General features: G+C 52.8%; 55 protein-coding genes (1 of these 55 running past the window's edge). 22 read left to right on the top strand and 33 right to left on the bottom strand.

The window, feature by feature from the left end:
* On the bottom strand, window positions 1-724 hold the 5' portion of the coding sequence (zipA, locus tag BL249_RS01010) for a cell division protein ZipA (protein WP_099705139.1). Its footprint begins 266 nt before the window's first position; the window shows 724 of its 990 coding nt (coding positions 1-724); the start codon lies at window positions 722-724; the stop codon falls past the left edge of the window.
* A 219-nt stretch (window positions 725-943) separates the two neighbouring features.
* On the opposite strand from zipA, the gene cysZ reads away from it, so the two are divergent.
* From cysZ to crr, 5 genes are all read left to right on the top strand, one after another.
* Window positions 944-1,717 carry a sulfate transporter CysZ gene (gene cysZ, locus BL249_RS01005; protein WP_099705140.1) on the top strand — a complete coding sequence of 258 codons (774 nt, stop codon included), beginning with the start codon at window positions 944-946 and terminating at the stop codon, window positions 1,715-1,717.
* 203 nt (window positions 1,718-1,920) lie between these two features.
* Window positions 1,921-2,892, top strand: coding sequence for a cysteine synthase A (gene cysK, locus BL249_RS01000; protein WP_099705141.1), 972 nt, complete (start codon window positions 1,921-1,923; stop codon window positions 2,890-2,892).
* Window positions 2,893-3,268: 376 nt separating this feature from the next.
* Window positions 3,269-3,526 (top strand): phosphocarrier protein Hpr, encoded by a 258-nt coding sequence (gene ptsH, locus BL249_RS00995; protein WP_078003608.1) that lies wholly within the window; start codon window positions 3,269-3,271, stop codon window positions 3,524-3,526.
* Window positions 3,527-3,748: 222 nt separating this feature from the next.
* Window positions 3,749-5,476, top strand: a complete 1,728-nt coding sequence (ptsI, locus tag BL249_RS00990) for a phosphoenolpyruvate-protein phosphotransferase PtsI (RefSeq protein WP_099705142.1) — start codon at window positions 3,749-3,751, stop codon at window positions 5,474-5,476.
* Between the two features lie 43 nt (window positions 5,477-5,519).
* Window positions 5,520-6,023 (top strand): PTS glucose transporter subunit IIA, encoded by a 504-nt coding sequence (crr, locus tag BL249_RS00985; protein WP_099705143.1) that lies wholly within the window; start codon window positions 5,520-5,522, stop codon window positions 6,021-6,023.
* 50 nt (window positions 6,024-6,073) lie between these two features.
* Here the strand turns inward: crr and BL249_RS00980 are convergent, their stop codons facing one another.
* From BL249_RS00980 to BL249_RS00935, 10 genes are all read right to left on the bottom strand, one after another.
* A complete protein-coding gene (locus tag BL249_RS00980) occupies window positions 6,074-7,432 on the bottom strand; it encodes an ATP-binding protein (protein WP_099705144.1) in 1,359 nt (452 codons plus the stop codon).
* Window positions 7,429-8,112 carry a response regulator transcription factor gene (locus BL249_RS00975; protein ID WP_099705145.1) on the bottom strand — a complete coding sequence of 228 codons (684 nt, stop codon included), beginning with the start codon at window positions 8,110-8,112 and terminating at the stop codon, window positions 7,429-7,431. The genes BL249_RS00980 and BL249_RS00975 overlap by 4 nt, the downstream gene beginning before the upstream one ends.
* A 75-nt stretch (window positions 8,113-8,187) precedes the next feature.
* On the bottom strand, window positions 8,188-9,096 hold the full coding sequence (gene cysM, locus BL249_RS00970) for a cysteine synthase CysM (RefSeq protein ID WP_099705146.1): 909 nt from the start codon (window positions 9,094-9,096) through the stop codon (window positions 8,188-8,190).
* Between the two features lie 77 nt (window positions 9,097-9,173).
* Window positions 9,174-10,262 (bottom strand): sulfate/thiosulfate ABC transporter ATP-binding protein CysA, encoded by a 1,089-nt coding sequence (gene cysA, locus BL249_RS00965; RefSeq protein WP_099705147.1) that lies wholly within the window; start codon window positions 10,260-10,262, stop codon window positions 9,174-9,176.
* Window positions 10,252-11,121 (bottom strand): sulfate/thiosulfate ABC transporter permease CysW, encoded by an 870-nt coding sequence (gene cysW / locus BL249_RS00960; RefSeq protein WP_099705148.1) that lies wholly within the window; start codon window positions 11,119-11,121, stop codon window positions 10,252-10,254. Before cysW ends, cysA begins: the two co-directional genes overlap by 11 nt.
* The gene (cysT, locus tag BL249_RS00955; protein ID WP_099705149.1) at window positions 11,121-11,957 is read right to left on the bottom strand and encodes a sulfate/thiosulfate ABC transporter permease CysT; all 837 of its coding nucleotides are present in this window, start codon (window positions 11,955-11,957) and stop codon (window positions 11,121-11,123) included. Before cysT ends, cysW begins: the two co-directional genes overlap by 1 nt.
* A 1-nt stretch (window position 11,958) precedes the next feature.
* Window positions 11,959-12,972 carry a sulfate ABC transporter substrate-binding protein gene (locus BL249_RS00950; RefSeq protein WP_099705150.1) on the bottom strand — a complete coding sequence of 338 codons (1,014 nt, stop codon included), beginning with the start codon at window positions 12,970-12,972 and terminating at the stop codon, window positions 11,959-11,961.
* A gap of 219 nt (window positions 12,973-13,191) precedes the next feature.
* Entirely contained in the window at window positions 13,192-13,803 is a 612-nt protein-coding gene (locus tag BL249_RS00945; protein WP_099705151.1) for an RpoE-regulated lipoprotein, read from the bottom strand.
* Between the two features lie 64 nt (window positions 13,804-13,867).
* Window positions 13,868-14,323 (bottom strand): DUF2919 domain-containing protein, encoded by a 456-nt coding sequence (locus BL249_RS00940; protein WP_099705152.1) that lies wholly within the window; start codon window positions 14,321-14,323, stop codon window positions 13,868-13,870.
* 6 nt (window positions 14,324-14,329) lie between these two features.
* Window positions 14,330-14,755: a GNAT family acetyltransferase gene (locus tag BL249_RS00935; RefSeq protein WP_099705153.1), complete on the bottom strand. Its 426-nt coding sequence runs from the start codon at window positions 14,753-14,755 to the stop codon at window positions 14,330-14,332.
* Window positions 14,756-14,956: 201 nt separating this feature from the next.
* Between BL249_RS00935 and amiA the strand changes: the two genes are divergently transcribed.
* Together amiA and hemF are read left to right on the top strand one after the other, a co-directional pair.
* On the top strand, window positions 14,957-15,835 hold the full coding sequence (gene amiA, locus BL249_RS00930) for an N-acetylmuramoyl-L-alanine amidase AmiA (protein ID WP_099705154.1): 879 nt from the start codon (window positions 14,957-14,959) through the stop codon (window positions 15,833-15,835).
* 40 nt (window positions 15,836-15,875) lie between these two features.
* On the top strand, window positions 15,876-16,784 hold the full coding sequence (hemF, locus tag BL249_RS00925; protein ID WP_099705155.1) for an oxygen-dependent coproporphyrinogen oxidase: 909 nt from the start codon (window positions 15,876-15,878) through the stop codon (window positions 16,782-16,784).
* Between the two features lie 58 nt (window positions 16,785-16,842).
* Here hemF and maeB read toward each other — a convergent pair whose 3' ends face one another.
* The 6 genes from maeB to BL249_RS00895 all read right to left on the bottom strand — a co-directional run bounded on the left by maeB (window position 16,843) and on the right by BL249_RS00895 (window position 24,677).
* Window positions 16,843-19,122 (bottom strand): NADP-dependent oxaloacetate-decarboxylating malate dehydrogenase, encoded by a 2,280-nt coding sequence (gene maeB / locus BL249_RS00920; protein WP_099705156.1) that lies wholly within the window; start codon window positions 19,120-19,122, stop codon window positions 16,843-16,845.
* 264 nt (window positions 19,123-19,386) lie between these two features.
* Window positions 19,387-20,352: a sugar-binding transcriptional regulator gene (locus tag BL249_RS00915; RefSeq protein ID WP_099705157.1), complete on the bottom strand. Its 966-nt coding sequence runs from the start codon at window positions 20,350-20,352 to the stop codon at window positions 19,387-19,389.
* A gap of 135 nt (window positions 20,353-20,487) precedes the next feature.
* On the bottom strand, window positions 20,488-21,345 hold the full coding sequence (locus tag BL249_RS00910; RefSeq protein WP_099705158.1) for a phosphogluconate dehydrogenase C-terminal domain-containing protein: 858 nt from the start codon (window positions 21,343-21,345) through the stop codon (window positions 20,488-20,490).
* Window positions 21,342-22,157 carry a sugar phosphate isomerase/epimerase family protein gene (locus tag BL249_RS00905; protein ID WP_099705159.1) on the bottom strand — a complete coding sequence of 272 codons (816 nt, stop codon included), beginning with the start codon at window positions 22,155-22,157 and terminating at the stop codon, window positions 21,342-21,344. The genes BL249_RS00910 and BL249_RS00905 overlap by 4 nt, the downstream gene beginning before the upstream one ends.
* A gap of 10 nt (window positions 22,158-22,167) precedes the next feature.
* Window positions 22,168-22,944, bottom strand: a complete 777-nt coding sequence (locus BL249_RS00900; RefSeq protein ID WP_099705160.1) for a triose-phosphate isomerase family protein — start codon at window positions 22,942-22,944, stop codon at window positions 22,168-22,170.
* On the bottom strand, window positions 22,941-24,677 hold the full coding sequence (locus BL249_RS00895; protein WP_099705161.1) for a dihydroxyacetone kinase family protein: 1,737 nt from the start codon (window positions 24,675-24,677) through the stop codon (window positions 22,941-22,943). The genes BL249_RS00900 and BL249_RS00895 overlap by 4 nt, the downstream gene beginning before the upstream one ends.
* Window positions 24,678-25,102: 425 nt before the next feature.
* Between BL249_RS00895 and rpiB the strand changes: the two genes are divergently transcribed.
* From rpiB to tkt, 3 genes are all read left to right on the top strand, one after another.
* A complete protein-coding gene (rpiB, locus tag BL249_RS00890; RefSeq protein ID WP_099705162.1) occupies window positions 25,103-25,561 on the top strand; it encodes a ribose 5-phosphate isomerase B in 459 nt (152 codons plus the stop codon).
* 287 nt (window positions 25,562-25,848) lie between these two features.
* Window positions 25,849-26,799 (top strand): transaldolase, encoded by a 951-nt coding sequence (gene tal / locus BL249_RS00885; protein ID WP_099716797.1) that lies wholly within the window; start codon window positions 25,849-25,851, stop codon window positions 26,797-26,799.
* Window positions 26,800-26,888: 89 nt separating this feature from the next.
* Complete coding sequence (tkt, locus tag BL249_RS00880) at window positions 26,889-28,889, top strand: transketolase (protein WP_099705164.1); 2,001 nt, start codon at window positions 26,889-26,891, stop codon at window positions 28,887-28,889.
* 88 nt (window positions 28,890-28,977) lie between these two features.
* On the opposite strand, the gene BL249_RS00875 is transcribed toward tkt, so the two are convergent.
* The 3 genes from BL249_RS00875 to ansP form a co-directional block, all read right to left on the bottom strand.
* Complete coding sequence (locus tag BL249_RS00875; protein WP_099705165.1) at window positions 28,978-30,078, bottom strand: DUF1176 domain-containing protein; 1,101 nt, start codon at window positions 30,076-30,078, stop codon at window positions 28,978-28,980.
* A 550-nt stretch (window positions 30,079-30,628) separates the two neighbouring features.
* Complete coding sequence (nudK, locus tag BL249_RS00870; protein WP_099705166.1) at window positions 30,629-31,207, bottom strand: GDP-mannose pyrophosphatase NudK; 579 nt, start codon at window positions 31,205-31,207, stop codon at window positions 30,629-30,631.
* A 126-nt stretch (window positions 31,208-31,333) separates the two neighbouring features.
* Entirely contained in the window at window positions 31,334-32,806 is a 1,473-nt protein-coding gene (gene ansP / locus BL249_RS00865) for an L-asparagine permease (RefSeq protein WP_099705167.1), read from the bottom strand.
* A 538-nt stretch (window positions 32,807-33,344) separates the two neighbouring features.
* Between ansP and acrD the strand changes: the two genes are divergently transcribed.
* Window positions 33,345-36,458, top strand: a complete 3,114-nt coding sequence (gene acrD, locus BL249_RS00860; protein WP_099705168.1) for a multidrug efflux RND transporter permease AcrD — start codon at window positions 33,345-33,347, stop codon at window positions 36,456-36,458.
* A 55-nt stretch (window positions 36,459-36,513) separates the two neighbouring features.
* Complete coding sequence (locus tag BL249_RS19345; protein ID WP_256385412.1) at window positions 36,514-36,648, top strand: hypothetical protein; 135 nt, start codon at window positions 36,514-36,516, stop codon at window positions 36,646-36,648.
* 14 nt (window positions 36,649-36,662) lie between these two features.
* Here BL249_RS19345 and BL249_RS00855 read toward each other — a convergent pair whose 3' ends face one another.
* Window positions 36,663-36,857: a hypothetical protein gene (locus tag BL249_RS00855; protein WP_099705169.1), complete on the bottom strand. Its 195-nt coding sequence runs from the start codon at window positions 36,855-36,857 to the stop codon at window positions 36,663-36,665.
* A 132-nt stretch (window positions 36,858-36,989) separates the two neighbouring features.
* Here BL249_RS00855 and BL249_RS00850 point away from each other — a divergent pair, with 132 nt between their 5' ends.
* From BL249_RS00850 to BL249_RS00840, 3 genes are read left to right on the top strand one after another with little or no spacing between them, the layout of a single operon-like run.
* Window positions 36,990-37,349, top strand: coding sequence for an ArsC family reductase (locus tag BL249_RS00850; protein ID WP_099705170.1), 360 nt, complete (start codon window positions 36,990-36,992; stop codon window positions 37,347-37,349).
* 2 nt (window positions 37,350-37,351) lie between these two features.
* Window positions 37,352-38,479: a succinyl-diaminopimelate desuccinylase gene (dapE, locus tag BL249_RS00845; RefSeq protein ID WP_099705171.1), complete on the top strand. Its 1,128-nt coding sequence runs from the start codon at window positions 37,352-37,354 to the stop codon at window positions 38,477-38,479.
* A 26-nt stretch (window positions 38,480-38,505) separates the two neighbouring features.
* Window positions 38,506-38,694, top strand: coding sequence for a YpfN family protein (locus tag BL249_RS00840; RefSeq protein ID WP_099705172.1), 189 nt, complete (start codon window positions 38,506-38,508; stop codon window positions 38,692-38,694).
* A 113-nt stretch (window positions 38,695-38,807) separates the two neighbouring features.
* Here the strand turns inward: BL249_RS00840 and ypfH are convergent, their stop codons facing one another.
* The 6 genes from ypfH to dapA form a co-directional block, all read right to left on the bottom strand.
* Window positions 38,808-39,488, bottom strand: a complete 681-nt coding sequence (ypfH, locus tag BL249_RS00835; RefSeq protein WP_099705173.1) for an esterase — start codon at window positions 39,486-39,488, stop codon at window positions 38,808-38,810.
* A gap of 82 nt (window positions 39,489-39,570) precedes the next feature.
* Window positions 39,571-41,568, bottom strand: coding sequence for a tRNA(Met) cytidine acetyltransferase TmcA (locus BL249_RS00830; protein WP_446717687.1), 1,998 nt, complete (start codon window positions 41,566-41,568; stop codon window positions 39,571-39,573).
* Window positions 41,565-42,416, bottom strand: a complete 852-nt coding sequence (gene ypfJ, locus BL249_RS00825; RefSeq protein WP_099705174.1) for a KPN_02809 family neutral zinc metallopeptidase — start codon at window positions 42,414-42,416, stop codon at window positions 41,565-41,567. The genes BL249_RS00830 and ypfJ overlap by 4 nt, the downstream gene beginning before the upstream one ends.
* Window positions 42,417-42,545: 129 nt before the next feature.
* The gene (gene purC / locus BL249_RS00820; protein ID WP_099705175.1) at window positions 42,546-43,259 is read right to left on the bottom strand and encodes a phosphoribosylaminoimidazolesuccinocarboxamide synthase; all 714 of its coding nucleotides are present in this window, start codon (window positions 43,257-43,259) and stop codon (window positions 42,546-42,548) included.
* 108 nt (window positions 43,260-43,367) lie between these two features.
* On the bottom strand, window positions 43,368-44,402 hold the full coding sequence (gene bamC / locus BL249_RS00815) for an outer membrane protein assembly factor BamC (RefSeq protein WP_099705176.1): 1,035 nt from the start codon (window positions 44,400-44,402) through the stop codon (window positions 43,368-43,370).
* A gap of 15 nt (window positions 44,403-44,417) precedes the next feature.
* A complete protein-coding gene (gene dapA, locus BL249_RS00810; protein ID WP_099705177.1) occupies window positions 44,418-45,296 on the bottom strand; it encodes a 4-hydroxy-tetrahydrodipicolinate synthase in 879 nt (292 codons plus the stop codon).
* Between the two features lie 143 nt (window positions 45,297-45,439).
* Here dapA and BL249_RS00805 point away from each other — a divergent pair, with 143 nt between their 5' ends.
* Together BL249_RS00805 and bcp are read left to right on the top strand one after the other, a co-directional pair.
* Window positions 45,440-46,033: a glycine cleavage system transcriptional repressor gene (locus BL249_RS00805; protein WP_099705199.1), complete on the top strand. Its 594-nt coding sequence runs from the start codon at window positions 45,440-45,442 to the stop codon at window positions 46,031-46,033.
* Window positions 46,011-46,478, top strand: coding sequence for a thioredoxin-dependent thiol peroxidase (gene bcp, locus BL249_RS00800; protein WP_099705178.1), 468 nt, complete (start codon window positions 46,011-46,013; stop codon window positions 46,476-46,478). The genes BL249_RS00805 and bcp overlap by 23 nt, the downstream gene beginning before the upstream one ends.
* A 35-nt stretch (window positions 46,479-46,513) precedes the next feature.
* Here bcp and BL249_RS00795 read toward each other — a convergent pair whose 3' ends face one another.
* From BL249_RS00795 to BL249_RS00785, 3 genes are all read right to left on the bottom strand, one after another.
* Window positions 46,514-47,587: an AI-2E family transporter gene (locus BL249_RS00795; protein WP_099705179.1), complete on the bottom strand. Its 1,074-nt coding sequence runs from the start codon at window positions 47,585-47,587 to the stop codon at window positions 46,514-46,516.
* 162 nt (window positions 47,588-47,749) lie between these two features.
* Window positions 47,750-49,324 (bottom strand): sensor domain-containing diguanylate cyclase, encoded by a 1,575-nt coding sequence (locus BL249_RS00790; RefSeq protein ID WP_099705180.1) that lies wholly within the window; start codon window positions 49,322-49,324, stop codon window positions 47,750-47,752.
* A gap of 165 nt (window positions 49,325-49,489) precedes the next feature.
* Window positions 49,490-50,095 carry a DsrE family protein gene (locus tag BL249_RS00785; RefSeq protein WP_099705181.1) on the bottom strand — a complete coding sequence of 202 codons (606 nt, stop codon included), beginning with the start codon at window positions 50,093-50,095 and terminating at the stop codon, window positions 49,490-49,492.
* Window positions 50,096-50,842: 747 nt separating this feature from the next.
* Here BL249_RS00785 and bepA point away from each other — a divergent pair.
* Window positions 50,843-52,279 (top strand): beta-barrel assembly-enhancing protease, encoded by a 1,437-nt coding sequence (gene bepA / locus BL249_RS00780; protein ID WP_446717688.1) that lies wholly within the window; start codon window positions 50,843-50,845, stop codon window positions 52,277-52,279.
* Window positions 52,280-52,299: 20 nt separating this feature from the next.
* The gene (arsC, locus tag BL249_RS00775) at window positions 52,300-52,653 is read left to right on the top strand and encodes an arsenate reductase (glutaredoxin) (RefSeq protein ID WP_099705183.1); all 354 of its coding nucleotides are present in this window, start codon (window positions 52,300-52,302) and stop codon (window positions 52,651-52,653) included.
* An 18-nt stretch (window positions 52,654-52,671) separates the two neighbouring features.
* On the opposite strand, the gene hda is transcribed toward arsC, so the two are convergent.
* From hda to upp, 3 genes are all read right to left on the bottom strand, one after another.
* Window positions 52,672-53,379: a DnaA inactivator Hda gene (hda, locus tag BL249_RS00770; RefSeq protein ID WP_099705184.1), complete on the bottom strand. Its 708-nt coding sequence runs from the start codon at window positions 53,377-53,379 to the stop codon at window positions 52,672-52,674.
* A gap of 88 nt (window positions 53,380-53,467) precedes the next feature.
* Window positions 53,468-54,751, bottom strand: coding sequence for a uracil permease (uraA, locus tag BL249_RS00765; protein ID WP_099705185.1), 1,284 nt, complete (start codon window positions 54,749-54,751; stop codon window positions 53,468-53,470).
* Between the two features lie 61 nt (window positions 54,752-54,812).
* Complete coding sequence (gene upp, locus BL249_RS00760; protein ID WP_099705186.1) at window positions 54,813-55,439, bottom strand: uracil phosphoribosyltransferase; 627 nt, start codon at window positions 55,437-55,439, stop codon at window positions 54,813-54,815.
* A gap of 231 nt (window positions 55,440-55,670) precedes the next feature.
* Between upp and purM the strand changes: the two genes are divergently transcribed.
* From purM to BL249_RS00745, 3 genes are all read left to right on the top strand, one after another.
* The gene (purM, locus tag BL249_RS00755; protein WP_099705187.1) at window positions 55,671-56,708 is read left to right on the top strand and encodes a phosphoribosylformylglycinamidine cyclo-ligase; all 1,038 of its coding nucleotides are present in this window, start codon (window positions 55,671-55,673) and stop codon (window positions 56,706-56,708) included.
* The gene (gene purN / locus BL249_RS00750) at window positions 56,705-57,337 is read left to right on the top strand and encodes a phosphoribosylglycinamide formyltransferase (protein WP_099705188.1); all 633 of its coding nucleotides are present in this window, start codon (window positions 56,705-56,707) and stop codon (window positions 57,335-57,337) included. The genes purM and purN overlap by 4 nt, the downstream gene beginning before the upstream one ends.
* Before the next feature lie 203 nt (window positions 57,338-57,540).
* A partial coding sequence (locus BL249_RS00745; RefSeq protein WP_342633895.1) for an IS1 family transposase occupies window positions 57,541-57,671 on the top strand: 131 nt, incomplete at its 3' end.

Here is a 57,671-nt window from a genome sequence, read left to right as displayed (position 1 = left end):
GCACCGGTCCACTGCCTGCGGGGTTAAGGTGGCGATGGAAAATATTCATCTCACCAAACTGGAAGCCTGCCTGCAAAATGCCCTGCAACAATACGTCACCGTTCAGTTCACCGCCGGCATGGGCAGCAACGTGCAGAATTAATACCGCTTCTTTCTTCGTGTCTTCTTCCTCAGCCGGTTTTTCCACCGCGGGCGCGTCCTGCTGCTGCCGGGGGGCAGGCGCCGCGCTGAAAGCCGGTGCTGATGGCGCATCACTGTTGTGAGATTGTCCATCCGCAGGTTCCGCTGACCGGCCGGGGTGAGGTTCCTGCTCTGGTCGGATATCGGCCGAATCAGGCGGGTTATCTGACCAGTCGGTGTCACGGTCGAGCAACGGATCGCGTGAAGACGCTGGCGCCGGTTGCGGGACCACCGGTTGTGGCGGCTGACGGCCGCTTTCAGCAGGGGGAACACCCCTCTCCTGGCGGGCAACGTCACGGGCAGGTTCGGTATGCAGATCAGGCAACGGATCGGCAGTGGGTTCTCTGCGACGAACACGAACTTCACCGACACCTTCATCGCTTTCATCAGCGAAATCAGTCCGTTCCTGCTTTATGCGTTTATGCGGGCGATCGCGAAATACCGTCGAACGCTCTTTACGGCTGGTCCACAAGCCGTGAAGAAGCAATGCGATTATGGCGATCGCGCCAACAACGATTAATATCAGACGCAAATCCTGCATCATTGTATTCTCTGTTGTTCCAATACCTTGCCACCACGGCAAACTTTATCCTCTAACTGTATTTGCCCCGCTTCACAAGTGCAAGTCTACGCACTATTTTCTAACAAATAAGATAGATTCAGGCCGTCTTTTTGGCGTTTTTTCGCGCAACAGTCTGCCAAAGAGACCTAAAACATAGGTTATGATGGCGCCCGTCAGAGCGAAAATGGAGATTTGAGGCACATGGTCAACCGCAATCCGGTTTCTGTATACAGCGGCAGCCACTATTTTTTTCAGGGCTGGAAACTTATCCGTCAGCCCGGCATTCGTCGCTACGTTTTGCTACCGTTGCTGGTCAATATTCTGCTGATGGGCGGCGCCTTTCTCTGGCTATTCCATAAGCTTAATAGCTGGATACCGCTGATGCTGGCTCACGTACCAGGCTGGCTTCAGTGGCTGAGTTATCTGCTGTGGCCGCTTACCGTAATATCAATGCTGTTAGTGTTCAGCTACTTTTTTTCCACGCTGGCTAACTGGATTGCTGCACCGTTTTGCGGTTTGCTGGCCGAACAGCTTGAAGCGCAGCTTACCGGCGAGTCCGCCCCGGATATCAGCTGGATGGAAATTGTTAAAGATACGCCGCGTATTTTGTGGCGGGAATGGCAAAAATTTGCCTGGTATCTGCCACGGGCACTGGTATTACTTCTTCTTTATTTTATTCCCGGGATTGGGCAAACCCTGGCGCCTGTACTATGGTTTTTATTCAGTGCCTGGATGCTTACCATCCATTATTGCGATTACGCTTTTGATAATCACAGGATCGATTTTCCCCGTATGCGCAAAGCGTTACGGCAATATAAAAGCGATAACATGCAGTTTGGCGCACTGGTCAGTTTTTGTACGCTGATACCGCTTCTTAACCTGGTGATTATGCCGGTGGCGGTATGTGGCGCAACGGCGATGTGGGTCGATAAATACCGTACAACGCTGAGTACACAAACTCCCCGCCGCCAGTAAGACAATCTTTGCCTGCTCGCTATTATCGGGCAGGCCCGCAACTTCTTAATTTCTTATATTTATTGTGCTTATTGCTGCAATACCTTTTATTATTATGCTTATTGCTGCAATACATATCTATAGATGATTTCTTCACTTCCGCAGCGATCGCGAATGAGTATGCTGTCAGGGTTGCCACAATTTCATACAGTTAAGGACAGGCCATGAGTAAGATTTACGAAGATAACTCGTTAACAATCGGTCATACGCCGCTGGTTCGACTGAACCGCATCGGAAACGGTCATATTCTCGCTAAGGTTGAATCACGTAACCCTAGTTTCAGCGTCAAATGCCGCATCGGTGCCAATATGATCTGGGACGCAGAGAAACGTGGGATCCTGACGCCGGGCATTGAACTGGTTGAGCCAACCAGCGGTAATACCGGTATTGCTCTGGCCTACGTTGCCGCTGCCCGCGGCTACAAGCTGACCCTGACTATGCCAGAAACCATGAGTGTCGAACGCCGCAAGTTGCTGAAGGCACTGGGAGCCAATCTGGTGCTGACCGAAGTGGCAAAAGGGATGAAAGGCGCCATCGCCAAAGCGGAAGAACTGGTGGCACAAAACCCGGATAAAACCATTATGCTGCAGCAATTCAGTAATCCAGCTAACCCGGAAATTCATGAAAAAACCACCGGCCCTGAAATCTGGGATGATACCGACGGTAACGTTGATGTATTTATTTCCGGTGTCGGCACCGGTGGCACCCTGACCGGCGTCAGTCGCTATATTAAAAACGTCAAAGGTAAAAAAGATCTGATCACCGTAGCGGTAGAACCGGCTGATTCACCGGTGATTGCCCAGGCACTGGCTGGCGAAGAGATCAAGCCCGGTCCGCATAAAATTCAGGGCATCGGCGCCGGATTTATTCCGGGTAATCTCGATCTTAAACTGGTTGATAAAGTTGTCGCTATTACCAACGAAGAAGCCATTTCGACTGCCCGGCGGCTGATGGAAGAAGAAGGCATTCTTGCCGGTATCTCGTCTGGCGCCGCGGTCGCCGCTGCGCTGAAGCTGCAGCAGGATCAAGCCTATGCTAACAAGCAGATTGTGGTCGTGCTGCCTTCTTCGGGCGAGCGTTACCTCAGCACCGCGCTGTTTGCCGATTTATTCACTGAGAAAGAACTTCAACAGTAAACAAACCGCTATGCGTTATTCAAAAAAGCACCCGCCCGGGTGCTTTTTTTGTGGGTTGCGTCAAGTTTTTACACAAATCCAGATTGCTTTTCTGTCGTCAGATTGGTATTTAAGCAGCCAATTATTTCGAAGCAAAAAATTAATCGCAGTATCTATATCCACTGCTGGATCGATTTCCAGATTATTCAGGCTCCACTTTCAGGCATAATAGGAGTCATCGAAGCTTAGCTGGGCTGACCGCTTCGCTTCAAAACGTTTAACTGCGCGTTTTTCGTCTTTTTTTTGGCTACGACAACGCGATTTGATAGGGCTAAAATCAGGCTCCAGGCTAGACTTTAGATCCTCAACACCACACCAATTTTATTGGGGAAATACCATGTTCCAGAAAGAAGTGACTATCACCGCACCTAACGGCCTCCACACCCGCCCGGCAGCCCAGTTTGTTAAAGAAGCAAAAGCTTTCCAGTCAGAAATCACGGTGACCTCCAACGGTAAATCCGCCAGCGCCAAAAGCCTGTTCAAACTGCAGACCCTCGGCCTGACTCAGGGTACAGTGGTCACTCTTTCCGCCACCGGTGAAGACGAACAACAGGCAGTTGAACATCTGGTTAAACTGATGGCTGAACTGGAATAACCATTCCCATTCAGCATTTGCTGCATGGCCTGGCCTGCTAACCATCTGATTATTTGATCGCGGACGGTACGTCCGCGTTGTTGCTTTAGTAAAGTTTCCCATTCACTTGAATAGCAACCTGGCGGTTAGCCCCTCGGTCGTACCGCCATGCCGGGTATTTTAAACGATGTATTCATCGCTTAACCTGATCAGGTGATTCACAAGATTATAAAAGGTAGGGTTATGATTTCAGGCATTTTAGCATCACCAGGTATGGCTTTCGGCAAAGCGCTTTTGTTGAAAGAAGATGAAATTGTCATCAACCGGAAAAAAATTTCCGCCGAACAAACTGACGCAGAAGTTAAGCGTTTTCTTGACGCCCGCGCCAAAGCCTCAGCACAACTTGAAGCGATAAAAATCAAAGCAGGTGAAACCTTCGGCGAAGAAAAAGAAGCAATCTTCGAAGGCCATATCATGCTGCTGGAAGATGAAGAGCTGGAGCAGGAAATCATCGCGTTAATCAAAGATGAACTGGCTTCAGCCGATGCGGCAACCTACTCCGTTATTGAAGGTCAGGCTAAAGCACTGGAAGAGCTGGACGACGAGTATCTTAAAGAACGTGCCACTGACGTACGTGATATTGGTAAACGCCTGCTGCAAAATATTCTTGGTCTGCACATTGTCGACCTCAGTGCTATTCAGAGCCAATCGATTCTGGTGGCTAAAGATTTGACGCCATCTGAAACCGCACAATTAAATCTTAAAAACGTGCTGGGCTTTATTACCGATATAGGTGGCCGGACTTCCCATACTTCCATCATGGCTCGCTCACTGGAACTGCCTGCTATTGTCGGTACCGGTAACATTACTGCCACGGTTAAAAACGGCGATTACCTGATCCTCGATGGCGTTAATAATCAAATCTATATTAATCCCAGCGACGAGAAAATCGACGAGCTTAAAGCGGTTCAGGAACAGTACCTGGAAGAAAAAAATGAGCTGGCAAAGCTCAAAGATCTGCCGGCCATTACGCTGGATGGTCATCAGGTTGAAGTGGTCGCCAATATTGGCACCGTACGCGATATCGCCGGGGCTGAACGCAATGGCGCAGAAGGGGTTGGTCTGTATCGTACCGAATTCCTGTTTATGGACCGCGATTCACTGCCTGGCGAAGAAGAACAATTTCAGGCTTACAAAGCCGTTGCTGAAGCCATGGGATCGCAGGCGGTTATTGTGCGCACCATGGACATTGGCGGCGACAAAGATTTGCCTTATATGAACCTGCCAAAAGAAGATAACCCCTTTCTTGGCTGGCGTGCTATCCGCATTGCCATGGATCGTACCGAAATTCTGCATGCGCAGCTGCGTGCCATTCTTCGTGCATCGGCCTTTGGCAAACTGCGCATCATGTTTCCCATGGTGATTTCGGTTGAAGAAGTACGCATCCTGAAAAATGAACTGGAAACCCTTAAAACCCAGCTGCGTAATGAAAACAAGGCGTTTGATGAAAGCATAGAAGTCGGTATCATGGTTGAGACGCCCGCTTCTGCGGTAATCGCCCATCATCTTGCAAAAGAAGTCGACTTCTTTAGTATTGGCACCAATGACCTGACACAGTACACTCTGGCCGTCGACCGGGGTAACGATCTGATCTCTCATCTCTACAACCCCATGTCACCGTCTGTACTGACGCTTATCCGCCAGGTTATTGACGCTTCCCATGCGGAAGGTAAATGGACCGGCATGTGTGGTGAGCTGGCAGGAGATGAACGTGCTACACTGTTATTACTGGGTATGGGCCTGGACGAATTCAGTATGAGTTCCATTTCTATCCCACGCATCAAGAAAATTATTCGTAATACGACTTTCAAAGATGCGAAGGCATTGGCAGAACAGGCTCTGGCTCAATCCACCGCCGAAGAGTTAATGAATCTGGTCAACAAATTCATTGAAGAAAAAACACTCTGCTGATACCGCGAGACGCTGACCCAAAATTACAGCTTAGGAGAAGATCATGGGTTTGTTTTCTAAACTTTTTGGCGATAAAACGGATAGCACCTCAGGCACCATTGAGATTGTCGCACCGTTATCAGGCGAAATCGTTAACATTGAAGACGTTCCCGACGTGGTGTTTGCCGAAAAAATCGTTGGTGATGGCATCGCGATCAAACCCACAGGGAACAAAATGGTTGCCCCCGTCGACGGTACCATCGGCAAAATTTTTGAAACTAACCATGCTTTCTCAATCGAATCGGACAACGGCATTGAGCTGTTTGTCCATTTTGGCGTTGATACCGTAGAGCTGAAAGGCGAAGGCTTTAAGCGCATTGCGGAAGAAGGCCAGAAGGTAAGTAAAGGCGATGTCGTCATCGAATTCGACTTACCGCTACTCGAAGGGAAAGCAAAATCAACGCTGACGCCGGTGGTTATCTCTAATATGGATGAGATTAAAGAACTGGTTAAGCTGTCTGGTGCGGTAACTCTGGGTGAAACAGCAGTTATGCGTATCCGTAAATAGTCAGCACCCCCACCGGTATACATAGACGGCACCCTGAGGGTGCCGTTTTTTTATTGTGACGCAGTCCAGTGTGGTAAGCGAATGATCAATACCAGCCCCCCCTGCTTATGATTGATTGCCTGCACCTCACCGTGATGTGCCAGTACAATCTTGCGCACAATGGAAAGACCCAGACCATATCCTTTGCCCATCAGCGGAGAGTTAACCCGGACAAAAGGGTCGAAAATGCTGGAAAGCTTATCAGAATCCACGCCGGGTCCGCGATCGCGCACGCTGATCACCAGCCAGTCGGTATCATGACGCAGGCTAACATCGACCTGCTCCCCTTGCTGTGAAAAACGCAGCGCATTACGCAGGACATTCTCTACCGCGCGCCGGATCAGCTCTGCATTACCCCGTACCGTATAATCCGCCGGCTGATCGCAGGTCAACACAATTTCCACCCCCGGCACCTGCGCCTCATAGCGCACATCGTCGGTTACCGCTTCCACCAGTCCCAGTAAATCGAAGTAGCGTTCTTCCGGCTGACTGTCATAACCGGCGCGGGAGAGAGTCAGTATCTCACCAATCATCTTATCTAACCGGCGCGCTTCTTCGTCAATTCTGTCCAGCGAACCTTCAACATTGTCGGGAAGCTGACGCGCCAGCCCGGTCGCCAGCTGCAGGCGGGCCAGCGGCGATCGCAGTTCATGAGAAATATCGTGCAGTAATGCTTCGCGGGAATTAATCAGCGCCGACAGCCGTTCAACCATGGCATCAAAATCTTTTGCCACTACCGAAAGTTCATCGTGGCGGCCACGCATATCGGGATACAACCGTACCTCAAGGTCGCCAGCAGAGATACGGGAAAAGCCCTGACTAAGCTGGCGCATTGGCCTGGTCAGATTCCAGGCCAGAATCAGACTGAACAACAGGCCGCCTACGCCGGCAATAAAAAACATCGGCATCGGAATATTCAGGATATGCGGATGAGGTCCGCCATTGATATCGTTGTCGTTACGCAGCCCTTTTACGTCATAACGTAGCCGGTAATGCGTACCATCCGCCACCGTGACCCACTCAACAACTTCATCAGGCAGGGTTGCCGCGCGGTCGAAACTCATCACAGAGGGTTGCGGTGTCTCCTGCGGCAGGTTATCTACCTGCATCACCGAAAAAAAACGCTTATCATCAGGCTGCCAGTCAGCCATCATATCGTTGAGTGCCGCCAGACCGCCACGCTGTAACACCGAGACGGCCGATGCCATCTGTATATCGACAATACGCCGGGCAACCTTATGCTCTGGTGGTTCATGGTTACGGCCATAAAACTGGAATCCCAGCCATAACAACTGGCTGACCATAATAAAAGTCAGCCAGAAACCAAACAGGATTTTCCAGAACAGGCGACCACGTAAGCGTGCTTTCATCGGATCCGGTAGCCAATACTGCGGACGGTCTCAATATTGACTTTGTCGTGTGTCAGCGCGGAAAGCTTCAGACGAATATTACTGATGTGAACATCAACACTGCGATCGTATGCTTCCCGCTGCCGGCCAAGGCCCTTTTCGGAAAGCTCATCTTTGGATACCACCCGATCCGGTGAGCGTATCAGTAAATCAAGCAGATTAAATTCCGACGCAGTCAGGTCGAAAGACTTACCTTGCCATTCACTGATGCGTGTGGCCGGATTAAGAGTCAGATCCTGCCACTGCACAATCTCTTTTTTATCATAAATTACCGGGGTATCTTCGACGCGACGCAGTACCGCCCGCAGGCGTGCTACCAGTTCACGCGGATAGCAGGGCTTAGGGACATAGTCATCCGCACCCATTTCAAGACCAATTACCCGGTCGATATTGTCACCTTTTGCCGTTAGCATGATCACCGGCAAACGTCGGTTCTGCTGGCGGATCTGGCGTAACACATCAATACCACTCATATCCGGCAACATAATATCAAGAATAACCGCGCCGTACTCAGACGACAGCGCGCCCTCAATACCGGCTTTGCCACTCAGTACCAGCGAAGTATCAAACCCCTCGGTAATCAGGTACTGACTTAGCATGGTTCCCAGTTCAACGTCATCATCAACCAGCAAAATCTTCATTGTGACTCTCATCTGCAGCTCATTTGGCTATTGTGACCCGCGGCCGGCTGATTTTCAGCCAGTTTTACGTTATTCTTACAGTCCGCCGTCCTGGGACGATGCACCGCTGAATACCCCGGTCGACAAATAGCGATCGCCCCGATCACAGATAATAGCAACGATTTTGCTTCCTGGCAGAGCATGGGCAATGCGCAATGCTCCTGCCACCGCGCCACCGGAACTGGCGCCACAAAAAATGCCTTCCCTGCTTGCCAGCTGACGCATAATATCTTCAGCTTCATACTGGCCGATATCCAGTATTTCATCCACCAGGTCCGGGCGAAAAATACCCGGCAGATAATCCGGCTGCCAGCGACGAATACCCGGAATATTGCTGCCTTCAGCCGGTTGCAAACCGACAATCTGCACCCCGGCTCGCTGTTCTTTGAGATAGCGGGCGACCCCGGTAATGGTGCCGGTGGTCCCCATGCTGGAAACAAAATGCGACAGCATGCCGTTGCTTTGCTGCCAGATTTCAGGGCCGGTCGTCAGATAGTGCCCCAGCGGATTGTCCGGGTTATTAAACTGATCGAGTACTTTACCTTCACCGCGCGCTGCCATTTCCTGCGCCAGATCCCGCGCCCCTTCAATGCCCGCCGTATGACTAACCAGTACCAGCTCAGCGCCGTAAGCCGCCATCGCTGCGCGCCGCTCTTCACTCATATTATCAGGCATCAGTAAGCGCATTTTGTAGCCTTTCATCGCGGCAATCATCGCCAGCGCGATCCCGGTATTGCCGCTGGTCGCCTCTATCAGCAAATCGCCTGGCTTAATATCTCCACGCGCTTCAGCCTGCTGAATCATAGAGAGTGCGGCCCGATCTTTCACCGAACCCGCCGGATTATTGCCTTCCAGCTTTACCCAGATTTCACTGCCGTTATCCGGCGTCAGGCGCTGCAACTGCACCAGAGGTGTACTACCAATCGTTTTTTCAAGCGTCGTCACGATACGGTTCCTGACAAGCCCTAAGGCAGATAATAAAGACAGGCTAAACTGGTTTTCGCCAGACCCGCAAGAAAATATCAAGCGCTTTGCGCGAAGGCAAGCTGCCGTAAGGGCACATCGCCATGATAAACCCGCGCCTGTTTCAGCCCGACATAAAGCGTCTCGCCGCGTAACGGTGCCAGCTGGCTGCCATCGAACACCACGCTAAATGGTGCATCCTGCCAGCCCTGAGGTTGCAGCTGAAGCTGCCAGAAATGTCCTTTGGGGCTGACTTCTATCACCTGGGCTATCAGCGGCGTATCCGGGGTATTCTGCCGGCTGACATCCACTTCCCATGGACGCAGGAAAAGGTCAACCTGCGCCTGCCACACCGGCGTATAGCCCAGCGGCCAGCGCTGACCACCGACGGAAAATTGCGCCCCGTCTATCTGACCATCAAAACGATTCACTTCGCCAAGAAACTCCAGTACGAAGCGGGTCGCCGGGTCACGCCAGACGTCCTGCGGTGAACCTATCTGTTCAATGTGCCCCTGGCTCATTACCACCACGCTGTCAGCCACTTCCATCGCCTCTTCCTGGTCATGGGTAACAAACACGCTGGTAAACTTCAGTTCCTCATGCAGCTGACGCAACCAGCTGCGTAACTCTTTGCGAACCTGTGCGTCCAGCGCGCCAAAAGGTTCATCAAGCAGCAGAATTTGCGGCTCGACAGCCAGCGCGCGCGCCAGCGCCACACGCTGCTTCTGGCCTCCGGAAAGCTGAGCAGGATAGCGGTTAGCCAGCGGCGACAGCTGAACCATCTCCAGCAACTGCATAACTTTTTGCCGGATGGCGGCGCTGCCTGGACGCTTGCGGCGCGGCAGCACTGTTAATCCAAAAGCGATGTTATCGAACACCGTCATATGACGAAACAACGCATAATGCTGGAAAACAAAGCCGACCTGACGGTCACGGGCATGCATGCCGGTGACATCGTTACCATGAAAGCTCAGCCTGCCCTGCGAGGGATGTTCAAGTCCGGCAATAATCCGCAGCAGCGTGGTTTTTCCTGAACCAGATGGCCCCAGCAACGCCACCATTTCACCGGAAGGAATATCCAGAGAAATATCATGCAGCACGCTTGTTGAGCCAAAAGATTTGCCAATACCACTAATTTCAATGCTCATTATGTCCCTCCTGCTGCATGCGCACGCGCTGGCTTTCCAGTCGCCACTGTAAAGCACTTTTCAAAAACAGTGTCACAATTGCCATCAGCGTCAGTAACGCCGCGGCGGTAAATGCGCCTACCGTATTATAATCCTGATGCAGTAATTCAACCTGAAGTGGCAGCGTGTAGGTTTCACCACGCACCGCCCCTGAAACCACCGATACCGCACCAAATTCCCCAATCGCCCGTGCATTGGTTAGCACCACGCCATACAATAAAGCCCAGCGAATATTAGGCAGCGTCACCCGCCGGAACATTTGCCAGCCAGACGCCCCCAGCAAAATAGCGGCTTCATCCTCGTGACTCCCCTGACTAAGCATCACCGGCACCAGTTCACGCACCACAAAGGGACAGGTTACAAACACCGTTGCCATAACAATACCCGGCCAGGAAAACATCAGCTGGATGTTATGCGCATCCAGCCAGTTACCAACCGGTCCGTTTACCCCCCAGAACAGCAGATAAATCAGCCCGGCAACCACCGGCGATACGGCAAAAGGAATATCAAACAGCGTCAGTAATAGCTGACGCCCCGGAAAGCGAAAACGCGTCACCAGCCAGGCCAGCAAGGTGCCAAAGACCAGGTTCACCGGCACGGTAATCAAAGCCACCAGCAGCGTCAGCCAGATGGCATGCAGCATATCAGGGTCATGCAGATTAGCGATGGCGCTATGCACGCCGTCAGCCAGTGCTTCAACAAAAATTGATACCAGCGGGACCACCAGCAACAAGGTGGAAAACAGGATACCAAGCGTAATCAGCAGGCCCTTGCCCCAGTTAATCCGCCGCCGGCGCATCACGGTCATGATATCTGCCATCAGTGGCCTCCAATTCGCCGGCCAAAGCGGCTTTGTAGCGTATTAATGGCAAACAGCAGCAGCAACGACGCTGCCAGAATGACTGACGCAATGGCACTGGCTGCCGGATAATCAAACTCCTGCAGCCGGACAAAAATCATCAGCGAAGTCACTTCGGTCTTCCAGGCAATATTGCCGGCAATAAAAATAACCGCACCAAACTCACCAAGGCTACGGGTAAAAGAGAGCGCTGTCCCCGCCAGCAGCGCGGGTGCCACTTCAGGCAGCACCACCCGGTAAAAACTCTGCCAGGGGGTGGCCCCCAGGGTTTCTGCAGCTTCTTCGAATTCGGCACCCAGCTCTTCCAGTACCGGCTGAACCGTACGTACAACAAAAGGCACGCTGGTGAAAGCCATTGCCACAGCAATACCCAGCCAGGTATAGGAAACTTTAATGCCGAACCATGCATAAAGGCCGCTTCCCAGCCAGCCATTAGTGGAAAACAGGCCGGCTAGCGTCAGGCCGGCAACCGCCGTCGGTAAAGCAAAGGGTAAATCCATCAGACCATCCAGCAGGCTACGTCCGGGAAAGCGATAGCGGGTTAATATCCACGCCATCAGCATGCCAAAAACGGCATTGAACACCGACGCGACCGCAGCAGCCAGCAACGTCACTTTGTAGGCGGCAACGATTTGCGGATTAGTGACAACCTGCCAGTATTGCGCCAGCGTCATCTGTGACAATTGCATCAGCAATGCGCTGAGGGGCAACAGCAAAATCAGGCAGGTAAAAAACAGGCTGCTGCCGAGACTGATACCAAATCCCGGCAAAACACGTTTACTCTGGACAAATTCCATTTTAATGTCCTGCAGCAAGCAGCTTATCCAGCTCGCCACCATTGGAAAAATGCGTTTTCATTACCTTATCCCAGTGGCCAAACTTCTGTTCGACGTTAAACAGGCGGGTAGCCGGGAAGCGATCTTTATTTTCAGCCATCAGCGCCGGATTATTCACCCGGTAATAAAAATCGGTAATAATTTTCTGCGCTTCGGGGGAATAAAGATAGTTCAGGTAGGCTTTCGCCGCCACGCTGGTATTATTACGCGCAATATTTTTATCAATCCAGCTCACCGGAAATTCGGCGCGAATATCATTTTCCGGTACCACAACTTCAAATCCCTCACTGGCGTACTGATTACGAATGGTATTAACTTCAGATTCAAAGCTTATCAGAACATCACCTAAACCCCGGTCAACAAAGGTGGTAGTCGCACCCCGGCCACCGGTATCAAAAACCACGACATTTTTCAAAAAACGGCGCATAAAGTCACGGGTTTTTGCCAGATTGTTGCCATCGGCCTCGCTGGAGGCTCCCCAGGCTGCCAGATAGGTATAACGACCATTTCCGGACGTTTTGGGATTAGGAAACACCAGTTTTACATCGTTTCTCGCCAGGTCATTCCAGCTGTGGATATTTTTCGGATTCCCCTTGCGGACCAGAAACGCCATCGTCGAATAGAATGGCGAACTGTTATTGGGCAGGCGTTGCTGCCAGTTAGCGGGAATAAGGTTGCCGCGGTCGTGCAGGATTTGCACATCGGTTACCTGATTATAGGTCACCACATCGGCTTTTAGTCCCTGCAATATCGCCAGTGCCTGCTTCGATGAGCCGGCGTGAGATTGCTTAATGGTCAGCTTGTCATCAGGATGTTGCGCATTCAACTGCTGTTCAAACGGGCGGTTCAGTGCAATAAACAATTCGCGGGCGACGTCATAGGAGCTGTTTAGTAATTCGGTTGCCTGTGCGTGGCCAGCCAGTAGCAGGGTCAACAGCGCCGCACTGACTATTTTTTTTATCGTTTTTTGTCTCATATCGCACCCTGTGTCTCAATCTGACTGAATGTATCAGGCTGTCAGTTTATTTATAACACCGGGCAAAGTTGTAACGGTTTTATATACCTTTTGGTGATTTTAAAGCGTTAAACGCTATAAGGTGCTGGCACTGGTTATGCAACTGGCTTGACCGACGCAATTATCCGCCTGACAGGCCGGCCTGCTGGTGCAAAGGCCGCCCGCCGGGCAAGCAAAAGGTCATTGTTGCCAGATAATTTTGTCAATACGCCATTTTTGCAGCGTTGCATTGTCCGGCATTAATCCCAGCGGGCCATGCCACTCGCCGCTAAACTGATACCAGATATGCTGACTCGCCGGAGCCTGACAGCGAATGTCACTTCCTTCACCCGCTCCCGCCAGCTTACAGGCACCAAAGGCTTCACGGTATAGCTGGCTAAAAGGGGTGCCCAGGGTGATATTGTCAGGCCCACTCACCTTCTCGTCCATGACCACAACCTGGCTGACGCTGTGCTGACCGTTGATGACCATTTTCAGCTTGTCATCACGCAGCGCCTGCCAGAAAGTAATGATTTTTCCGCCCTCGCCACGCATACCTTTACGCAGATGGTAATTGCCACCGAGCGCATCGCTGATCGCTGTTTCCGTCATAGGCGTTGCCGCCGTTATTGTCCCTACTCCCTGCTCTGTCACCCGCGGCGTTGAAGCAAACCAGCCAAGCGGATTAAGCGCCGACCAGTGCCATGATAAAGGGTTATACCAGCTGGCGCTGTCAGCAGAGGGGGCAGAGGAACCGGCACAGCCGGCCAGTAATATGGCCGCACAAAGCGGCATCAGGGAAACAGACTTCATGAACACTCCTTTCATTCACAGGCGCTATCGCCGAACAGCTTTGATTGTGCCGGCGCCGAAAAGTTTACTCAGCTTGCATTAAGTGCGGATTGAAACAATCACGCAGCCGGCCATCGAGCAACAGCCAGCATAAAGCCAGCAGATCGGCGACGCCGGTGATAATCAGCCATGGAGTCATCTGCACCCTGTCCTGACTAATGGCAACAGAGGGCTGAATAAAAGAGAACAACAAGGAAAATATCAATACCCAGCGCCAGGCCTGCCAGCTGCGTGGAAAACGCTGACGCCAGCCACTCAGTAAAAAACCCGCTACCGCCGGGATACCGCCAATCAGGCCAAACCAGAAGTCATGCGGGTCGGGATAAAATAACCCCAGCAATGTGCTGGCCTGCTGACGGGAAACCCCAGCCAGTACCAGCAGCACCCAGCTGCGTGATTGCAGCAGCAGAATTAACCAGTAAGATAAGGGAAGTCTGAGTTGTCCTTTGTCATCCCAGAACTCCGGAGGATACTTCAGCATAACGCATTAATATTCACGGTCTTCAATCAGACGTTTGCCAAGACTAACGCTGTCTACCAGGTCATAATCAAGTTTTTCATAAAATCCAATCACCGCATCATTTTCCTGACGCACCATCAGATTGATTTTTGGGCAACCGCGGGCAATCAGCTTTTTTTCCAGCCGGTTAACCAGCGCATTGGCAATGCCACGACCACGGTAATCAGGATGCACGCCAAGGTAATATGCCGAACCGCGATGGCCGTCATAACCGCCCATCAGACTACCAACGATTTCGCCACCCACCACCGCCACCAGAAACAGATCCGGGTCGTAGCTCATCTTACGCTCAATATCCAGCTCGGGGTCATTCCACGGCCGCAGCAGATCGCAGCGGTCCCACAGCGTGATCACCTCTTCAAAATCGTCCTGCTGAAACGCGCGGATTTCCATGGCTTATATCCTGTTAAGTCGCAGATTCTGCTGATTATCACGCATTCTGGCCGATGCGCAAGTTATCTGCATCGCAGGGATAAAAATCAGCTTGCTATTTGCCTGCTGAAATAAAAAATAAATGCCTGAAATACACCAGCTCTCGCGTAATAACAACCGTTACGATATAACAATAAATAATATTTATTGGTGGATACCACTGTGAAAACGATCAAATTTCTGACTCCGGAAACCTCACGCCGTCAGCTACTGCTGACTGGCATGGCACTGGCGCTAAGCTGCAGCCGCCTGGCCCGCGCCGGCACAGCGCCTGACAGTCTGAAGCTAAATGGCAACCACAGCCAGCCGGCGAAGCCCGCCGCCGCAGGCAAAAGAATCGTCATGATCGACCCCGGTCACGGCGGTATCGATTCCGGCGCTCTCGGTGAAGAAGGCTCTGAAGAAAAACACGTGGTGCTGGATATCGCCCGCCATATTCGCAGCCGGTTGCAAGATCATCCGACCATTGAGGTGCGACTGACCCGCGACAGCGATTATTTTATCCCGCTGTATCAACGGGTTGAAATTGCCCATCAACACGGTGCTAACCTGTTTATGTCAATTCATGCCGATGGTTTCACCCGTCCGGATGCCCATGGCGCTTCGGTTTTTGCCCTGTCAACGCGCGGTGCCAGCAGCACTATGGCAAAATATCTCGCCAATCGTGAAAATGCGGCGGATAAGGTCGGCGGCGTTGAAGTTGAAGCCAAAGATCACTACCTGCAGGAAATTCTGTTCGATCTGGTGCAAACCGACACCATTAAAAACAGCCTGACACTGGGTAAGCATGTGCTCAATCAAATCCGGCCAATTCATTCTTTGCATAGCGAGCACACTGAACAGGCCGCCTTTGCGGTGCTCAAATCACCGTCAATACCGTCAGTATTAGTGGAAACTTCTTTCATTACCAATCCACAGGAAGAACGCCTGCTGGGAACCACTGCTTTCCGGCAAAAAATCGCCGGCGCCATTGTCGATGGCATTATCAGTTTCTTCCGGGAGTTTGACGCGCTAAACCCACGCGCGACAGCCATAAAATAACCTATAATCACCGGATTATTTTTTAGCAGGAAAGGAAATCATGCATTCACCTGATATTGCCAGGGTCAGACAATTCCTATTGCAACTGCAGGACGATATCTGTCAGCAGCTCACCGGTGAGGATGGTAAAGCCTGCTTCCAGCAGGATAACTGGACGCGCGAGCAAGGCGGCGGTGGTCGCAGCCGGGTGCTGCGCCACGGCGCGGTGTTTGAACAGGCCGGCGTCAATTTCTCTCATGTCCATGGCAGCCAGATGCCCGCATCAGCAACGGCTCATCGTCCGGAACTGGCAGGACGCCGCTTTGAAGCGCTGGGAGTTTCGCTGGTGGTTCACCCGGAGAATCCTTACGTGCCCACCAGCCATGCTAACGTACGTTTTTTTATTGCCGAAAAACCTGATGCTGAGCCGGTCTGGTGGTTTGGTGGTAGCTTTGACCTCACGCCGTTCTATGGCTTTGAAGAAGATGCGCAGCACTGGCACCGTACCGCGCAGCAGCTTTGCCAGCCCTTCGGTAATGACTACTATCCACGCTATAAAAAATGGTGCGACGACTATTTTCATCTGCCCCACCGTAATGAACAGCGAGGCATCGGCGGCTTATTCTTTGATGACCTGAATACACCAGACTTTGACCACTGTTTTGCTTTTGCTCAGGCCGTCGGTCAGGGATTTATTGATGGCTATCTGCCGATTGTTGCGCGCCGCAAAACAACGCCCTGGGGGGAACGTCAGCGACAATTCCAGCTTTACCGCCGTGGCCGCTATGTGGAATTCAATCTTGTCTGGGATCGCGGCACCCATTTTGGCCTGCAAACCGGCGGGCGTACCGAATCCATTCTGATGTCAATGCCGCCGCTGGCACGCTGGGAATATGATTATCAGCCGTTAGCGGATTCAGAAGAAGCCAGGCTTTACCGCGACTTCCTGCCAGTAAAAGAGTGGTTGTAATCCAGCAGCCGCGGTTAAATTCGGGCGCAGAAGGCATTTCGCCGCCTGCGCCCGATGCTTATAACGGTGTGGTTTGTGCTTCCACCACCGCCAGTGCAACCATATTAACAATCCGTCGCACCGAGGCTATCGGCGTTAAAATATGCACCGGACTGGCCATCCCCATCAGCACCGGGCCAACGGTAACCCCTTCAGTACAGGCAACACGCAGCAGGTTATAACTGATACGTGCGGCTTCCATATTGGGCATAATCAGCAGATTTGCAGATCCTTTTAACGGACTGTCCGGCATCAGATCTTTGCGGATGCTTTCCAGCAGTGCGGCATCACCGTGCATTTCGCCATCCACTTCCAGCTGCGGTGCCTGCTGCTGAATCAGCGCCAGTGCCTCACGCATTTTCTGCGCCGCTGGCGCATCTGAACTGCCAAAGCTGGAATGAGAAAGTAACGCCACCCGCGGCTCAATGCCAAAACGGCGAACCGTTTCTGCGGCGAGCAGTGTCAGCTCTGCCAGCTGCTGGGCCGAAGGATCGGCATTGACATAGGTATCGGCAATGAAAGTATTGCCGCATGGCAGCATCAAGGCGTTCATCGCGCCAGCAACTTTCTGTGGCTTGCGGTAGCCAAACACGTTTTCCATGACGCGAAAATGTTCGTGATAGTCACCAATTGTGCCGCAAATAAGCGCATCGGCCTCACCACGATGAACCATAATTGCGCCAATCAGCGTGGGGTTACCAATCAGCGCACGCTGTGCCTGCTCCGGGCTGACGCCACGACGTTTCATAATCTGATAATATTCATTCCAGTAAGTTCTGAAACGCGGGTCGGACTCATTGTTCACCACCTCAAAGTCCTTTCCGGCCTGAATTTTCAACCCCTGCTTTTTCAGGCGCATTTCAATCACCCCCGGGCGACCGATCAGCACCGGTTTTGCCAGGCCCAGGCCAATCAGCTCCTGGGTCGCATGGAGAACACGAATATCCTCCCCTTCTGCCAGCACCACCCGTTTTGGATCTTTGCGCGCCTGGGAGAAGATCGGTTTCATAAACAGATTGGTGGTGTAGACAAATTCGGCCAGTTTTTCGCGGTAAGCGTTCATGTCTGACAGCGGTCGGGTTGCCACACCAGAATCCATTGCCGCCTGTGCCACAGCTGGCGCTATCTGGACAATTAAACGCGGATCAAAAGGTTTGGGAATCAGATAGTCAGGCCCGAAACTCAGATCCTGATCAACGTAGGCTGATGCTACCACATCACTCTGTTCCGCCTGTGCCAGTTCAGCGATCGCCTGTACTGCGGCCAGCTTCATCTCTTCGTTAATTGCCGTGGCACCAACATCCAGCGCGCCGCGGAAAATAAACGGAAAGCAGAGCACATTGTTTACCTGGTTGGGGTAATCAGAACGGCCGGTACAGATAATGGCGTCCGGGCGTACCGCTTTTGCCAGCGGCGGCAGGATTTCCGGCTGAGGATTTGCCAGAGCCAGAATCAGCGGATCGCGCGCCATACGCCTGACCATCCCGGGGCTGAGAATACCTGGGCCGGAGCAACCGAGGAAAATATCCGCGTTAGCGATGACGTCATCGAGGGTTCGCTTACCGTTATCGGCAATGGCATAGGCCGCTTTGGTCGCCGCCATATTCTCTTCGCGCCCCTGATAAATCACCCCTTTAGAGTCGCACACGATAATATTGTGTCGGTTCAGCCCCATGCTCACCAACAGGTTCATACAGGCAATCGCCGAGGCACCGGCACCGGATACCACCAGACGCACATCGGAGATATTTTTTTTAACCACTTTCAGGCCGTTAATAACGGCGGCACTGCAGATAATTGCCGTGCCGTGCTGATCGTCATGGAACACCGGGATGTTCATGCGTTCACGCAGTTTCTTTTCAATATAAAAACATTCCGGCGCTTTAATATCTTCAAGATTGATACCGCCAAAGGTCGGCTCCAGCGCCGCCACGACCTCAATAAACTTATCGGCATCGGTCAGGTCAACTTCAATATCAAAAACATCAATGCCGGCAAATTTTTTAAACAGAACGCCTTTACCTTCCATTACCGGTTTACCGGCCAGTGCGCCAATATTGCCAAGCCCCAGCACGGCCGTTCCGTTGGATATCACCGCCACCAGATTGCCCCGCGCCGTGTACTTATGTGCAGCCAGCGGATCATCAGCAATTTCCAGACAAGGTGCCGCCACGCCCGGCGAATAGGCCAGGGCAAGATCGCGCTGGGTTGCCAGCGGTTTGGTCGGCACGACCTGAATTTTACCTGGCTGCGGATATTGATGAAAATCTAACGCACTTTTGTTCAGTTGGTCGTCCATTCGCCACTCCTGTTTCTCGTTGCTCACTCGCTGAACGCAGCTATAACTATAGAAGTGAAGCAGGATGACAAACCACGACGCAGGGCGAAAAAATCAGATTATCACCCGGCAAAACGTGCTTTTATTGTTGCCGGGCACAGCGCCGGTCCGACTCAGGCAACTGACAGCCGACCTTGTACGCCCAGGTCCGATGCCGCGAGCCTGCGGCAACTGTCCGTTTCTTAAAGCGCGGGCGCAACCAATCAGCCTGATGCAGCGAATCTCTTACTGGGTCATATTGAGAATGGTACGGATATTCTGGGCACTGGTGGCAATAATATCGATAGCGCCGGTACGCAGTGCCCCGAGTATGGCCATCGCCTTGGTATTTTCTGCGGCAATCGCAATCACGCAGGGGATTTTGCGCAATTCATCAATACTCAGGCCAATAACACGATGATTCATGACCGTATCAACATGTTCGCCCTGGGCATTAAAGAAATCATAGCCTGCCACGTCGCCGGTGACCCCCTGATTGAGGCTGGCGTCGATGATTTCATGGGGTGAAAACCAGCCCAGCTTGACCATATAGCTATTTTCGTTCATATCGCCAATGCCGACGATAGCCACATCAGCCTTGCGCGCTCTGTCGAGGGTCTCTTTAATGGTGCCGTTTTGCATAAATGCGTCCCGTAAAGCACGATTTTCCACGTATGCCGGCGCATAGAGCGTTTCACTGTTGCCGCCAAATTTGCGCGCCATCCGGCGGCTGATATGGTCGGCATTGATAGCATCGCCCGGTCGGTGGGTCCCCCCAATACTGCTGATAAAATGGCAATAGCGCACCGGTACCTGGCCGGGATAGTCCGCCACTGCGGCAACGTTACGCCCCTGACCAATCGCCACCACATTATTTTCTTTTAGCACCTGACCAAGATGGGAAGAAACCAGTGCCGCCACCTGACGACGCTGCTCGTCTTCCTCCGGATAGTCCAGGGCAATAAGCGCACGTTGCAGATGGGGAAAACGGCTGAGCAGCTGCTGCTCAAGACGGGTGCTGAAAACCGGATGATAGCGGACGTTAATTTCTACAATACCCTCTTCCCTGGCGCGTTTTAGTAATCGTCCAACCTTGATGCGTGAAATGCCAAATTTACGCGCAATCTCTTCCTGGGTAATTTCATCCTGATAGTAAGCAACCGCAATTTCGGTCAGCAGTTCGGTATCCTGAGAAAGCGTGTTTTTTTCCATCCGGTCTCGGTTCTCGCCTGTTTATTCGCTGAAATATCGCTGCCAGGCTGACGCCGCAGCAGTCAGGCTGAATTTATACCACTGATACGGCTTGTTCTGCCAGAAATTGCCGCGCAAGCCGTAATCTGCGTCCGGTTAACGACGGATAGCATCAATTTTCAGCATACGTGCAATAACAATATCCAGTTCTTGCTGATGGAATATCTGTTTCCAGTCAGGTTTTATAATTTTCTCCCGCCCATACTCCATCGCGATCATACAGGCATCGGAAAAGGGGTTAGTCGCCCGGAACGCCACCGCCAGCGCAATCTGAATATGGCCAAACAGCATGGCTTTCGCCGCTGCCTCCGGCACACCCGCATGTCTGACCGTTTCGTCCAGCGCCTCTTTCATAAAGGCTCCCACCATACAAGCCACGGTTTCCACCAGCGTCGGTTCCAGGTAAGCCAGCTGGGTCACGGTCACCCAGTGAACCTCTTCAACCGGGCCATACATCACGCGGATAACCTCACTCAGCGCGGCTTTATCCGCATCACTGCCAGCCTCAAAGGACGCCGCAACATGTTGAATGGCGGCTATGCCGCCAAAGGCATCATCATGTTCCTCTTTCGTATAGCGCTGCAGAAAAACCGAGGGATGGCAGGGATGGGCTACCGCATAGCGAATACCCTCGCGTTGAGCAATCAGATTAGCGTAGGCCGCCGCCGGGTCCAGCGTCAATAAAATGGCGCCGGCTTTCATTAGCGGCACCATGCTTTGCGAGACCTTACCCAGCACAATATCCGGCACTGCCAGAATAACCACATCACTTAACGGCACCACGCTGGCCGCATCGGCAAGTTCACGCCCCTGTGCGGTGACATTTTGCTGCGCTTGTGCGGCATTTTCACAGTAAAACATCCGGTATTGGCTTTTTTGCAAATTGGCGGAGATACGCATGCCCATTTTGCCCCCGGCGCCAATCACGGTGATCGTTGTTAATTGATGGCTCATTCTTGTTGCTCCTGGTTCTGTTTAGTCTGTAAAAATGCAATGTTATGTCGCGTCCAGGCGGCCTCCAGCTGACAGGTCACTTCGGCATTCCCTTGCCACGGCAGCCAGTGCTCAACAATCTGATTAATGCCTTGCCGCACCGGCCGCAGCCGGGCCACCATCGCGTCATAATCCAGTAACCCTTCTCCCAGCGGGCAGCCGGCCAGCGTAAAGCCAACCCAGCCATCACGCCGCGAGAAAGTGAAATCTTTTACATGCAGATTCAGTACCCGGCTGGCGGTGTTCTCAATCACCTGCTCAGGCAGTTCCAGCGCCGCGACACAGTTAGCCGGATCGAGGCAGATACCGAGGTAGCGGGAAGGATGTTGTTGAATAATCGTCATCAGCAGGCAGCTTTTTACCTGCTCATAGGTTTCCAGGCACAACGCCACCTGCTGACGTTCAAAAGCCGGTAAAATCGTCTCAATCAGAGAAAAAGCCTGCTGTTCATTCGGGCGAAGTGTCGCGCTGTAGAGCATTGAGCGGATAAGCTTTGCATCAAGCATCCCGGCAATGTGTAAATAGCGTCTCAGATGATCGGTTGCCAGACCGCGGGTGCCCAGTTCCAGCGTAATACCGAGTTCATCCGCCTGACGGCGTAACGCGCTAAGCTGACCATCAGACCATGTTTCAATGGCAGGATAATCACAAATCTGAAACAGCGAGATTCCCAGCGCCGCAGTCTGTTGCAACATCTGAGGCAACGACAGCGGCTGCGGCACCTGCGGCGAAGCACGCCAGAAAAAAGCATAGGTACTCAATCCAATCGCCATCTTCGTTCTCCTAGCCTGTCGATGACGCCACCAATGCAGCAGCTTCGTCGACTATCTGGCACAATGCGGCAGGATCATGCGCAAAACGTCCCAAAAAAAGCCCGTCGACCTGACCATCAAGCCGCTGCAACAATCCCGGTCCGGCGCTGCCCCCATAAATAACCCGCAATGAGATGCCGGCCGGCCGGCTGTCCTTGATGCCGGCGCATACCGTGCGAATATGCCGATCCGCTGCCGGTTGTGGCGCACCAATCGCCCATTGCGGTTCGTAGGCAACGATCACTTCGCCCGCCAGATGTTGCTGGCAGGCTGTTTTCAGGTTGGCGTGCAGCTGACGGCTACACAGATCGATAGCCTGATCGGCATTGACTGGCTCAGGCTCACCAAGACATAAAACCGGCGTCAGATGATGCCGTAACGCCATTGCCACTTTCAGCGCAATAAGATCATCATCTTCAAAAAAATGGCGCCGGCGTTCTGCATGGCCGATTTCGGCGAAGTGGCAACCTATTTCTGCCAGCATGCTGGCACTGACTTCGCCGGTCCAGGCCCCCTTTTCTGTTTGGCAAATATCCTGCGCCCCGGTTTTTATTGCCGTATCAGCAAAGATAGCCTTGACCGCTGTCAGCGCGGGAAAGGCAGGTAAAATAAACAGGCCAACCTTGCCACAGATCATTGCCGGGTGCTGGCGGAGGTTTTCTGCCACTGCGTGGCTCCAGTTCAGCGTTTGCTGATAGCCAAAGTACATTTTAAGACTGACACCCAGCCAGATTGCCGGCTGCATCATGCGCCACCTCGCTGCAGCTGTAAAAACTCGCTCACCACCCCGACAATCATCGCCAGCGATAACGCTCCGGCATCCGGAGTACCCAGACTTTTTTCCGCCAGCGGACGCGCCCGGCCCATTTTTGGCAGTAGCTGCGCCGTATCCTGTGCGTGTTGCCGGGCAACAGCAGCGGCCTCCCGCCAGGCGTCGGCCAGCGTTGCTCCCGCCGCGACCTGGCTATTCAGGGTCTCGCTGAACGGAACCAGCACATCCACCATGGTTTTATCGCCGGGTTTAGCTTTACCGAAATGCATAATGCCGGCGTTAGCATCCGCCACCGCTGCGGCGACCCGGCTGGCTTGCGGCGCATGCTGATCGCCGAACGCGCAGCCAAGAGCATTCAGTATCACGCCCCACAGCGCCCCGGAGGTACCGCCGGCCCGATCTGACCAGGCATCGGCGGCACGACACAGCAGGGTGCCGGCACCCGCCCCCTGCCTGACAAGCTCCTGGGCTTTCTCCAGCGCAGCGCTGGCACCCCTGACCATGCCAATACCATGATCGCCATCACCGGCAACCGCATCAATACGTCCCAGTTCCACGGCATTGGCATGCAGGGTTTGCGACACGGCGTCCAGTATTTTCAGCAAGCAGCGAGCAGACTGTCTGGAAGCGCCGGAGGCAGCCGGAATCGCTTCCTGCACGGATAACTGTCGCTCTTCGACAGTCAGCGCCTCAGCCTGGATAACGCTGCCTTTACGGTAAGCCGGAGTATTGCACGGTGCGCGCCAGAATGTCTCCAGCTCATCGTCCAGCCACATCAGGGTCAGTGACGCCCCGGCCATATTGAAGCTGGTAACAAACTCCCCTACCTCGGGGTCAACAACCTCAATGCCTTTTTCGTCCATCAGCTGTGCCAGCCGGCGGTAAACCACAAACAACTCTTCATATTTCACAGCACCCAGGCCATTAAGGATTAACGCGCAGCGTTGTCCTTCTGGCTGACTGATGCCAGGGGGAAGTTCTGCCAGCAGGCGATCGACCATCAGTTCTGCCAGCGCATCGGCGCGCGGAACTTCGGTATCTGTAATACCAGGTTCACCATGAATCCCCATTCCCAGCGCCATGCTGCCTTTGGCCACTTGAAACAACGGCTGTCCGGCGCCCGGCAGAGTACAGCCTGAGAAAGCCACACCCAATGAACGGGTGCGTGCATTAGCACGCCGCGTTATGGCACTAACCCCGGCCAGGCTCAGTCCGGCTTCAGCCGCCGCGCTGGCAACTTTAAATACCGCCAGATCGCCAGCAACGCCGCGCCGTTTCTCTATTTCTGCCACATTAGCGCTGGATATATCATCGGTAACAGCCACCATTTCACAGGGAATGCCCTCTGCTTTCAGACGTTCACACGCCTGACCAAAATGCAAAACATCCCCGGCATAGTTACCAAAAGTCAGTAACACGCCGGCCCCGTTTTCAGCAGCGCGAGCGACGTGATAAATCTGGCGGGCAGAAGGTGAAGCAAACAGATTGCCCATAGCCGCCCCGTGCGCCAGTCCCTGACCGACCAGGCCGGCAAAAGCCGGGTAGTGGCCGGAACCACCGCCAATCACCACCGCCACGGTGCCGGGCTTGCTTCTGGTGCTACGTACCACACCACCGGTGACCTGACGAACTTTGTCAGCATTGGCCGCGACAAAACCTTCGGTTAACTCACTGGCAAAGGCGGACGGCTGATTAAACAAATAAGTCATGATGAATGCTCCTGTGCAAGTTGCGCTGGCATGCCTTGCCACCGGCGTTAAGCAACCACATCAGCAGGGCTGATAGCAGCATAAATCCGCCGACAACCCTCATTGCCCGGCTGTCGCAGTGAGTGGCCAGATTGTTACCGTGACGATCGATTGAACAAATGAACATTACTATAATAAATGTTCAAAGAAAAATAGCGACGATGAAAACTGTGATCGCCTTCATGAAGTTGGCTTTCCGGCCATTTTTAGCGTATTCAGGCTAATCTGTGGCGGTCAGTTCGCCTGATAGCCCCATTTTTATTGCTGGATATAAAATACAAATGAACTTATATTGAACATATGAGCAATAATATGGCAGGCTAACAGTGACCTGACAAACCTGTTGCCGTCAGGCTGTGACTTTTAAGAAACCTGAGGAAAAAGCGATGAACTCGATTGCAATTGGGGCCGATGATGCGGCACTGGAGCTAAAAAATCTGATTAAAGCCTATTTGCAGGAAAAAAATTATAGCGTCGCTGACTACAGCAGCGATGCGCAGGCAGACAATACCATGTACCCGGATGTGGCCTTTAGCGTCGCCTCAGCGATCAAAGAGGGAAAATTTGAACGCGCCATTCTGATTTGCGGCACCGGCATCGGAATGGCAATCGTTGCCAATAAAGTGCCGGGCGTGCGGGCCGCACAATGTCACGATACCTACTCTGCCGAGCGGGCACGGAAAAGCAATAATGCCCAGATAATCACGCTGGGTTCACGTGTTATCGGACCGGAACTGGCTAAAACGCTGGTGAATAGCTGGCTTAATGCCGAATTTGAGGGCGGAGGTTCTACCGCAAAAGTGAATAAAATCGACCAGTACGAACAGCAAATACTGGCAAAATGAGCACTGAATGACACGGCGCAGTCCATCAGAGCAACGCGCCTTCTGCTAAACTTGCCCTATTGATGTCAGATATTGGCGGCAGATTTTTTCCATTTCCGGCTATCAGCAGGTGTTTCTGATATCGTCATACTGATGGCCGTGCAGGCTTATTCATGCGGGCTGAATCGGATAAGCCCATCGCAATAATCAGAAAAAGCGTATTTTCATCCTCATGAGCCTAGTGCAATGTGTTTGTTTGTGAAATTTATTTCGCAATTATATGAAATTGCGTATCAAGGAGTTAAGAGATGAACCAGCTAGATGCATTAAAACAGTACACCACCGTGGTTGCCGATAGCGGTGATATTGAATCGATTCGAAATTATCACCCCGAAGATGCCACCACCAACCCGTCACTGATCCTTAAAGCAGCCGGACTTGACTCTTATAAGCACCTGATAACCGATGCTATCGACTTCGCTAAAAAACAGGGTGGCAGTAAAGAAACGCAGATTATTAATGCCAGCGATAAAGTCGCGATAAACCTTGGCATGGAAATTCTGAAAAGCGTTCCCGGTCGCGTTTCCACTGAAGTGGATGCCCGGCTCTCTTTCGATCGCGGAATGTGCGTCACCAAGGCCGAAAAACTGATCCGTATGTATGAAGATCACGGGGTTGACCGTTCCCGCGTACTGATTAAGCTGGCCTCGACCTGGGAAGGCATTCGCGCCGCGGAAGAACTGGAAAAAAACGGCATTAATTGTAACCTGACGCTGCTGTTCTCCTTCGCCCAGGCCCGGGCCTGCGCCGAAGCCGGCGTATTCCTGATTTCACCTTTCGTCGGCCGCATTTATGACTGGTATCACAGCCGTAAGCCTCTCGACCCCTATGTGGTTGATGAAGACCCGGGGGTTCAGTCGGTACGTAAAATCTATGAGTACTACAAACAGCACCGCTATAACACCATTATTATGGGAGCCAGTTTCCGCAAAACAGAGCAGATTATTGCGCTGGCAGGCTGCGATCGTCTGACTATTTCGCCGAATCTGTTACAGGAGCTGCAGGCCAGCAATGCGCCGGTTGAACGCAAATTGTCACCGTCCACGCAGGGTTTCCATCAGCCAGCACCACTTTCTGAAGCTGCGTTTCGCTGGGAACACAATCAGGACCCGATGGCAGTGGAAAAACTGGCCGAGGGCATTCGCCAGTTTGCCGTTGACCAGCAGAAACTGGAAGACGTGCTGGCCGCAAGGCTGTAGACACCACAGGGGCGACGCAAGTCGCCCCTGGCATATTCACCCGGGGTGGTCAGTTAACCCCGCTTTTTTATAAGCCAACGGAGAACAACATGTCCTCACGCAGAGAACTGGCTAACGCAATTCGCGCGCTGAGTATGGATGCGGTGCAGCAAGCCAAATCAGGCCATCCCGGCGCACCTATGGGGATGGCGGATATTGCAGAAGTATTGTGGCGCGATTTCCTCAAGCACAATCCGCAGAATCCGGCGTGGAGCGATCGCGATCGTTTTATTCTCTCTAACGGACACGGTTCGATGCTGCTGTACAGCCTGCTGCATCTTACCGGCTATGCGCTGCCGATTGAAGAACTGAAAAATTTCCGCCAGCTGCATTCAAAAACCCCAGGCCATCCGGAAATTGGCTATACGCCCGGCGTGGAAACAACCACCGGGCCGCTGGGACAAGGACTGGCGAACGCGGTAGGCCTGGCGATTGCCGAACGTACTCTTGCCGCACAGTTTAACCGTCCCGGTCATGATATTGTCGATCACCATACCTGGGTGTTTATGGGGGATGGCTGCCTGATGGAGGGGATTTCCCATGAAGTCTGCTCGCTGGCTGGGACCCTTGGACTTGGTAAGCTTATCGGCTTTTACGACCATAACGGTATCTCAATTGACGGCGAGGTTGATGGCTGGTTTAGCGACGACACCGCCAGACGTTTCGAAGCATACCACTGGCACATTATTCGCGATATCGATGGCCATGATGCTGCAGCGGTTTCGCAGGCAATAAAAGAAGCCCGCAGCGTGACTGATAAGCCATCGCTGATTATCTGTCGCACCATCATCGGCTTTGGTTCCCCCAATAAAGCCGGCAAAGAGGAAGCGCACGGCGCGGCACTTGGTGAAGAGGAAGTTGCACTGACCCGTAAACAGCTGGGTTGGAATCATCCGGCTTTTGAAATACCTGAAGATATTTATGCGCAATGGGACGCGAAAAAAACCGGCGCAGAACAGGAAAAAGCCTGGCAGAAAAAATTCAACGCCTGGCAGGCAGCCTATCCCGAGCTGGCCGCAGAATATACCCGCCGTATGCAGGGTGGATTACCGGATAACTGGGAAACACAAGCGCAGAAGTTTATCAGCGACCTGCAAGCCAGCCCGCAAAAAATTGCCAGCCGTAAAGCGTCACAAAATGCGCTGGAAGTATACGGAAAACTGTTGCCAGAATTTCTTGGCGGATCTGCTGACCTCGCCCCCAGTAATCTGACCATCTGGTCTGGCTCCAGACCGCTGAATGAAGATATCGCCGGCAATTATATCCACTACGGTGTGCGTGAATTTGGCATGACGGCCATTGCTAACGGCATCGCCCATCACGGTGGCTTTGTCCCCTACACCGCCACTTTTCTGATGTTCGTTGAATATGCCCGCAACGCGGTGCGTATGGCGGCACTGATGAAAGCACGACAGATCCTGGTTTATACCCATGACTCAATCGGTCTCGGTGAAGATGGCCCGACCCACCAGCCGGTAGAACAGCTTGCCAGCCTGCGACTGACGCCCAATATCAGTGTCTGGCGCCCCTGCGATCAGGTTGAAACCGCCGTGGCGTGGAAGCATGCCATTGAGCGGCATCATGGGCCAACGGCGCTGATTTTGTCGCGTCAGAATCTGGCACAGCCAGCGCGTGATAAAACCCAGCTGGCAAATATTTCGCGTGGCGCCTACGTGCTGAAAGAATGCAGCGGCACTGCGGAAATTATTCTGATCGCCACCGGTTCTGAAATGGAAATCACGCTTAAGGCGCAGGAAAAGCTGAGCGCCGATGGCCACAAAGTGCGGGTGGTTTCTATGCCCTCCTGCGATCTGTTCGATAAGCAGGATGCGGCCTATCGTGAATCGGTGCTGCCAGCGACGGTAACCGCGCGCATTGCCGTCGAGGCCGGAATCGCTGACTACTGGTATAAGTACGTGGGTCTCAACGGTAAAATTGTCGGTATGACCACTTTTGGGGAGTCTGCGCCCGCCGATAAGCTGTTTCCCGCATTTGGCTTCACGGTAGAAAACATCGTAAGCCAGGCCGAAGCATTACTGAAACCGGTTTAACCGACGTCTGGCGATAAAAAACCGGCATCACGCCGGTTTTTTTGTGCCAGATATAGTTAGTTATATCGCGATGATAGATTGGCAGCGGTCAGGATGCCGGCTGCGGCTCAAGTGATACCGTTGCCGCAGGTTCTCTGGCAACAACCGTGGTCCAGAGTGCCGGCCAGTCATCGCTGCTATGCCAGGCATCACAGGTCCCTTCCCGGGCGTAATCTGCCAGTTGAAACTGGCCACCATCAAACTGCCAGCGGGTGGCAACGCCACAGTCACCCAGCCCCCGATCTTTGCTGAAAGTGAGCAATTCACCGCTGGCTGCATCATATTCTGCATTGACCAGCTCAAGATCTTTTTCTGCCTGGCCCGGCGCGGTAAAAGGCAGCTTCAGGGAAATACCTTTTGCAACATAGGGCTGGACGCGGGTAATTTCGAACGCCAGATCAATCACGTTATATGCTCCCATTTCACAGCTAATCAGCAACAGCGCTTTATCATCGGTTAACGGTGATACGCTGACCTGACGCCGTTGCGGATCGAGGGAACATTCGTCGGTGTTGATCCGCCAGGTGCCGAAGTCAATCAGACCACTGGCCTCATCACGCGTCAGGGCAGCCGGCGGATGAGGCTGGGGGTACACCTTTGGCGTTACCGGCTCAGGCGGCACCGCATCAGCCGGCCGATCGCCGCGCTTTACAAAGGCCCCCTGGCTATTCACTCTGCCCTGTATCTCATCCATCAGCGCCAGCGCAGGTTTTAATCCGTGCAGTGAAATAGTGGCCCCCTGGCGGTATAGCAGCTGAATATTGTCTGCATCCATTATTTGCGCCAGAAATTCCTCCAGTGAAATAGTATGTGCCGTACTCAGATGATGTGCAGCAACCTGCCAGTGTTTTAGATCGAGTTTCAGGCGTTTCTGATCCAACAGAAGATTATCTTTTAACGGACCACCGGCCAATTCACCGCTGTAACGATTACCGTAATCAATACGAATCAGCGCACGATCATTATTACCCGCATGCCGGCTGATAGTCATCACCAGACCATTATCACCGGGAATATTTCTTGCCACACAGTAGTTGAGGTTATTACAGGTAATTTGCCAGTCAGAAATGACTTTCTGCAACGGTTCGGCATGCAGGCTGGCAGCATGCAACAAAGACAACGAAAGAAAAAATTTCATCCAGCGTGGCATTAATTAATGGGGTCCTAAAATTGTATAAGGTCGATATAGTCAGGCGCAAAACGCCGGCGTTTTTTGGCCAAAAATCATTCAGGGCAGCTCACGCTGGCAAACATGCCGCCGTTGTTAGCAAGCGTTTTTAAAGTAATAATGACAAGCATAATCACTCACTGCCCGCCTTCTCAATAAGATTTATCGGACATTAACCGGCTGGCTGACGGCTATTTAATCGATAAAAAGGAAAATAATTACAATAATAGTTTATAATCGCTGTTTATTATATTAATTAGCTGATATTTATCAGATTTAGTTTTTTATTTTGTGAAATTAATCACGCAGAAAAAGTGGATATACTGCGCTTTAAAAGAATATTTTATTGCCGCAATGCCGCCAGATGGTTCAAAACTTTATTAAGTACAAAAATTATCTGAGCGATGATAAAAAATTATCTGCAGCCATTTTATATATCAGCCATATATCCGGCGTATTTTCGCCGAAAAAACCATCCCCCCCCCGCCGGCCACCGCCCGGCAAGGACTCTGAAGCGACTTCGCCACCAACGTCAGACAACCAGCCAGCCACGCAGCTGAGCCTGCTGTAACAGAATCACCGTTTTACCATCACAAATACGGCCATCAGCCACCCTGGCCATGGCGTCGGGATAGCTTAACTCCAGCACGTCAATCTGCTCGTCGTCAACGCCACCACCGGCACTTTTTTTCAGTCCGTCCCGGTATTCCGCCGCAAAAAAATGCACAATTTCCGTTACTCCGCCAGGGGACATATAAAGCTGAAACAGCTTTTCCACTTCACCAATGGCATATCCCGTCTCTTCCATAGCTTCTTTGCGGATGCAGGCTTCCGGAGAATCGTTATCCAGCAGACCAGCGCAGGTTTCAATCAGCATACCGTCCGGGTTGTTATTCACCCAGGTAGCGATACGAAACTGACGGGTCAGGACCACGCTGTTTTTCTGACGGTTGTACAGCAAAATAGTCGCACCATCACCACGATCGTAAACTTCACGTTTGTGGCGCACTTTGTCGCCACTGGCATTTTCCAGTTCATAAGTGTAGTTACGCAAAACAAACCAGTTTTCTGACAAAATTTTATTTTTAATCAGATGGACTTTGAGAGACATAACCTTGTCCGGTTTCCGGGGAAAAAACGATGATAGTGCGTGCGGGCGTGGAAAACTATCTGAATAGTGCGGCCTTATTCAGGCCGCGATTTCCCCCGGCACAGGGTTGTGTACCGGGGAAAGAGATCAGTCAGGCAGATTTTTCAGATGTTCTTCATCATGCTGCTGCTGGGAAATGGCATGTGCCCGTTTACGCACGCCAAACCATCCCAGCACCAGAATGACTATCAGCAACGGGATGCTGGCGATAGTCCAGGTACCATTGGGATAATCAAAGGCCATCAGCACCAGCACTCCGGCCAGAAACATCAGCGTCAGCCAGGAAGTATATGGCGCCCCTGGCATTTTAAAACTCACCGCTTCGGCTTTGCCTTCGTGGATGGCTTTACGCAGACGCAGCTGGCACAGAACAATAAAAGCCCATGAAGAAATAATGCCCAGTGAGGCAAAGTTAAGCACAATTTCAAATACCTGGGAAGGCACCACGTAATTCAGATAAACGCCAATAACGTAAACCAGTACGGTGACCAGAATCCCCATATAAGGTACTTTTCTTTTGCTCATTTTTGACAGGATTTTCGGCGCCGAACCGCCCATCGACATCGACCGCAAAATACGCGCCGTGGCATAAAGACCGGAGTTCAGGCTGGAAAGCGCTGCGCTCAGCACCACAATATTCATGATGCTACCAATATAAGGTACGCCAAGTTTGGAGAAGAAAGTCACGAACGGACTCTGGCCGGCCTGGTAAGCATTCCAGGGAAGCAGCAGCACCAGCAGCAGCACCGAGCCAACGTAAAACAGGCCGATACGCCAGATAACGCTGTTAACGGCCTTCGGCACCATGTTTTTCGGGTCTTTACACTCACCGGCCGCTACCCCCACCATTTCAATGGCAGCAAAAGCAAACACCACGCCCTGAATCAATACCAGCGCCGGCAGGATGCCATGAGGAAACACGCCGCCGTTATCTGAAATCAGATGAAAGCCGGTGCTGTGGCCGTCAATTAGCTTGCCACTACCGAGGAATACCACCCCCACGACCAGGAACAGGGCAATAGCCGCCACTTTAATCAGTGCAAACCAGAACTCCATTTCGGCAAACCACTTTACTCCTACCAGGTTCATCGAAGCGACTATCGCCAGCGCGCCCAGTGCCAGCGCCCACTGTGGGACATCGCCAAATGCATGCCAGTAATGCATATAGAGCGCGACGGCGGTAATGTCGACAATGCCAGTCATCGCCCAGTTAACAAAGTACATCCAGCCGGCAACATATGAGCCTTTTTCTCCCATAAATTCACGGGCATAAGAAACGAAACTCCCGCTGGAGGGGCGATGTAACACCAGTTCGCCCAGCGCCCGCAAGATGAAAAAACAAAAGATACCGCAGACCAGATAAACAATTGCCAGCGAAGGGCCCGCTGCCTGAAGCCGTGCCCCGGCACCGAGAAACAGGCCGGTTCCGATAGCACCGCCAATAGCTATCATCTGTACCTGACGATTTCCCATCGCTTTGTGATAACCGGAGTCGTGGGAATTTAACCAACGTCTTCTGGCTGCATGTTTCGCGGCCGCACTTTTTCTATTCGATCTCATTTTTATTCCTGATAACCTGTCCAAAAATGTCAGCCTCCAGTCATTCCGATGGCCGACTGACTCTCGTAGCCTGACCGCCCCAGAAGCCTGAGAAATGTTCCGTCTTCTCAATGATCAGGCAAGATTATGATCACCCTGTTTTTTTACTATTAGGTGGCAAATCAATGGCGATGCATCCTAACCGTTCCACGGCGATGACGCAAAACTTCTCAGCCCCTGGCGGGTAAAAGATTTTAATTTTGTCTGCGCGCGCAAAAAAAAGCTGAAAAGGCGCAAAAAAATGTTGCATCCGCTGCCCGCAAACCCATTCAGTCTGCGGCTTGTAGCCCGGATAAGCCGATAACGGCTTCAGCGCTCAGTGGCGGCGCGACGGCATGCTACGATCTCTTACACATTCTTCTTAATTTCTTCACTATTCAGGCTAATTCAGCAGGTAGAGTGATTTGCTTAGACTGCTTTTAAATTTGATTAGACGCTGCGCGGACTGACGGTCAGCAACAGCGCTTTGCGGCTGGCATGCATCGGGAGCTGAGTTTTCATGGCGAATTTTTTTATCGACCGCCCCATTTTTGCCTGGGTGCTGGCGATATTGTTGTGCCTGACCGGCACGCTGGCTATTGTTAATCTGCCGGTAGAACAATACCCGAATATTGCGCCGCCACATGTGCGTATCACCACAACTTATCCCGGTGCCTCGGCTAAAACCGTTGATAATACCGTGACGCAGACCATTGAACAAAACATGACCGGCATTGATCATCTGCTCTATATGTCCTCCCAGAGCAGTAACACCGGTCAGGCCACCATATCGCTGACCTTCAGTGCCGGCACCAATCCCGATGAAGCCTTACAGCAGGTACAAAATCAGCTTAATACCGCGCTACGGCGTCTGCCACAGGCTGTTCAGTCGCAGGGGGTGACGGTAAAAAAGGTGGGTGACAGTAATATTCTGATGTTTGGGTTTGTTTCCACTGACGGCAGCATGAGCCGCCAGGACATTGCTGACTATATAGCCAGTAACGTCCAGGATCCGCTCAGCCGTATTAACGGCGTGGGCGAAATCGATCAGTATGGCTCGCAGTATGCCATGCGCATCTGGCTTAATCCCGACAAACTGATTAAATATGCACTCACCACCGCCGACGTGGTTAATGCCATTAAAGCCCAGAATACCCAGGTTGCTGTCGGTCAGCTGGGTGGTCTGCCGCAAACCAGCCAGCAGGCGCTTAACGCCACCGTTAACGCGCAATCGCTATTGCAAACGCCGGAGCAGTTTCGCCAGATTACGCTGAAAGTGGCACAGGATGGTTCACTGGTTACGCTTGGCGATGTGGCGACCATCGCCCTTGGCGCGGAAAGCTACAACTACATCACCCGATATAACGGACAAACCGCTTCCGGACTGGGCATCAAGCTGGCCGATGGCGCCAATGAGATAGAAACTGACCGGCTGGTGCGTCAGCGGGTTGAAGAGTTGTCGCATTATTTCCCTCACGGGTTACAGGCACGCATCGCCTATGAAGAAACCCCTTTTGTAAAAGCGTCGATCCACGATGTAGTCAAGACCCTGCTCGAAGCCATTCTGCTGGTATTCGCGGTGATGTACCTTTTTATGCAGAACTTCCGGGCAACCCTGATACCCACTATCGCCGTCCCGGTCGTTCTGCTGGGGACCTTTACTATCCTGGATGCCTGCGGGTTCAGCATCAATACGCTGACAATGTTTGCCATGGTGCTGGCCATTGGCCTGCTGGTAGACGATGCCATCGTGGTGGTGGAAAACGTCGAGCGTATTATCAGTGAAGAAGGCCTTTCCCCGCGTGACGCTACGCGCAAATCGATGGGGCAGATTCAGGGCGCGCTGGTCGGTATTGCTCTGGTCCTGTCTGCGGTGTTTGTGCCGATGGCATTTTTTGGCGGCACCGTCGGCGAAATCTACCGTCAGTTTTCCGTCACCATTGTTTCTGCCATGGCCCTTTCGGTACTGGTAGCGATGATTCTGACGCCTGCACTCTGTGCCAGCCTGTTAAAACCGGGCGCAAACGGTCACCACCGTCGGGGGTTCTTCGCATGGTTTAACCGGCAGTTTAACCGCAATGCCGATCGTTACCAGCACTGCGTCGCCAGACTGTTACAACGGGCGGGTCGCTGTCTGCTGCTTTACCTGCTGCTGCTGGCTGGACTGGTTGTCCTGTTTACCCGCCTGCCCGGCAGTTTTCTGCCGCTGGAAGATCGCGGCGTGTTTATGACCCAGGTGCAGCTCCCCCCAGGCTCAACCATGAACCAGACTCTGAAGGTGGTGGAAAAAGTTGAAAATTACTATATGCATGATGAAAAACAGAATGTGCAGTCGGTTTTCTCCACCGTGGGCGCCGGGCCGGGTGGCAACGGACAAAATGTCGCCCGCCTGTTTATTCGTCTGAAAGACTGGCAAGCCCGCCCGGGCAGCGACAACAGCGCCTTTGCTATTATTGAACGCGCCACCCGCTATTTCCGCCAGATTAATGAAGCGCGCGTCATTGCCAGCAGCCCGCCGGCAATCAGCGGCCTTGGCAGTGCCTCAGGTTTCGATCTGGAATTGCAGGATCACGGCGGTATGGGCCACAGCGCACTGATGCAAGCACGCGATAAATTACTGGAAATGGCCGGTCATAACGCCGATCTGGCCCGGGTGCGTCACAATGGTCTGGACGACAGTCCGCAGCTGCAAATTGACGTTGATCAGCGTAAAGCACAGGCGATGGGATTATCAATCACTGATATTAACGACACCCTGACCACTGCCTGGGGCTCAAGCTATGTCAACGATTTCCTCGATCGCGGTCGTACCAAAAAAGTGTATGTCCAGGCGGAAGCTGACTCACGCATGCTGCCTGATGACATCAATAAATGGTATGTCCGCAATGCCAGCGGTCAGATGGTGCCATTCAGCGCATTTGCCACCTCTCACTGGCAAAGTGGCTCACCGCGGCTGGAACGTTACAACGGTTACCCGTCGGTTGAGATTGTTGGCGAGCCGGCGGCCGGTACCAGTTCCGGTACCGCTATGAAGGTAATGGAACAGCTGGCCGCACAATTGCCAGAAGGATTTGGCCTGCAATGGACCGGGGCGTCTTACCAGGAGCGGTTGAGCGGCTCTCAGGCTCCCGCGCTGTACGCACTGTCACTGCTGGTTATTTTTCTCTGTCTGGCCGCTTTATATGAAAGCTGGTCCATTCCCTTTTCAGTGATGCTGGCGGTGCCATTGGGGGTGTTTGGCGCGCTGGTTGCCACCTGGTTACGTGGTCTGGATAACGACGTTTATTTTCAGGTTGGGCTATTGACCGTCATTGGTCTGACCGCTAAAAACGCCATTCTGATTGTTGAGTTTGCCAACAGCATGAATCGTCAGGGACTGCCGCTGATGGCATCGGTATTACAAGCGTCGCGTCAGCGATTGCGACCAATTATTATGACCTCACTGGCATTTGGTTTCGGCGTGCTACCGATGGTTCTGGCATCAGGAGCCGGTTCCAACAGTCAGCATGCGGTCGGTACCGGGGTGCTGGGTGGGATGGTTGCCGCGACGCTGCTGGCAATCTTTTTTGTTCCGCTATTCTTTATGCTGGTGAGAAAACGCTTTCCGCTGAAAACCCGGCCGCCAACAGCCTGAGCGCAATCATCCCTCAGGCTGCCGGGGCAGAAGACCGCCCGCAGCGGCTCAGAAAATGGCTGAAAGCAAAAGTGCTGTTATACTGGCTGGCCGGCTGGCCGCAGGTTACTCAGCGCGCCAGCCTGCTGAGAGCGCCGGGTATGCGGTATTTCCCCCGGCGAATGTTGAAAAAATGGATAACTTTCGCTGATCGCTTATTCACCCTTATTTGGCGACAACGACGGTGTCATAAGCACCGCTTTCGCTGTCAATGTGGGTTTTAGCTTCAGGGTGTTCAGCCAGCACGGCCTCCACCACCTGATTAAACTTATCGCAACGGCTCCCTTTCACCCGTTTGAAAATAATCGTTGAGCGGGTCTCCTGCACCAGGTGCGCCGCTGAATCTTTCATATAATTCATGGTGTTCTGCCTCCTGTCTGTAGCTGCGACATATTACCTGCTGTCATAAGCATGCATCCGCTGTAAACTAATGTATTGATGCAGGTCATCCTCTGAATTATGACCCCGTTTTTAACAAGGAAATAGGGAAAAATGCTTAAAATTTATGGCATCAAAAATTGTGATACGGTAAAAAAAGCACGCCGTTTTCTGCAGGAACAGCAGGTCGACGCGCACTTTCATGATTACCGTACTGATGGTCTCGATGCCGGACTGCTGGCCCGCTTTATTGACAGCCTCGGCTATCAGGCGCTACTGAATACCCGCGGGACAACCTGGCGAAAACTGGATGAAACAACACGCAATAATGTTCAGGACGCAGCCAGCGCCGCTGAACTCATGCTCGCCCATCCGTCACTGATTAAGCGGCCGCTATTGCTGGCGGAAAACGGTGCCATGCTGCTGGGTTTTGACGCGCAACGCTATACGGCCTTTATTCAGGAGAACCGCTAATTATGTTTTGTCCGGTCATAGAGCTGGCGCAACAGCTGATCCGCCGCCCTTCTCTCAGCCCCGATGATGCCGGCTGTCAGGCCATCATGATTTCCCGGCTTCAGGCGATTGGCTTTACGGTTGAACAAATGTCTTTCGGCGATACGGACAATTTCTGGGCCTGGCGGGGGGAAGGCGAAACCCTGGCATTTGCCGGCCACACCGACGTGGTAGCCCCTGGTGATACTTCACGCTGGATCAGTCCGCCGTTTGAGCCTTCCATCCGTGATGGTCTGCTATTTGGTCGCGGTGCCGCCGATATGAAAGGCTCACTGGCGGCAATGGTAGTAGCGGCTGAGCGTTTTGTCGCAGCACATCCCGATCACCGCGGCCGGCTGGCCTTTCTGATCACCTCTGATGAAGAAGCCAGCGCGGTAAACGGCACGGTTAAAGTGGTCGAAACGCTGATGGCGCGCAATGAAACCCTCGATTACTGCCTGGTGGGTGAGCCATCCAGTAGCGAATCAGTGGGCGACGTGGTAAAAAACGGCCGCCGGGGATCCATCACCGCCAATCTGACCGTTCACGGTGTTCAGGGACATGTTGCCTATCCGCATCTTGCCGATAATCCGGTGCATCGTGCCACTCCTTTCCTGCAGGAACTGATTAACACCGAATGGGATAACGGCAACGAGTTTTTTCCGCCGACCAGTATGCAGATTGCCAATATCCATGCCGGTACCGGCAGTAATAACGTCATTCCGGGCGATCTGAAACTGCAATTTAATTTTCGCTTCAGCACCGAACTGACTGACGGACAGATCCGTGCCCAGGTTGAAGCAATGCTGGAAAAACATGCGCTGCCTTATAGTATTCACTGGGAGCTTTCCGGCCAGCCTTTCCTGACTGAACGTGGCAAACTGGTGGATGCGGTGGTAAACGCGATTGGACACTATACTGAACACCCCCCCCGGTTACTGACAAACGGCGGCACCTCTGATGGACGTTTTATTGCCCGTATGGGTGCACAAGTTGTTGAACTGGGGCCGGTCAATGCCACTATTCATAAAATTAATGAGTGCGTAAAAGCGGCAGACCTGCAGCTGCTTAGCCGCATGTATCAGCGCATTATGGAACAGCTTATTGCCTGATCGCCCGGCTTACCCAAGGAGACAATATGGAATGGTTAAAACAATACTGGTGGATCATTATTATCGTGCTGATGGTCGGCGTACTGATTAACGTGTACAAGGACCTGAAACGCATTGATCCTAAAAAATATATGGAAAACAAACCCAAACTGCCGCCCCATCGTGATAATAATGCCAAATGGGACGATGATGATGACTGGCCGAAAAAATCCTGAAGACGGTTCAGCGCCAGACGCGTTGCCCAACAAACCGCCGGCAACGCGCTTATCGATAGCTGATACATCTGCGCTGCTTATTCACATTCATAGCGCGTGGCAGCGTAGTCAGCTCAGATAAAGGTCACCACGTCATTTTCCCCCGGCGTGCTGCCGCTCATGGCTTGTTCAAAGTAGCGCAGCGGAATTGTGTGATGCAGGTGATCAAGCGCCCGCTGCAGACTGCGATCGTCAATAATATCCAGCGTGATATCGCCACCAAGTGCCTGTAACCTCTCCTGGGCATCAACAGCGTGAATCAACGGGATCTGCTTGTCATCATCACCATGAATCAGGTGAATGGTGGTGTGCTGATTTGCCTGCTGCGGTAATTCAGCATAACGCCCGCTGAAGGCCACAACTCGTGCGGCAAGGGCATCGTGTTGTTTAACCGCTTCCAGCGCCATAATACTGCCCTGCGAGAAGCCAATCAGCGCTGTGGCATCCGCCCCCAGCCCGCTTTCATGCTGCCAGCGACGTACCGCCGCAATGAACGATGGCATCGCGTCATTAACCCGTTGTTGTCGTTGAGCCGGCGTCATCCCGCGGGTAGAGTACCACTGTCGTCCCACCCCGCTGCCACATGCACGCAGCGCGCCAATACTGACCACCAGCCCCTGCGGAAAAGAGTGGGCTAACGCGTCGCCGATGGCGCTGGCCATCCCTGCCGGGTTTTCTCCCTGACCGTGAAACAGCAAAAAAAGCTGTACGGCAGGTCCTGCAGGACGCTGAACGATGATTTGTTCTGATTTCATGGCTATTCTCCTGTGTGCTGCTGATAACTATACGCTGCTCAGCCTGGAGGAAAACGCGCAATTTTTGATGGTGTTGTTGGATTTATTGCAACAAGCGGATCTGCCCTTGCAAAGAGGCAGCCTGCCCGGCATCCAGTGAGTATAAACCACGACCGGCTTCCTCACGCCAGCGCGCCATCAGCTGGCGACGGCCACGCAGCGAAAACTGCTGGCACAGCGTGGCTGCCGGCTGACGCTGTAATATCGTCGCGCGCAGCAGCGGCATCGCCTCCACGCTGTGCAACAACAGCCTGCCCAGCGGCGCCCGGGTGGCTTCAAACGGGCGCAGAGCAAAAGCAAAACCCGCCAGCTCCAGCAGGTCCTGCTGGTCAGGTGGCCGTTCGCAGCGTGCAACGGGCGCAAGTTCAGGCTCATCAATCATCTCCTGCAGCCAGCCCAGCTCATCGCGAAAGCGTCGTTGCGCGCGTTCGGTCAGCCAGCTGCCCCGCCTGGTCAGCGGTAACAACGCCATAGCGGTGTAGCAGCCGCTGCTGGCTTCCCGATAACTGCCAATACGTACCAGCTGAAAGCCACAGGCCTGCCAGAATGCCGCCAGTTCCGTCGTGTAGCCAAAACTGACGGACAGATAATCACAACCACCAGCCTGCTGCACCGCTCGCGCCACCAGCCGCCGGCCAACCCCCTGCCGCCGCAATGCCGGCGCTACGGCAATACGGCTAATGCGTCGGGCACTTAGCTGCGGCGCGTCGCGCAAACCGGCATGGGCGGCCAGTGATTGTGCCACCAGATTACCGGCAGGACGCCGCCATCCAGCCCATATTCTGTCCGCCAGCGCCCGATCCAGTCCGCCTTCCTCAACCAGCCATAGCCCCCCCTGTACCCGCGACTGCTGCACAAGCAAAGTAAAATGCTGGCCCGGCGCATCCATCATCCGCCGCAGATCAAGCGGGGACGTACGATAGTGCGCGCTGCATAACAGCTGATAAAGCTGACTAAGCCTGTCTGCAGCCTGCCGCCAGTCCCGGGGCTGCAAGTCGTCATAATGAAGCTCGCCGTCAGTGCTGACAATCGCTGGCTCGTTAAAAATCAGCGCCTGATGCAGCCAGTTTTCCAGCGGATCGTTGTCAGCCCAGCGTAACGGATGACTGAGACTGTACATTCGTACCCCAGGCAACGAAGCGCAGAACTTCAGTACAAAACCGCGTCCGGTTCCTTCATAGCCCTGAATCGTGGTTGTCAGCAGAACACGGGGAAAGCACTGGATAAGCTGTCTCAGGACAGGTGCGGGGATCGCCGCCGCTTCATCTACCAGCAACCAGTCTCCCTGCGGCGGCGCACCGGCACGGCATAACGCCAGCAGCCGGTCGGGAGCAATAAACTGAAAGCGCTCGCCAGCAAAGGCGGACAGCACCGCCGTGGAAGCTTTTGCCGGCGCAGTTACCCAGCAGGGGCCCGGCCAGTGATGTACCAGCATTCCGGCCAGCGCCGATTTTCCGCGGCCGCGGCCGGCGGTCAGCACGTGCAGCGCCGGTGGACTAGCCAGCAATTGCTGACACAATGCTTGCTGCTGCCCGGGCTGGCTTTGCCAGGGGGGAAAGGCGTGGTTATCCGGCCAGCGCACCGCAGCGCCCTGCTGATGCAGCAGCACCTGAGGATCAGACAGCAGCTGGCATAGATGACGGATAAAATTGGGGGTTGCAATCGGTTGAGGCTGTTCGCTCCAGCGTAGTGAATCGCTGTCAGTCTGCTGTGCCCAGCTTTCCAACGCAGGCGTTAGCAGTAACAGCCAGCTGCCCGCTCGCAGCGTACCGGCTAACGCTGCAAATGCCTCGGCATGAAAGCCCTGACGGGCATCAAACACCGCATGATGGAATTCACGACCAAGCAGCGTACGGATGGCATCCGGCGCACAGCTTAGCGCGACTGGTGACGCACCGCCAACCCACAACCAGTCCCCCGGCAGCGTTTGCTGCCAGCAGGCGGCCTGCTGCAGACACCATTGAGCATCGCCACTCAACACGGCCAGTCTGCGGATACCGCAGACTGACATTTTAGCGGTATAGTCGGCTAACCGGTTCACCGGAAAGTATTGCAGTCAGCCGGGTTGCCGCTGTCAAAGCCACGCTTAAACCAGCTATATCGCTGCTGGGAAGTGCCATGAGTAAAGCTGTCGGGCACCACCCGGCCCTGACTGCGCTGCTGCAGGCGATCGTCGCCGATAGCTTGCGCTGCGTTCAGCGCCTGCTGCAAATCTCCCGGTTCGAGGATGTCCTGTTGCTGCATATAATGTCCCCAGACGCCGGCAAAGCAATCTGCCTGCAGTTCCATCTTAACCGACAGCTGGTTAGCCTGTGCCTGACTGACCCCCTGCTGCATTTGCCGCACTTTCGATGCAATACCCAGCAGCTTTTGTACGTGGTGCCCCACTTCATGGGCTATCACGTATCCCTGAGCAAATTCACCGCCGGCACCCAGTTTGTTTTTCATCTCATCATAAAACGACAGGTCGATATAAACCTTACTGTCTGCCGGACAGTAAAACGGTCCCATGGCGGCCTGACCACTGCCGCAGGCGGTCGGCGTCACACCGCGATACATCACCAGCGTGGGTGCCTGCCAGGGTTTACCCATCTGTTTAAACAATTTTTGCCAGGTGTCTTCCGTTAATGCAAACATCACCGAGGTAAATTTAGCCGCTTCATCATCGCGCGCGCTGCGCGCGCCCTGCTGCTGTGGTGCGCTTAACGAAGTTGATTCGCCGGTTAACAACGGCGTCAGATCGTACCCGTAATATCCAGCTATCATCACAATCACCAGCAACACAAATCCGCCCTTGCCGCGCGGAATGCGCATACGACCACCGCCCACAGTGGGTTGATCCCGACGGTCTTCGACATTGTCGCTTTCGCGATGGCCTCTCCAGCGCATAACTTTTCTCCGGCGTGCAGCAGGTTAATAAATCTGAATAAATAAGATGGATTTTAGTCGGGGCGGCGCGTGAACACCAGCGCGGAGCAGGAAAATCGGCGCCCGATACTCACCGGGCACCGGGAAACATTAATCCAGATTAACACCAAGACGACGCGCCACTTCTTCGTAGGCTTCAATAACACCGCCGAGACTCTGACGGAAACGGTCTTTGTCCATCTTGTCCATTGTTTGCTTGTCCCACAGGCGCGCACCATCCGGTGAGAACTCATCCCCCAGCACTACTTCGCCGTGATACAAACCAAATTCCAGCTTGAAATCAACCAGAATAAGCCCGGCATCATCAAACAGCCGGCTCAGTACTTCGTTAGCTTTAACGGTCAGTTCACCCATGCGCGCCAGATGCGCTTTACTGACCCAACCAAAGGTTTCGCAATACGAGGCATTGATCATCGGATCGTGCATTGCATCATTCTTCAAAAACAGATCGAACAGCGGCGGGTTGAGTATCATCCCCTCTTCTACCCCAAGACGCTTCACCAGTGAACCTGCCGCGCGGTTACGCATCACACATTCCACCGGCACCATGTCCAGTTTCTTTACCAGCGCTTCATTTGCGGAAAGCAGCGCTTCCATCTGGGTCGGAATGCCAGCCTGTTCCAGTTTGCTCATGATGAAGTAGTTAAACTTGTTATTCACCATTCCTTTGCGATCAAACTGCTCAATACGCGCTCCATCGCCTGCTGACGTATCATTGCGAAATTCGAGTATCAGCAGGTCCGGATTGTCGGTGCTGTATACGGTTTTCGCTTTACCACGATACAACTCAGCTTGCTTTTGCATCTTTATTAACTCCACACAGATTGCCAGATACTTGCCGCACATTGATAACGGTAACGTTTGCGCAGACTGAATAAAAAAGCCGGGGATAGCCCCGGCCTGTTGGTCATTTTATTTACTGAAAGCCGCCTGTAACACCGGCACCAGCGCATCATTCTGCGACTGGCTCAGGGTATGGCCTTTCGGGTCCAGCACCTGCAGGCTACTGCGGTTGCCTAAATCACCGACCTGAAGTTTATATTTACCATTTGGCAAACCGGGATCTTTTGCAGCCAGCTGATCCCAGCTACTGCTACCCGGTGACTTATAGCTCACGCTGAGGCTGCCCTGAGAGCGATTGCTGTCGGTCACCTTCATGCCTATACGTTCAAGTGAAGCCGGCAGGCGCTGCCACACGGTATTAAACGGCGCCCGCACGATCAGATTCGGCAGGCCGGTATCATCGGCACCGCTCTGCACGTCGAGCTGAGTGGCACTACGGTTGGCCGCCGCATTTTCGCGGGCGTCTTCGGCTTTATTCAGTTCGCCGCTAAGGACGTTAAGCATCTGTGCCGTATAACGCTGCACTTCTGCTGACGAACTCACATCCTTGCCGGCCTGCTGCAACTGTAACAGGCGCACGGTCAACAGCTGCTGGTAACCCTGCTGCTGAACGCTAATCTGATAACGGCCGCGATACTGTTGATCTTCGTCGGCACGCTGCCATTCAACCCAGTCTGTCGTTAACGACTGGCTGGCATCCTGCTGTTCAGCAATCGGATAATGGTGTGACTTCACCACGCTGACCACCTGTGGCCACAGTCCGGCGTTCCGCACCCCATCTAACATCAGCATACCGGTGTTACCGCTAAACTGAGTACGGGTGCCATTCATCAGAGCCAGTGCCTGAGCCGGAGGGCGGATATCAAGCTTTTTGCCGACCGGGCCTTTACTGGCAACCGCCGGCACATCGTAATCGCCGTTCTGAATAGGTAAAATCATTCCTGACGGAGCATGCAGATCCTGCAGGCCAGGCGCTTTCAGGTAGTCGTCACTGTCGCTGACCTGACGTTTATAATGCTGATCGTTAGAACACCCGGCCAGCAGCATCGCGGTGGAAAGGCCAAGCACCGTAAATAGCGCGGACCTTTTTACTGTAAAAGCCATCAACTCTCCCTAAAATTACAGCAGTTCAGCCTGCTTCAGCGCCTGTTCCACCACCGCCTCAGCAGCTGCGCTCAGCGGGGTCATTGGCAGACGCAGCGTATCGGTTTCTATCAGCCCCAGTCTTCTGGCTGCCCATTTCACCGGAACAGGATTCGGTTCACAAAACAGTTTTTGATGCAGCGGCATCAGTCGCTGGTTAAGGCGACGTGCGGCTGCGAACTCGCCGTTTTCAGCCAGCCGGCAGAGGTCAGCCATTTCACGCGCGGCAACGTTCGCCGTCACGGAAATCACTCCCCGGCCGCCAAGCTGCATCAGGTCAAGTGCGGTGGCATCATCACCACTAACGATAATGAAGTCATCACCAGCCAGCTCTTGGATCAGGGCAACACGCGATAAGTTCCCGGTCGCCTCTTTGATTCCGATAATATTTTTAATTTCTGCCAGTCTGCCGACGGTTTCCGGCAGCATATCGCAGCCGGTACGGGAAGGCACATTGTACAACATTTGCGGCAGCTCGGTACTTTCGGCAATCGCTTTAAAATGCTGATACAACCCTTCCTGGGTCGGGCGATTGTAGTAAGGTACCACGGTAAGGCAACCTACCACACCCGTGCCAACAAAACGTTTCGTCAGGGAGATGCCTTCAGCGGTCGCATTCGTGCCGGTGCCGGCAATCACCGGAATGCGCCCATCGGCAAGCTCGAGCGTCATCATGACCACATCCGCATGCTCAGCATGGGTCAGGGTGGCGCATTCACCGGTTGTGCCAACAGAGACGATAGCGGAGGTGCCGCTATTTACATGATAATCAACTAGTTTTCTCAGACTCGCCCGACAGACGTCACCTTTTTCATTCATCGGTGTAACGAGTGCAACAATACTTCCCGTAAACATTGGCCATCCCCTCGACAAACAAGTACTTCATGGTACGTTTGACCCTGGGTCAAAAGCAAGGGCGCAAGGCGTTTCAAGCGCTTGTCAGCAGATTTTTTTATGTTTACCTTATTGTTATTAGTATCCTGACAGGAATCCTTATTTTGCCGCAGTCACAGCAACATCATCTTGTGATTACCGCGCTGGGCGTCGATCGTCCTGGTATCGTAAACACTATCACCCGCCATGTTAGTAGCTGCGGTTGCAACATTGAAGACAGCCGGCTGGCGATGCTAGGGGAAGAATTCACTTTCATTATGCTGTTGTCCGGCAACTGGAATGCGATTAACCTTATAGAGTCAACCCTGCCCCTCAAAGGGGCCGAGCTGGAGTTGCTTATCGTGATGAAACGCACGCTGGCACAGGAAAGGCCGCCAATGCCTGAAACCGTCTGGGTTCAGGTAGAGGTTGCTGACTCACCGCATCTGATAGAACGCTTCACCGATTTATTTTATTCCTATCAGATGAATATTGCCGAGCTGGTTTCCCGCACACAGACTGCACAAGAAAACCAGCCGCCTTTACTCTATATTCAGATAACCGCTCACAGTCCCGCCCGGCGGGCTGCGTCACAAATCGAACAAGCGTTTAACGATCTATGTACAGAACTGGGTGCTCAGGGCACTATTAACGTCGTGAATTACCCACAGCATGATGAAAAAATGGAGAGTAGTGATGAATCCACTGAAAGCCGGTGACGCCGCACCGAAATTTAGCTTGCCCGACCAGGATGGCGAACAAGTGAATTTAACCGACTTCCAGGGACAGCGCGTTCTGGTATATTTTTACCCGAAAGCGATGACGCCGGGCTGTACCGTCCAGGCATGCGGTCTGCGTGATAACATGGACGAGCTGAAAAAAGCCGGTGTTGAGGTATTAGGCATCAGCACTGACAAACCGGAAAAGCTGTCCCGCTTTGCGGAAAAAGAGATGCTGAACTTTACGCTGCTTTCTGATGAAGATCATCAGGTTTGCCAGCAGTTCGGCGTATGGGGAGAGAAAAGTTTTATGGGTAAAACTTATGATGGTATTCACCGCATCAGTTTTCTCATCAGCAGTGAAGGAAAAATAGAAAAAGTCTTCGATGATTTCAAAACCAGCAATCATCATGACATCGTCATGGACTACCTGAAGTCCGCCTGATGATAAGAACCCGGGCCGGATAACCGGCCCGGGCTTCACGGTTGTTTGTGGTCTGGTAACAGCGCCTCATCCGGCCAGGCGTGCATTACCGCCTTAATCAGCGTTGCCAGAGGAATGGCAAAAAAGACGCCCCAGAATCCCCACAAGTCGCCGAATACCACCACCGACATCATGATCACCAGCGGATGCAGGTTAACCGCTTCAGAAAACAGCACCGGCACCAAAAGATTACCATCAAGCCCTTGAATAATAAGATAAATAGCCAGCATGGTCCAGAAATCACCGCCCAGACCCCACTGAAACAGCCCGACGCAGATAACCGGAATCGTCGAAATAACCGCCCCGACGTAAGGAATCAACACTGAAATGCCAACCAGTACCGCCAGCAACAGCGCGTAATTCATTCCCACGACGATAAAACCAATCCAGGTCGCAATGCCCACCACCACCATCTCAACAACTTTGCCGCGGATATAGTTAGTGATTTGCTGGTTCATTTCAAACCACACCTGGTCGGCCAGCCCGCGATTACGCGGTAAAATACGCAGTACGCTGCCCCACAGTTGTTCACGATCTTTCAGCAGGAAAAAAACCATAATCGGCACCAGCACCAGATAGATTGCCAGCGTCACCAATCCCACCAACGAGGCCAGAGAATATTTCACTACCTGTTCGCCTAGTCCACTCAGCCGGTTGCGCAGATCGTTGACCACAATGTCAATAATGCCGACGTCCATTAAAGTAGGAAAACGTTCCGGAAGACGCATCGCATAGCGATAAAGGTTATTGAGCATGTTGGGTAAATCATGGGTCAGATTAATGCCTTGTTGCCAGGCAACGGGCACCACCACAAACGTCAGAATTAACACGATGCCAGCAAATAGCAACATAATAAGTGCCGCCGCCCAGGCGCGCGTACAGCCCATTCTTTCAAGACGCGCTGTGGGCCACTCCAGCAAATAAGCAATCACCAGCGCCACTAATAGCGGTGCCAGCATGCCGTTAAAAAAGTAAATAATACAAAAGGTGCCAACCAGAATGATCAGCAACGCAATTGCTTGTGGATCGCTAAAACGTCGGCGATACCACTGCCTTAACAACTCCAGCATTCAAGCCGCCTGTACCAGGAAAGAAGAGTTGACAGTGTACCCTAACCTGCCGTGCGGGTAAGCCCATTTGATGGCGATTATCCCTGCGCAATGGGTATTTTTAACACAGGTTAATGCTCTATTTTAGTGCCAGTACTGCATGACACGCCAGTAATGGCGCTTTTAACTGCCTGCGGGCAGCATGATGACCCGGTTTCGCCCCGCCTCTTTGGCCTGATAAAGCGCAGCATCAGCCAGTTTGAACGTGTGTTCCAGAGTCGTTTCTTGCGGGTGCCAGAACGCCACCCCAATGGAAATCGTAATATGCCCCACCGTTTCCAGCGCCTGTTGTGCTATCTGTTCGCGCAGCCGTTCGGCAATACTCAGGGCAGTCTCCTGGGTCGCACCGGGCAGAATCATCAAAAATTCTTCACCACCGTTACGACAGATGACATCACTTTTGCGTGAGCAGGCTTCCATCTGGCGCGCGACGCTTTGCAGCACCAGGTCACCAACATCATGACCAAAACTGTCATTCACCCGTTTGAAATGGTCAATATCCATGGCCAGTACGGCAAAAGATTGCTGAGTGGCCAGAAAGTACTCCAGCACCGCATTCAGACCGCGACGATTAAGTAACTGTGTCATCGGATCGGTTTGCACTTCAACCCGCAGACGACCGATTTTATCCTGCAGCAGGCTGATGCCAGTAAGAATAGCGCGCTTAATCTGTAATGCTTCAAAATACCAGGAACGAATCCCTTCGATCTCACCTGACACGCCCTGAACATCCATTTCTCCCGCCTTACGTGCCAGCTGCCACAAAGGCAAGGCAATCAGCCGGGCCAGCAACAGCGCCAGCACCAGCGTCAGCAGCGCCAGCGGAACCGAATGTTTCAGTACCTGTAACAACAGGGTGTCCAGCGGTGCCAGGGTAGTTTGCCGGGGTTTCAACGCAACGATGGTCCAGTTAGCCACCGGGACAATGGCGTAACCTGCCAGCATCACATCCTGATTAGCCCGCACCACCTGTTGATAACCGCTGCTTTGCTGCGCCCTGAGCTGAGGCGAAATGAATGGCTCAATGATTCTGCCAATCATCTCACTGTGCTGATGGTATAGCATGCGATTATCTTCATCGGTGACAAACAGACGGGTGCCGTCACGGTAAAATTGTTCTTCCAGCAGCGCATTGAGCACACTGTGTTTTTTCAGATAGATAGTGCCACCAACATAGCCAAGGTACCGGCCATCTGGCGCCGTCACCGGCCACGAAATCAGCACAATCAGATTGCCGGTAGCGGAAAGCGAAGGCTTGCTAATAAGCGGCCGTCGCGCCGTCAGTGCCTGGCGTGTAGCATCGGTATGCAGCTGTTTTCCTTCCAGCATGGATGACTCAGAAGACGCCGCCAGTACCACGCTTCTGGCATCCACTACCGCGACGGAATTAAAGCTATTAGTCTGTGTGCGCAGTCGCTGCACTTCCTGCTGCAACAGAGCCGTATTGCTGAACGCTTTCCCCATCCCGTTCGCACTCCAGGCCAGCTGAGACTGCGCCTGCTGGAAAAAGATTTCAGTGGTCGAAGCCAGCTTGGTGGCATAGACACGGTTTGCCTCCAGCGCATTGTTAATCAGTACCGTCTGCTGAACACGCCTCGTTGCATAGAGTGCATTCGCCAGGGTAATGACAATGCTGGCAACCACCAGCAGCGTTATCAGCGTTTTTAAATCTGTTTTAGGTCGCAGCGACCTTAACATACGGCAATACCGGTGTGGTTCATTCTCGATGCCTTACCCTGTTTTTGGCAAATCAGGCGGGAACCTGACAAACTATAGCGCTATTGTACACTGACCACTCAGCATAGGAATAATCTCAAATGCCGGACAGGCAAATTATTCTGTGCGCCAGGCCCGCCGGATCAGTTACATTTGCAGGTAAGCGTAGCCCTGATTCTGTAAGGTAGAAACGGTGGTCGGACTGGACAGTGCATGCGTCACTGATTTATCAATCCAGTTATACTGATAATGATGAAATGCCACCGACTGATCGCACACCGAAACGTCGACGCCTTTGTCACGCAGTTCACTGATTAATTTCAGATTGGGGTTATCAATTCCGTAAGCAGCATGATAATGGCTATTGTCCAGCATGGCTGGCGTACCATCACCGGTCACAGAAACGACAAATTTAAGCTTCTCCGCCGGCACGCCGGAAGCAATATAAAGATTGACCACCCGCGCAACGCGCTCTAATCCAAGATTAGGGTCCCTCATATTATTTTCACTTTTGGTTATCTGAAAAACAATCTTATTACTATCCTGCACATCTGGTTTATAGGCCACGTTCTGTTCGTAGTGAATTTTTCCATAACCCGCAATGGCTGGTGTGGTCCAGAAACCGGCCGGCTCGGCTGGCGGGCTATTTAAACGTGCGTTGACCTTACTGACTAATTCCGGAGCTTTAGAAAAACTCGCTCCCACAAAGCCCGCCACGGCAGCAATGGCTATATAAGAAATAATCTGACGCATTTTACCGGTTCTCCACACCACAATTAAAATCGTTCACGCAACAGCGCGTGACATCAGAGACGACTACGCAGGAAGATATATCACAGGCAAAGTATCCTGGTGATGGGAGAAAAAAGGCGGAGGGTAATTGCAGGGGTTTCGCTACCAGGCAACCCATCATATCTTATCAGAAAACCATTATGATAACCTGATGAAACCAATATTTAAGACGTGCCATTTTTAAAAATAAAATTGAACAAAACGGGCCAATTTACTGAACAAAAAATTATTCCTTCCTCAGCCATACTGGCACTAAAAATACATTTACCAGCCTGATAGTTACGCCAGCAAAGATTAAAGAAGAAAATATAACACTGTGAACGGCTAAATACTTTTTCAGAGTATACCTAACCTTATGCTAGCTATTTATCAGTTTATTTGAAAAAGATAAGACATTATTGAATACATAATCTGCGGCTCTCTGAACAAAATCATGGTTATCACTGGGCTTTATTTATTATAATGAATTGATTAATATCATTATTTAACCATGGCATGGTGTTAATCTTCATTCAAAATCCGGGCAATAACAAAAAGCAATTTTTTCAGCAAAACCACCCGAGTGCTGGCTGGATTTTCATCCGGGTGTCAGGAAGGTAAAATACACCGTAAAATTTCACCGGGTGCGCTAACATTTTTTCAGGCCCGCAGTCTGACTTAAGACTTCTTATCAGGAAAAGATGCATGTTCAAGCCATCAAAAAACAGAATGCTTGCTTCAGCTCTGCTCGCCCTGTTGGTTCACACAGCAGCGCCAGTACGCGCAGATGTCAGCGATAATCTGCCGGATATGGGCACCACCGCAGGTGGTACGCTCACCATTGATCAGGAACGGCAGATGGGCGATTTCTACGTTCGCCAGCTGCGCGCCAGCGCGCCGTTAATCAACGATCCCTTGCTGAATCAATATATTAACAGTCTGGGGCAGAGCCTGGTCTCTCACGCCTGGTCCGTCCGCACCCCTTTTCACTTTTTCCTCATTCGTAATGATGAGCTGAATGCCTTCGCTTTCTTTGGCGGTAACGTGGTGCTGCACTCGGCCCTGTTTCGCTATGTCGACAATGAAAGCCAGCTGGCGTCAGTGATGGCCCATGAAATCTCGCACGTCACCCAGCGCCACCTTGCCCGTGCCATGGAAGAGCAGCAGCGCAATGCGCCGCTGACATGGGTAGGCGCACTGGGTTCAATATTACTGATTATGGCAAATCCTCAGGCCGGTATGGCTGCGCTGACCGGCACGCTGGCCGGTACCCAGCAAGGCATTATCAGCTTCACTCAGCAAAACGAACAGGAAGCTGACCGCATTGGCCTGCAGGTATTACAGCGCTCAGGTTATGATCCCCAGGCGATGCCCAATTTTCTGCAAAAGCTGGCCGACCAGTCGCGCTATGGACAAAAACCGCCGGAAATGCTGCTGACACACCCGCTGCCGGCCAGTCGTTTGTCCGATGCCCGTAACCGCGCCAATCAAATGAAACCAGTGGTCGTACAATCCTCACTGGGATTTTATCTGGCCAAAGCACGTGCCCTCGGCATGTATGCTACCGGCCAAAACCAGCTAACCGATGATTTGCTGCATAGCTGGTCACAGGGAAACAGCCGGGAAAAACTGGCCGCCCGTTACGGTAAAGCCGTGCAGTTTCTTCAGGCTAAATCCTTTGATGATGCCCGCCGGATAATGACGCCGTTACTGGCGGACGACCCGGACAATGTCTGGTATCTGGATATCATGACCGATATCGATATTGGTCTGAAGCAACCACAGCAAGCCATTCACCGGCTGCTGGCGGTGAAAAATAAAAATGATGCGATTTTGCAGCTCAATCTGGCGAATGCTTACGTTGAAGCCAACCAGCCCGCCGAGGCCACCCGCATACTGAACCGCTATACCTGGAATCACAAAGATGACGCTAACGGCTGGGATCTGCTGGCCCAGGCCGATGCGGCTCAGGGCCTGACCAGTGAAGAGCTGGCGGCCAGAGCAGAAAGTCTGGCTCTCAGTGGCCAGCTGGATCAGGCTATTCGCGCGCTCAGCAGTGCCAGCGCCCAGTCGCGTCTCGGCAGTCTTGAGCAAGCGCGTTATGATGCACGCATCGACCAGTTGCGCCAGCTGCAGCAGCGCTTCCGGCAATATCAGCGTTCTTAATCGCCAACAAGGAGGAAAACGTGTCAGAGGTAACGATTTATCACAACCCTCGTTGCAGCAAAAGCCGGGAAACACTGGCCCTGCTGGAAGCACAAGGCATTCATCCACACATCATTCCCTATTTAACCACGCCCCCTGACGTAACCACGTTAAACAGGTTATTAGTCCAGCTGGGTTTCAGCGATGCCCGTCAGCTTATGCGCACCGGAGAGAGCCTGTATAAAACGCTTAATCTGGCCGATCCCAGCCTCAGCCAGGCTGCTTTACTGCAGGCCATGGCGCAAAATCCAACGCTGATTGAACGTCCGATTGTGGTGGTTGGGGAGCAGGCAAAACTGGGGCGGCCACCGCAGCAGGTACTTTCTTTGCTGTAGAAGGCTGCCGGCGGCCCGCTAAAGGCCGAGGGTTTCCTTAACAAAGGGGATGGTTAATTTTCGCTGGGCGCTGATTGAGGCATAATCCAGCCGGTCAAGCGTAGTAAACAACGTGCGCATTTCACGGTCCAGCCGCTTTAACAAAAAGCGGCCAACGTCTTCCGGCAGCTCAAATCCGCGCTGACGGGCCCGCAGCTGCAAAGCCTGTACTTTATCGTCATCGGACAGCGGCTGCAGGCGATAAATTTGTCCCCAGTCAAGGCGTGAGGCTAAATCCGCCAGCGTCAGATTAAGCTGACGCGGCGGCCGGTCGCCGGTGATAATCAGCCGCGCGCGACCGCTTTCCTGGATGCGGTTGTACAGATTGAAAATCGCCATTTCCCAGGCATCATCACCGGCAATACATTCAATATTATCAATGCATACCAGCGCCAGCTGTTCCATTCCTTCCAGTACCTCGGGCACAAACCAGGTACGTTTATCCAGCGGGACATAGCCCACCGCCTGATGACGGGCAGAAAGGCTGGCACAGGCGGCATGCAGCAGATGACTGCGACCGCTTCCTTCGCGCGCCCAGATATAAAAATAGCTGCCATGATCCTGCATCAGCGCATTCTGTAATGCCGCTAGCAGCACCGGATTTTCCCCTGGCCAGAAGCTGGCAAAGGTTTCATCATCCGGCAAAAAAAGTGGCAGGGAGAGCTGCGCTGGCGTGTTCAGAATCACCTCTGAGTTAAGCGGCAGAATACGGCGCTGAGTTTATCACAGTTCAGCGCCGGAAATGAAACCAGCGGCAACGGCCTGTCCGCCACGATTACCGGCGGTCATTTTCCTGCGCATCCAGTACAACCTCTTCCGGACGCAGCAATGAAATCGCCCTGAAAATCAGGCTCAGCAGTACGCCAACTACCGTTGCCAGCGCCATCCCTTTCAGCTCCGCGGCGCCAATATGAACCCGGGCACCGCTGACGCCAATGATCAGAATAACCGAGGTCAGAATCAGATTTTGTGCTTTGTTATAATCCACCTTTGACTCAATCAGTACCCGTACCCCGGATGCGGCAATAACGCCATATAGCAGCAGGGAAACCCCGCCCATAACCGGTACTGGTATAGCCTGAATTGCCGCCGCCAGTTTACCAATACAGGAAAGCAAAATAGCCAGAATAGCCGCACCGCCAATCACCCAGGTACTGTAGACGCGGGTTATCGCCATAACACCGATGTTTTCACCATAGGTCGTATTGGGCGTCGAACCAAAGAAACCGGAAATGACGGTGGAAATCCCGTTGGCAAACATTGAGCGATGCAAACCGGGGTCCCTGATTAAGTCTTTTTTCACGATATTGGCCGTCACCACCAGATGGCCAACATGCTCAGCTATCACCACCAGCGCCGCCGGGACGATGGTCAGCATAGCCGCCCAGTCAAACTGGGGTTTATAAAACGTTGGCAGGGCAAACCACTGCGCCTGATTAACCGCAGTCCAGTCAACGACGCCCATAAAATAAGACAGCAGATAACCCACCAGCACGCCAATCAGAATCGGGATAATGGCCAGGAAGCCGCGAAACAGCACGGAGCCAAAAACCGTCACCGCCAGCGTTATCATGGAAATTGCAATGGTTTTACCATCTGCGGCCGCCCCTTCGGCAGGAAGCAGTCCAGCCATTCCGGCCGCTACACCGGCCAGTTCCAGGCCTATTACCGCAACTATCGCCCCCATTGCCGCAGGTGGAAACATGACATCAAGCCAGCCAGAACCGGCCTTTTTTACAATCAGCGCCACCAGACAAAACAGCACACCACAGAGGATAAAACCGCCAAGCGCTTTCTCATATCCCAGAGGTAACAGCAGTAAAACCGGTGAGATAAACGCAAAGCTGGAACCAAGATAAGCCGGTATTTTACCTTTACATATCAATAAGTAAAGCAAGGTGCCGACGCCATTAAATAACAATACCGTGGCCGGATTAATATGAAACAGGATCGGTACCAGTACGGTGGCGCCAAACATGGCAAACAGATGCTGAAAACTGAGTGGAATAGTTTGCAACAGCGGTGGTCGTTCACTGACACCAATAGCACGACGAGTCATAGCAATCCCCTTGAGTTGTTTTTTGTTAAAAAAAAGCCGACTCTGCGGTCGGCTTTAACAGTTATTTGGTACCAAATATTTTGTCGCCGGCATCGCCGAGACCGGGAATAATGTAGCCCTTATTATTCAGTCCATGGTCGATAGAGGCAGTATAAAGCTCCACGTCCGGGTGGACTTTTTCCAGCGCGCGTATCCCTTCCGGAGCGGCAACCAGCACCAGAACTTTAATGCTGCTGCAGCCGACTTTCTTTAATAAATCGATAGTTGCAATCATTGAACCACCGGTCGCTAACATCGGATCGACCACCAGTGCCATGCGTTCGTCCATGCTGGATGCCAGCTTCTGAAAATAGGGCACCGGCTCCAGAGTCTCTTCGTCACGGTAGACACCGACTACGCTGATGCGAGCACTTGGCACCAGCACCAGTACGCCTTCCATCATCCCGAGTCCAGCACGCAGAATTGGCACGACGGTAATTTTTTTGCCTTTAATTTGCTCAATCTCTACCGGGCCATTCCAGCCTTCGATAGTGACTTTTTCGGTTTCCAGATCGGCCGTCGCTTCATAAGTCAGCAGACTCCCTACCTCTGATGCCAGCTCGCGGAATCGCTTGGTGCTGACATCGTGTTCACGCATCAGACCCAGTTTATGTTTGACCAGCGGGTGTTTGACTTCCACGATCTTCATGGCTTGGACTCCTGGAATATATTAGCGACAAAAAAAATCGCGCGATTATACCGCCTTTTAGCAGGCCTGCCAGGAGTAATAAATCAAATGCGCGTTATTTAATAAAGCATCCAGCAAAATCCATTGCAAGGCAATGTGGCTTAACATGGTACTCGCAAACGATTTCTCACGCTGCTAGAATTGCCGCGCTCCCGTTTATACCACCAACCGCAACCGCGTGGGGATTTTGCAGTGACCGATAAAACCTCTCTGAGCTATAAAGACGCCGGCGTTGATATTGATGCTGGCAATGCATTAGTTGACCGCATTAAAGGCGTGGTAAAACAAACCCGCCGTCCTGAAGTCATGGGTGGTCTGGGAGGCTTTGGTGCCCTGTGCGCCCTGCCGCAAAAATATCGTGAACCGGTACTGGTCTCCGGTACCGATGGCGTTGGTACCAAGCTGCGTCTGGCCATGGATCTGAAACGCCATGACAGTATCGGCATTGATTTGGTGGCCATGTGCGTCAACGATCTGGTGGTACAGGGCGCTGAACCCCTGTTTTTCCTTGACTATTACGCCACCGGCAAGCTCGATGTCGACACCGCTGCCAGCGTGATAACCGGCATTGCGCAAGGCTGTCAGCAGGCCGGCTGCGCGCTGGTGGGCGGCGAAACCGCTGAAATGCCAGGCATGTATCATGGTGACGATTATGATGTTGCCGGTTTTTGTGTTGGCGTGGTGGAAAAATCGGCGATTATCGACGGCAGTAAGGTACAGGATGGTGATGTACTGATTGCACTTGGCTCCAGTGGCCCCCACTCCAACGGTTATTCACTGATTCGTAAAATTCTTGAAGTCAGCCATACCGACGCACAAAGCACCATGCTCGACGGTAAATCTCTTGCTGATCACCTGCTTGAACCCACGCGCATCTACGTAAAAAACCTGCTGAATCTGATTGAACAGCTGGACGTTCATGCCATTGCGCACCTTACCGGCGGTGGTTTCTGGGAAAATATCCCGCGCGTACTGCCGCAGAACACCCAGGCGGTGATCGACGAATCCAGCTGGCAGTGGCCGGCCGTATTCCGCTGGCTTCAGCAGACGGGTAATGTCAGCCGGCATGAAATGTATCGCACCTTTAACTGCGGGGTTGGCATGGTGATTGCGCTGAATGCAGCGGATGCCGACCGGGCCATCAGGTTGCTGACAGATGCCGGTGAACACGCCTGGCAGCTTGGCCGGATCAACGCTTACGACGGGCCGGAGGCAGTGGTTATTGCATGATGAGGATTGTCGTGCTGATCTCCGGAAATGGCAGCAACCTGCAGGCGATTATCGCGGCCTGCCAGCAGGGGAAAATCGCCGGCCAGGTAGTGGCCGTTATCAGTAACAAAGCCGATGCTTACGGATTGCAGCGCGCGCAGGCGGCGGGTATTGCTAGCTGCGCGCTTTCCCCCGCCACCAGCCGCGAAGCCTTTGACCAACAGCTGATAGCCAAAATCGACGGCTTCCAGCCGGATCTGGTGGTGCTGGCAGGCTATATGCGCATCCTGACCGCCCCTTTCGTCCGGCACTATGCCGGGCGTCTGCTGAATATCCATCCTTCGCTATTACCAAAATATCCTGGCCTGGATACCCACCGCCAGGCAATAGAAAACGGTGATAGCGAGCACGGCACTTCGGTACACTTTGTCACCGAGGTACTGGATGGCGGGCCGGTTATTCTTCAGGCACGGGTACCGGTGTTCGCCAGCGACAGCGTTGCTGACGTCGCGGCGCGGGTGCAGCATCAGGAACATGCTATCTATCCGCTGGTTATCGCCTGGTTTTGCGCCGGCCGTTTGCGCATGTCTGACGACATGGCCTGGCTTGATGGCCAGCCACTGGCGCCTGAGGGCTATGCGGCGGAATAAAGCGCCCGCAGCCTGCTCAGCATGCCCGTTCTGCCGATCTGACGCATAGCGCAATTCTGCCCCTTTGCCATGGCAAGGTTTATCGCTATTTTCAGCTATTTCTGACGCCTGTTATTGTTGCTATGTGTCTGGTAAGACAATATTCAGGTGATGCCTCTAATTGGTTGAATCTGATGTATAATGCGGGCTTTTGAGGTTCTCTTATGGCCAGCGTTAACGTTCATTGTCCCCGTTGTCAGTCTGTTCAGGTTTACCGCCATGGTCAGAACCCTAAAGGCTATGACAGATTTCGCTGCCGTGACTGCCACCGCGTGTTTCAACTCACTTACGCTTA

Origin of the sequence: Erwinia sp. OLFS4 (assembly GCF_002752165.1) — a bacterium.
Taxonomy (GTDB): domain Bacteria; phylum Pseudomonadota; class Gammaproteobacteria; order Enterobacterales; family Enterobacteriaceae; genus Izhakiella.
Note: the sequence above shows the minus strand (reverse complement) of the source record. Positions and strands in the feature narration are given on the sequence as shown.

Bases quoted from the DNA above. Each gene is read 5' to 3' on its own strand.
- cysZ (WP_099705140.1), top strand. From the start codon at position 944: ATGGTCAACCGCAATCCGGTTTCTGTATACAGCGGCAGCCACTATTTT.
- cysK (WP_099705141.1), top strand. From the start codon at position 1,921: ATGAGTAAGATTTACGAAGATAACTCGTTAACAATCGGTCATACGCCG.
- ptsH (WP_078003608.1), top strand. From the start codon at position 3,269: ATGTTCCAGAAAGAAGTGACTATCACCGCACCTAACGGCCTCCACACC.
- ptsI (WP_099705142.1), top strand. From the start codon at position 3,749: ATGATTTCAGGCATTTTAGCATCACCAGGTATGGCTTTCGGCAAAGCG.
- crr (WP_099705143.1), top strand. From the start codon at position 5,520: ATGGGTTTGTTTTCTAAACTTTTTGGCGATAAAACGGATAGCACCTCA.
- BL249_RS00980 (WP_099705144.1), bottom strand. From the start codon at position 7,432: ATGAAAGCACGCTTACGTGGTCGCCTGTTCTGGAAAATCCTGTTTGGT.
- BL249_RS00975 (WP_099705145.1), bottom strand. From the start codon at position 8,112: ATGAAGATTTTGCTGGTTGATGATGACGTTGAACTGGGAACCATGCTA.
- cysA (WP_099705147.1), bottom strand. From the start codon at position 10,262: ATGAGCATTGAAATTAGTGGTATTGGCAAATCTTTTGGCTCAACAAGC.
- cysW (WP_099705148.1), bottom strand. From the start codon at position 11,121: ATGGCAGATATCATGACCGTGATGCGCCGGCGGCGGATTAACTGGGGC.
- cysT (WP_099705149.1), bottom strand. From the start codon at position 11,957: ATGGAATTTGTCCAGAGTAAACGTGTTTTGCCGGGATTTGGTATCAGT.
- BL249_RS00950 (WP_099705150.1), bottom strand. From the start codon at position 12,972: ATGAGACAAAAAACGATAAAAAAAATAGTCAGTGCGGCGCTGTTGACC.
- BL249_RS00945 (WP_099705151.1), bottom strand. From the start codon at position 13,803: ATGAAGTCTGTTTCCCTGATGCCGCTTTGTGCGGCCATATTACTGGCC.
- BL249_RS00940 (WP_099705152.1), bottom strand. From the start codon at position 14,323: ATGCTGAAGTATCCTCCGGAGTTCTGGGATGACAAAGGACAACTCAGA.
- BL249_RS00935 (WP_099705153.1), bottom strand. From the start codon at position 14,755: ATGGAAATCCGCGCGTTTCAGCAGGACGATTTTGAAGAGGTGATCACG.
- hemF (WP_099705155.1), top strand. From the start codon at position 15,876: ATGCATTCACCTGATATTGCCAGGGTCAGACAATTCCTATTGCAACTG.
- maeB (WP_099705156.1), bottom strand. From the start codon at position 19,122: ATGGACGACCAACTGAACAAAAGTGCGTTAGATTTTCATCAATATCCG.
- BL249_RS00915 (WP_099705157.1), bottom strand. From the start codon at position 20,352: ATGGAAAAAAACACGCTTTCTCAGGATACCGAACTGCTGACCGAAATT.
- BL249_RS00910 (WP_099705158.1), bottom strand. From the start codon at position 21,345: ATGAGCCATCAATTAACAACGATCACCGTGATTGGCGCCGGGGGCAAA.
- BL249_RS00905 (WP_099705159.1), bottom strand. From the start codon at position 22,157: ATGGCGATTGGATTGAGTACCTATGCTTTTTTCTGGCGTGCTTCGCCG.
- BL249_RS00900 (WP_099705160.1), bottom strand. From the start codon at position 22,944: ATGATGCAGCCGGCAATCTGGCTGGGTGTCAGTCTTAAAATGTACTTT.
- BL249_RS00895 (WP_099705161.1), bottom strand. From the start codon at position 24,677: ATGACTTATTTGTTTAATCAGCCGTCCGCCTTTGCCAGTGAGTTAACC.
- rpiB (WP_099705162.1), top strand. From the start codon at position 25,103: ATGAACTCGATTGCAATTGGGGCCGATGATGCGGCACTGGAGCTAAAA.
- tal (WP_099716797.1), top strand. From the start codon at position 25,849: ATGAACCAGCTAGATGCATTAAAACAGTACACCACCGTGGTTGCCGAT.
- tkt (WP_099705164.1), top strand. From the start codon at position 26,889: ATGTCCTCACGCAGAGAACTGGCTAACGCAATTCGCGCGCTGAGTATG.
- BL249_RS00875 (WP_099705165.1), bottom strand. From the start codon at position 30,078: ATGCCACGCTGGATGAAATTTTTTCTTTCGTTGTCTTTGTTGCATGCT.
- nudK (WP_099705166.1), bottom strand. From the start codon at position 31,207: ATGTCTCTCAAAGTCCATCTGATTAAAAATAAAATTTTGTCAGAAAAC.
- ansP (WP_099705167.1), bottom strand. From the start codon at position 32,806: ATGAGATCGAATAGAAAAAGTGCGGCCGCGAAACATGCAGCCAGAAGA.
- acrD (WP_099705168.1), top strand. From the start codon at position 33,345: ATGGCGAATTTTTTTATCGACCGCCCCATTTTTGCCTGGGTGCTGGCG.
- BL249_RS19345 (WP_256385412.1), top strand. From the start codon at position 36,514: ATGGCTGAAAGCAAAAGTGCTGTTATACTGGCTGGCCGGCTGGCCGCA.
- BL249_RS00855 (WP_099705169.1), bottom strand. From the start codon at position 36,857: ATGAATTATATGAAAGATTCAGCGGCGCACCTGGTGCAGGAGACCCGC.
- BL249_RS00850 (WP_099705170.1), top strand. From the start codon at position 36,990: ATGCTTAAAATTTATGGCATCAAAAATTGTGATACGGTAAAAAAAGCA.
- dapE (WP_099705171.1), top strand. From the start codon at position 37,352: ATGTTTTGTCCGGTCATAGAGCTGGCGCAACAGCTGATCCGCCGCCCT.
- BL249_RS00840 (WP_099705172.1), top strand. From the start codon at position 38,506: ATGGAATGGTTAAAACAATACTGGTGGATCATTATTATCGTGCTGATG.
- ypfH (WP_099705173.1), bottom strand. From the start codon at position 39,488: ATGAAATCAGAACAAATCATCGTTCAGCGTCCTGCAGGACCTGCCGTA.
- ypfJ (WP_099705174.1), bottom strand. From the start codon at position 42,416: ATGCGCTGGAGAGGCCATCGCGAAAGCGACAATGTCGAAGACCGTCGG.
- purC (WP_099705175.1), bottom strand. From the start codon at position 43,259: ATGCAAAAGCAAGCTGAGTTGTATCGTGGTAAAGCGAAAACCGTATAC.
- bamC (WP_099705176.1), bottom strand. From the start codon at position 44,402: ATGGCTTTTACAGTAAAAAGGTCCGCGCTATTTACGGTGCTTGGCCTT.
- dapA (WP_099705177.1), bottom strand. From the start codon at position 45,296: ATGTTTACGGGAAGTATTGTTGCACTCGTTACACCGATGAATGAAAAA.
- bcp (WP_099705178.1), top strand. From the start codon at position 46,011: ATGAATCCACTGAAAGCCGGTGACGCCGCACCGAAATTTAGCTTGCCC.
- BL249_RS00795 (WP_099705179.1), bottom strand. From the start codon at position 47,587: ATGCTGGAGTTGTTAAGGCAGTGGTATCGCCGACGTTTTAGCGATCCA.
- BL249_RS00790 (WP_099705180.1), bottom strand. From the start codon at position 49,324: ATGTTAAGGTCGCTGCGACCTAAAACAGATTTAAAAACGCTGATAACG.
- BL249_RS00785 (WP_099705181.1), bottom strand. From the start codon at position 50,095: ATGCGTCAGATTATTTCTTATATAGCCATTGCTGCCGTGGCGGGCTTT.
- bepA (WP_446717688.1), top strand. From the start codon at position 50,843: ATGCTTGCTTCAGCTCTGCTCGCCCTGTTGGTTCACACAGCAGCGCCA.
- uraA (WP_099705185.1), bottom strand. From the start codon at position 54,751: ATGACTCGTCGTGCTATTGGTGTCAGTGAACGACCACCGCTGTTGCAA.
- upp (WP_099705186.1), bottom strand. From the start codon at position 55,439: ATGAAGATCGTGGAAGTCAAACACCCGCTGGTCAAACATAAACTGGGT.
- purN (WP_099705188.1), top strand. From the start codon at position 56,705: ATGATGAGGATTGTCGTGCTGATCTCCGGAAATGGCAGCAACCTGCAG.